The sequence below is a fragment of the Streptomyces sp. NPDC048462 genome (genome assembly GCF_043200175.1).
Lineage (GTDB): Bacteria > Actinomycetota > Actinomycetes > Streptomycetales > Streptomycetaceae > Streptomyces.
This window is the reverse complement of sequence record NZ_JBICXG010000021.1, coordinates 1-57671: the sequence shown is the minus strand read 5'-3', so window position 1 is coordinate 57671 and position 57671 is coordinate 1. Positions and strand designations below refer to the sequence as shown.

52 protein-coding genes (1 of these 52 running past the window's edge) are annotated in these 57671 nt (G+C 70.5%); 7 read left to right on the top strand and 45 right to left on the bottom strand.

Annotated elements, in window-relative coordinates; translation table 11 throughout:
• The 12 genes from coaBC to pyrR form a co-directional block, all read right to left on the bottom strand.
• On the bottom strand, positions 1–935 hold the 5' portion of the coding sequence (gene coaBC, locus ACGFU6_RS28815; RefSeq protein WP_393615090.1) for a bifunctional phosphopantothenoylcysteine decarboxylase/phosphopantothenate--cysteine ligase CoaBC. 268 nt of this gene lie to the left of the window's left edge; 935 of the gene's 1203 nt are visible here — the first part of the coding sequence; the start codon lies at positions 933–935; the stop codon falls past the left edge of the window.
• Between the two features lie 144 nt (positions 936–1079).
• Positions 1080–1352 (bottom strand): DNA-directed RNA polymerase subunit omega, encoded by a 273-nt coding sequence (rpoZ, locus tag ACGFU6_RS28810; protein WP_003970369.1) that lies wholly within the window; start codon positions 1350–1352, stop codon positions 1080–1082.
• A gap of 90 nt (positions 1353–1442) precedes the next feature.
• Positions 1443–2060, bottom strand: coding sequence for a guanylate kinase (gmk, locus tag ACGFU6_RS28805; RefSeq protein ID WP_123528333.1), 618 nt, complete (start codon positions 2058–2060; stop codon positions 1443–1445).
• Between the two features lie 38 nt (positions 2061–2098).
• Positions 2099–2422, bottom strand: coding sequence for an integration host factor (locus ACGFU6_RS28800; RefSeq protein WP_024490957.1), 324 nt, complete (start codon positions 2420–2422; stop codon positions 2099–2101).
• Between the two features lie 245 nt (positions 2423–2667).
• On the bottom strand, positions 2668–3507 hold the full coding sequence (gene pyrF, locus ACGFU6_RS28795; RefSeq protein ID WP_393615088.1) for an orotidine-5'-phosphate decarboxylase: 840 nt from the start codon (positions 3505–3507) through the stop codon (positions 2668–2670).
• Complete coding sequence (locus ACGFU6_RS28790; RefSeq protein WP_393615086.1) at positions 3504–4613, bottom strand: quinone-dependent dihydroorotate dehydrogenase; 1110 nt, start codon at positions 4611–4613, stop codon at positions 3504–3506. The genes pyrF and ACGFU6_RS28790 overlap by 4 nt, the downstream gene beginning before the upstream one ends.
• Before the next feature lie 84 nt (positions 4614–4697).
• Positions 4698–8006, bottom strand: coding sequence for a carbamoyl-phosphate synthase large subunit (gene carB / locus ACGFU6_RS28785; protein ID WP_393615084.1), 3309 nt, complete (start codon positions 8004–8006; stop codon positions 4698–4700).
• Positions 7999–9141, bottom strand: a complete 1143-nt coding sequence (gene carA, locus ACGFU6_RS28780; RefSeq protein ID WP_393615082.1) for a glutamine-hydrolyzing carbamoyl-phosphate synthase small subunit — start codon at positions 9139–9141, stop codon at positions 7999–8001. Before carA ends, carB begins: the two co-directional genes overlap by 8 nt.
• On the bottom strand, positions 9138–9725 hold the full coding sequence (locus ACGFU6_RS28775) for a hypothetical protein (protein ID WP_393615080.1): 588 nt from the start codon (positions 9723–9725) through the stop codon (positions 9138–9140). The genes carA and ACGFU6_RS28775 overlap by 4 nt, the downstream gene beginning before the upstream one ends.
• Positions 9722–11008 carry a dihydroorotase gene (locus ACGFU6_RS28770; RefSeq protein WP_393615078.1) on the bottom strand — a complete coding sequence of 429 codons (1287 nt, stop codon included), beginning with the start codon at positions 11006–11008 and terminating at the stop codon, positions 9722–9724. Before ACGFU6_RS28770 ends, ACGFU6_RS28775 begins: the two co-directional genes overlap by 4 nt.
• A 2-nt stretch (positions 11009–11010) precedes the next feature.
• A complete protein-coding gene (locus tag ACGFU6_RS28765) occupies positions 11011–12006 on the bottom strand; it encodes an aspartate carbamoyltransferase catalytic subunit (RefSeq protein ID WP_393615076.1) in 996 nt (331 codons plus the stop codon).
• An 87-nt stretch (positions 12007–12093) separates the two neighbouring features.
• Positions 12094–12678 (bottom strand): bifunctional pyr operon transcriptional regulator/uracil phosphoribosyltransferase PyrR, encoded by a 585-nt coding sequence (gene pyrR / locus ACGFU6_RS28760; RefSeq protein ID WP_024490949.1) that lies wholly within the window; start codon positions 12676–12678, stop codon positions 12094–12096.
• Positions 12679–12900: 222 nt separating this feature from the next.
• On the opposite strand from pyrR, the gene bldD reads away from it, so the two are divergent.
• The gene (gene bldD / locus ACGFU6_RS28755; protein WP_014157378.1) at positions 12901–13401 is read left to right on the top strand and encodes a transcriptional regulator BldD; all 501 of its coding nucleotides are present in this window, start codon (positions 12901–12903) and stop codon (positions 13399–13401) included.
• Positions 13402–13570: 169 nt separating this feature from the next.
• Here bldD and nusB read toward each other — a convergent pair whose 3' ends face one another.
• From nusB to ACGFU6_RS28690, 13 genes are all read right to left on the bottom strand, one after another.
• Positions 13571–14002 carry a transcription antitermination factor NusB gene (gene nusB, locus ACGFU6_RS28750; protein WP_393615075.1) on the bottom strand — a complete coding sequence of 144 codons (432 nt, stop codon included), beginning with the start codon at positions 14000–14002 and terminating at the stop codon, positions 13571–13573.
• 2 nt (positions 14003–14004) lie between these two features.
• Positions 14005–14571, bottom strand: a complete 567-nt coding sequence (efp, locus tag ACGFU6_RS28745; RefSeq protein WP_393615073.1) for an elongation factor P — start codon at positions 14569–14571, stop codon at positions 14005–14007.
• 50 nt (positions 14572–14621) lie between these two features.
• Positions 14622–15728, bottom strand: coding sequence for an aminopeptidase P family protein (locus tag ACGFU6_RS28740; RefSeq protein WP_393615072.1), 1107 nt, complete (start codon positions 15726–15728; stop codon positions 14622–14624).
• A 106-nt stretch (positions 15729–15834) separates the two neighbouring features.
• Complete coding sequence (locus tag ACGFU6_RS28735) at positions 15835–16743, bottom strand: Pro-rich N-terminal domain-containing protein (RefSeq protein WP_393615071.1); 909 nt, start codon at positions 16741–16743, stop codon at positions 15835–15837.
• 139 nt (positions 16744–16882) lie between these two features.
• Complete coding sequence (gene aroQ, locus ACGFU6_RS28730; protein ID WP_024491791.1) at positions 16883–17323, bottom strand: type II 3-dehydroquinate dehydratase; 441 nt, start codon at positions 17321–17323, stop codon at positions 16883–16885.
• Positions 17320–18954 (bottom strand): 3-dehydroquinate synthase, encoded by a 1635-nt coding sequence (gene aroB, locus ACGFU6_RS28725; protein WP_393615069.1) that lies wholly within the window; start codon positions 18952–18954, stop codon positions 17320–17322. The genes aroQ and aroB overlap by 4 nt, the downstream gene beginning before the upstream one ends.
• Positions 18951–20135 (bottom strand): chorismate synthase, encoded by a 1185-nt coding sequence (aroC, locus tag ACGFU6_RS28720; RefSeq protein ID WP_393615068.1) that lies wholly within the window; start codon positions 20133–20135, stop codon positions 18951–18953. The genes aroB and aroC overlap by 4 nt, the downstream gene beginning before the upstream one ends.
• A gap of 144 nt (positions 20136–20279) precedes the next feature.
• Positions 20280–21116: a shikimate dehydrogenase gene (locus ACGFU6_RS28715; RefSeq protein WP_393615066.1), complete on the bottom strand. Its 837-nt coding sequence runs from the start codon at positions 21114–21116 to the stop codon at positions 20280–20282.
• Complete coding sequence (gene mltG, locus ACGFU6_RS28710; RefSeq protein WP_393615065.1) at positions 21103–22950, bottom strand: endolytic transglycosylase MltG; 1848 nt, start codon at positions 22948–22950, stop codon at positions 21103–21105. The genes ACGFU6_RS28715 and mltG overlap by 14 nt, the downstream gene beginning before the upstream one ends.
• Positions 22951–23045: 95 nt before the next feature.
• Positions 23046–23519 carry a Holliday junction resolvase RuvX gene (gene ruvX, locus ACGFU6_RS28705; protein ID WP_393615064.1) on the bottom strand — a complete coding sequence of 158 codons (474 nt, stop codon included), beginning with the start codon at positions 23517–23519 and terminating at the stop codon, positions 23046–23048.
• A gap of 8 nt (positions 23520–23527) precedes the next feature.
• The gene (gene alaS / locus ACGFU6_RS28700) at positions 23528–26197 is read right to left on the bottom strand and encodes an alanine--tRNA ligase (protein WP_393615062.1); all 2670 of its coding nucleotides are present in this window, start codon (positions 26195–26197) and stop codon (positions 23528–23530) included.
• Complete coding sequence (locus ACGFU6_RS28695) at positions 26197–26553, bottom strand: DUF6167 family protein (protein ID WP_393615060.1); 357 nt, start codon at positions 26551–26553, stop codon at positions 26197–26199. Before ACGFU6_RS28695 ends, alaS begins: the two co-directional genes overlap by 1 nt.
• 7 nt (positions 26554–26560) lie before the next feature.
• Entirely contained in the window at positions 26561–27001 is a 441-nt protein-coding gene (locus tag ACGFU6_RS28690) for a DUF948 domain-containing protein (protein WP_393615227.1), read from the bottom strand.
• Positions 27002–27255: 254 nt separating this feature from the next.
• Between ACGFU6_RS28690 and ACGFU6_RS28685 the strand changes: the two genes are divergently transcribed.
• Complete coding sequence (locus ACGFU6_RS28685) at positions 27256–29496, top strand: ATP-binding protein (RefSeq protein ID WP_393615058.1); 2241 nt, start codon at positions 27256–27258, stop codon at positions 29494–29496.
• An 18-nt stretch (positions 29497–29514) separates the two neighbouring features.
• On the opposite strand, the gene rpsD is transcribed toward ACGFU6_RS28685, so the two are convergent.
• Complete coding sequence (gene rpsD, locus ACGFU6_RS28680) at positions 29515–30129, bottom strand: 30S ribosomal protein S4 (protein ID WP_123528313.1); 615 nt, start codon at positions 30127–30129, stop codon at positions 29515–29517.
• Between the two features lie 188 nt (positions 30130–30317).
• Between rpsD and ACGFU6_RS28675 the strand changes: the two genes are divergently transcribed.
• A complete protein-coding gene (locus ACGFU6_RS28675; protein ID WP_393615056.1) occupies positions 30318–31019 on the top strand; it encodes a DUF2470 domain-containing protein in 702 nt (233 codons plus the stop codon).
• Positions 31020–31042: 23 nt separating this feature from the next.
• Here the strand turns inward: ACGFU6_RS28675 and ACGFU6_RS28670 are convergent, their stop codons facing one another.
• The 4 genes from ACGFU6_RS28670 to ACGFU6_RS28655 form a co-directional block, all read right to left on the bottom strand.
• On the bottom strand, positions 31043–32425 hold the full coding sequence (locus tag ACGFU6_RS28670; protein ID WP_393615054.1) for a replication-associated recombination protein A: 1383 nt from the start codon (positions 32423–32425) through the stop codon (positions 31043–31045).
• A 72-nt stretch (positions 32426–32497) separates the two neighbouring features.
• A complete protein-coding gene (locus ACGFU6_RS28665; protein WP_393615053.1) occupies positions 32498–33133 on the bottom strand; it encodes a vitamin K epoxide reductase family protein in 636 nt (211 codons plus the stop codon).
• Positions 33134–33447: 314 nt separating this feature from the next.
• Complete coding sequence (hisS, locus tag ACGFU6_RS28660) at positions 33448–34710, bottom strand: histidine--tRNA ligase (RefSeq protein ID WP_393615052.1); 1263 nt, start codon at positions 34708–34710, stop codon at positions 33448–33450.
• Positions 34711–34723: 13 nt separating this feature from the next.
• Positions 34724–35410, bottom strand: coding sequence for an MBL fold metallo-hydrolase (locus ACGFU6_RS28655; protein WP_393615050.1), 687 nt, complete (start codon positions 35408–35410; stop codon positions 34724–34726).
• 148 nt (positions 35411–35558) lie between these two features.
• Between ACGFU6_RS28655 and ACGFU6_RS28650 the strand changes: the two genes are divergently transcribed.
• Positions 35559–36359, top strand: a complete 801-nt coding sequence (locus ACGFU6_RS28650) for a peptidylprolyl isomerase (RefSeq protein ID WP_393615049.1) — start codon at positions 35559–35561, stop codon at positions 36357–36359.
• Between the two features lie 195 nt (positions 36360–36554).
• Positions 36555–37784: a DUF349 domain-containing protein gene (locus tag ACGFU6_RS28645; protein WP_393615047.1), complete on the top strand. Its 1230-nt coding sequence runs from the start codon at positions 36555–36557 to the stop codon at positions 37782–37784.
• Positions 37785–37921: 137 nt separating this feature from the next.
• Here ACGFU6_RS28645 and ACGFU6_RS28640 read toward each other — a convergent pair whose 3' ends face one another.
• The 15 genes from ACGFU6_RS28640 to pgsA form a co-directional block, all read right to left on the bottom strand.
• Entirely contained in the window at positions 37922–40483 is a 2562-nt protein-coding gene (locus ACGFU6_RS28640) for a RelA/SpoT family protein (protein WP_393615045.1), read from the bottom strand.
• 170 nt (positions 40484–40653) lie between these two features.
• Positions 40654–41208, bottom strand: a complete 555-nt coding sequence (locus ACGFU6_RS28635) for an adenine phosphoribosyltransferase (protein ID WP_123528304.1) — start codon at positions 41206–41208, stop codon at positions 40654–40656.
• Positions 41205–42317, bottom strand: coding sequence for a protein translocase subunit SecF (gene secF, locus ACGFU6_RS28630; protein WP_393615043.1), 1113 nt, complete (start codon positions 42315–42317; stop codon positions 41205–41207). The genes ACGFU6_RS28635 and secF overlap by 4 nt, the downstream gene beginning before the upstream one ends.
• A 1-nt stretch (position 42318) precedes the next feature.
• Complete coding sequence (secD, locus tag ACGFU6_RS28625) at positions 42319–44061, bottom strand: protein translocase subunit SecD (protein ID WP_393615041.1); 1743 nt, start codon at positions 44059–44061, stop codon at positions 42319–42321.
• 146 nt (positions 44062–44207) lie between these two features.
• Positions 44208–44702, bottom strand: a complete 495-nt coding sequence (gene yajC / locus ACGFU6_RS28620; protein ID WP_393615040.1) for a preprotein translocase subunit YajC — start codon at positions 44700–44702, stop codon at positions 44208–44210.
• Positions 44703–44866: 164 nt separating this feature from the next.
• Positions 44867–45940: a Holliday junction branch migration DNA helicase RuvB gene (gene ruvB, locus ACGFU6_RS28615; RefSeq protein WP_393615038.1), complete on the bottom strand. Its 1074-nt coding sequence runs from the start codon at positions 45938–45940 to the stop codon at positions 44867–44869.
• 80 nt (positions 45941–46020) lie between these two features.
• On the bottom strand, positions 46021–46647 hold the full coding sequence (gene ruvA / locus ACGFU6_RS28610) for a Holliday junction branch migration protein RuvA (RefSeq protein WP_123528299.1): 627 nt from the start codon (positions 46645–46647) through the stop codon (positions 46021–46023).
• On the bottom strand, positions 46644–47216 hold the full coding sequence (gene ruvC / locus ACGFU6_RS28605; protein ID WP_123528298.1) for a crossover junction endodeoxyribonuclease RuvC: 573 nt from the start codon (positions 47214–47216) through the stop codon (positions 46644–46646). Before ruvC ends, ruvA begins: the two co-directional genes overlap by 4 nt.
• A 129-nt stretch (positions 47217–47345) precedes the next feature.
• The gene (locus tag ACGFU6_RS28600; RefSeq protein ID WP_024492903.1) at positions 47346–48098 is read right to left on the bottom strand and encodes a YebC/PmpR family DNA-binding transcriptional regulator; all 753 of its coding nucleotides are present in this window, start codon (positions 48096–48098) and stop codon (positions 47346–47348) included.
• 61 nt (positions 48099–48159) lie between these two features.
• Positions 48160–48753 carry a pyridoxal 5'-phosphate synthase glutaminase subunit PdxT gene (gene pdxT / locus ACGFU6_RS28595; protein ID WP_123528297.1) on the bottom strand — a complete coding sequence of 198 codons (594 nt, stop codon included), beginning with the start codon at positions 48751–48753 and terminating at the stop codon, positions 48160–48162.
• A 6-nt stretch (positions 48754–48759) separates the two neighbouring features.
• Positions 48760–49680, bottom strand: coding sequence for a pyridoxal 5'-phosphate synthase lyase subunit PdxS (pdxS, locus tag ACGFU6_RS28590; protein ID WP_123468419.1), 921 nt, complete (start codon positions 49678–49680; stop codon positions 48760–48762).
• Between the two features lie 156 nt (positions 49681–49836).
• Positions 49837–50382, bottom strand: coding sequence for a hypothetical protein (locus ACGFU6_RS28585; protein WP_393615035.1), 546 nt, complete (start codon positions 50380–50382; stop codon positions 49837–49839).
• Positions 50383–50457: 75 nt separating this feature from the next.
• A complete protein-coding gene (locus ACGFU6_RS28580; RefSeq protein ID WP_393615033.1) occupies positions 50458–51618 on the bottom strand; it encodes a glycosyltransferase family 4 protein in 1161 nt (386 codons plus the stop codon).
• Complete coding sequence (locus ACGFU6_RS28575) at positions 51615–52550, bottom strand: phosphatidylinositol mannoside acyltransferase (RefSeq protein WP_393615031.1); 936 nt, start codon at positions 52548–52550, stop codon at positions 51615–51617. The genes ACGFU6_RS28580 and ACGFU6_RS28575 overlap by 4 nt, the downstream gene beginning before the upstream one ends.
• Complete coding sequence (gene pgsA / locus ACGFU6_RS28570; RefSeq protein ID WP_393615030.1) at positions 52550–53200, bottom strand: phosphatidylinositol phosphate synthase; 651 nt, start codon at positions 53198–53200, stop codon at positions 52550–52552. The genes ACGFU6_RS28575 and pgsA overlap by 1 nt, the downstream gene beginning before the upstream one ends.
• 292 nt (positions 53201–53492) lie before the next feature.
• On the opposite strand from pgsA, the gene ACGFU6_RS28565 reads away from it, so the two are divergent.
• Positions 53493–55718, top strand: a complete 2226-nt coding sequence (locus ACGFU6_RS28565; protein WP_393615225.1) for an elongation factor G-like protein EF-G2 — start codon at positions 53493–53495, stop codon at positions 55716–55718.
• A gap of 157 nt (positions 55719–55875) precedes the next feature.
• Positions 55876–57546, top strand: a complete 1671-nt coding sequence (locus tag ACGFU6_RS28560) for a hypothetical protein (RefSeq protein WP_393615028.1) — start codon at positions 55876–55878, stop codon at positions 57544–57546.
• Positions 57547–57671: the final 125 nt, after the last annotated feature.

The window sequence follows — 57671 nt, the reverse complement described above, 5'->3', positions numbered from 1 at the left end:
ACCTCCGCGAGGATGTCCGGGTTGCGGACCAGGGTGATCGGCGCGGGCTCCTGGCCGTCCTTCTTCTTGATCTTCCCGGTGGCGTACTCGGCCGGGCGGAAGTCGGCCACCGCCGCCGCCATGACCACGACGTCCGCGTCCGCCGCCGCCTTCAGCACCGCCTCGCGCAGCTGCATCGCGGTGCCGGCCCGGACGACGTCGGCCCCGGACGGGTCGGGCAGGCCGGTGTTGGCCTCGACGAGCGTGACCCGCGCGCCGCGGGCGACCGCGGTGCGAGCCAGTGCGTAACCCTGCTTCCCGGAGGAGCGGTTGCCCAGGAAGCGGACCGGGTCGAGCGGTTCCCGGGTGCCGCCGGCGCTGATCACCACGTGACGGCCCACCAGGTCCGGGGCGACGGGCCCGCAGGCCAGCACGCGCCGGCAGACCTCGAAGATCTCCGCCGGGTCGGGCAGCCTGCCCTTGCCGGTGTCCACGCCGGTGAGACGGCCCACGGCGGGCTCGATGACCACGGCACCCCGGCGGCGCAGCGTGGCGACGTTCTCCTGGGTGGCGGGGTGCTCCCACATCTCGGTGTGCATGGCGGGCGCGAAGACGACCGGACAGCGGGCGGTGAGCAGGGTGTTCGTCAGCAGGTCGTCGGCCAGGCCGTGGGCGGCCTTGGCGAGCATGTCGGCGGTGGCGGGCGCGACGACGACGAGGTCGGCGTGCTGGCCGATCCGCACGTGCGGGACCTCGTGGACGTCGTTCCAGACCTCGGTCGACACCGGGTGGCCGGAGAGCGCCGACCAGGTGGCCGCGCCGACGAAGTGGAGCGACGCCTCGGTCGGCACGACCCGTACGTCGTGGCCGGACTCGGTCAGCCGCCGCAGCAGCTCGCACGCCTTGTACGCGGCGATGCCGCCGCTGACGCCCAGAACGACCTTCGGCTTCTCCACTGCGTCTCCCCGCACTCGGGTACGTGAATCGGACACGTACGCACCCATGCTGCCTCACCGTCGCGGACACCGGTCCGCCGCCCCGGACACACCACGGGCCCGGCGGTGGTGACCGCCGGGCCCGTGGTGAAGGTGCTTCTGCCGCTACTGCGCGGGGCCCTCGATGGCCTCGGAGGTGAGCAGGCCCGCGTTGATCTCGCGGAGTGCGATCGAGAGCGGCTTCTCGTGCACGTGGGTGTCGACGAGCGGGCCGACGTACTCGAGGAGTCCCTCACCGAGCTGCGAGTAGTACGCGTTGATCTGGCGCGCGCGCTTGGCTGCGTAGATCACGAGGCTGTACTTCGAGTCGGTTGCTTCGAGGAGCTCATCAATCGGCGGGTTGATGATGCCCTCGGGCGTGGTGATGGAAGAGGACACTCTCTGCCTTCCGAAGGGGGTGAAGATCAAAGAAATCTTTGACACTCAGGGGCTGTGTGGTGCGGTCCCGTGTCGGTGCGACCCGTTCGTTCAGTCGCCGGCGGCACGGTGGCCGGAAGCCTCCAGCATCAAGGCTAGCAGCTCACGTGCCACATCCTCGACGGAGGTATTGACAAGCGTCGTATCGAACTCGGATTCGGCGGCCAGTTCGATCTTGGCCGCGCCGAGCCGGCGTTCGATCACGGCGGGCGCCTCGGTGCCTCGGCCGGTGAGCCGGCGGACCAGCTCGTCCCAGCTCGGGGGCGCCAGGAAGACCAGCTGCGCGTCGGCCATCGACTGCCTGACCAGCCGGGCACCCTGGAGATCGATCTCCAGCAGTACCGGCTCACCCGCCTCGAGCCGCTCCTGCACGGCGCGGCGCGGCGTGCCGTAGCGGTTGCCGGCGAACTCGGCCCACTCCAGCAGCTCGCCGTTGGCGATCAGCTTGTCGAACTCCTCGTTGTCCACGAAGAAGTAGTGGACACCGTTGCGTTCGCCGGGGCGGGGCTTGCGGGTCGTCGCCGACACGGAGAGCCATACCTCGGGGTGGACCTTGCGCATGTGCGCGACGACCGTGCTCTTGCCGACCCCCGAGGGGCCGGAGAGCACGGTCAGCCGCGGACGTGCGTCCGGGGGTACGGGGGACGTCCCCCGGGATGTTGCAGCCATGGAGCGATTATCCAGGTTCTCAGGAGTGCCTGAGAACGTCAGGCGGGACTGCCGCCGAACTCACGCTCCAGGGATGCGATCTGGTTGGAGCCAAGACCCCGCACTCGGCGGCTCTCGGAGATGCCGAGCCGCTCCATGATCTGCTTGGCGCGGACCTTGCCCACGCCGGGCAGGGACTCCAGCAGGGCGGAGACCTTCATCTTCCCGATGACGTCGTTCTCCTGGCCCGACTTGATGACCTCGTGGAGGGAGGCGCCGGAGTGCTTGAGTCGATTCTTGACCTCGGCCCGCTCCCGGCGAGCCGCGGCGGCCTTTTCGAGCGCGGCTGCGCGCTGTTCAGGGGTAAGGGGCGGAAGAGCCACGCCTACGTCACCTCGGATGTCGATCTGTCGGATACGGACCGGTGAGGCAACTGGATCGCCCCTCACCTGGTGAGCAACGAACAACCTGTGCGCGTTGGCTCTCGACGGAGACTAGCGGCCAGGGCCGCCGGAGTCAGCGAGAACAGACGAAAAGTCCTGGTCAGCCTTTGCCGACCAGGACATTCCTGGCATAACAGCCGAGTTTTTTGGTCAGGATTACGTCAACACGCTGTTACGTGGGATGGTCAGCCGTCCGAGACGGCCGCGCGGACCTCGTCCGCGAACCGCTCGGCCGCTTCGCGCAGCCCTGCCGCGTCCGGACCGTGGCGCAGCACGCCCCGGCTCACGCTGGGCAGCACATTGCGCACCGCGTCCCCGAAGACCCCCGGCAGATCCGCGGGGGTCGCCCCCTGCGCGCCGATCCCGGGCGCGAGCAGCGGCCCGTTGATCGCGAGGTCCGCACCCGCCTCCCCGAGCGTGGCTCCGACGACCGCGCCGACCGAGCCGAGCGGCGTGGCGCCCTCGTTCTCGGCGGCCATGTGGTCGAGCATCAGCTGGGCCAGCGAGCGGCCGTCGGCCGCGGTGGCGCGCTGTACCTCGGCGCCCTCCGGGTTGGAGGTGAGGGCGAGCACGAAGACCCCCGAGCCGGAGATCTCGGCCGCGTCCAGCGCCGGCCGCAGCGAGCCGAAGCCGAGGTACGGCGAGACGGTGACCGCGTCGGAGAACAGCGGCGAGTCCTTGTCCAGGTAGGTGGCCGCGTAGGCGCCCATGGTGGAGCCGATGTCGCCGCGCTTGGCGTCCATCAGGACCAGCGCGCCGGCCGCGCGGGCCTCCTCGACGGCCTTCTCCAGGACGGCGGTGCCGCGCGAGCCGAAGCGCTCGAAGAACGCCGACTGGGGCTTGAGCACGGCGACCCGGTCCGCCAGCGCCTCGACGACCGTGCGGGTGAACCGCTCCAGGCCCGCGACGTCGTCGTTCAGCCCCCAGGAGGTGAGCAGGGAGGCGTGCGGGTCGATGCCTACACAGAGCGGGCCACGGGTGTCCATGGCGCGGCGCAGTCGTGCGCCGAAGGGTTCCGGGGTCACTTCACGGCCTTCCGGGTTTCCGCGCCGACCGCGTCGGCGAGGGTGGCGTACGGGGAGGCGGCCAGGCGCGCGGCCAGGCCCTTGTGGATCGACCGGGCGTAGAACGGACCCTCGTAGATGAAGGCGCTGTAGCCCTGGACGAGCGTGGCACCGGCGAGGATGCGCTGCCAGGCGTCCTCGGCGTTCTCGATGCCTCCGACGCCCACCAGGGTGATCCGGTCCCCCACTCGCGCGTAGAGGCGGCTCACGACCGCCAGGGAGCGTTCCTTGAGGGGTGCGCCGGACAGCCCGCCGGTCTCTCCGGTCAGCGACGGCGAGGACCTCAGGCCCAGGGTGTCGCGGGCGATGGTGGTGTTGGTGGCGATGATGCCGTCCAGGCCGAGCTCGACCGCGAGGTCCGCGACGGCGTCGATGTCCTCGTCGGCGAGGTCGGGGGCGATCTTGACGAGCAGCGGGACCCGGCGCCCGGTGACGGTCCGGTCGGCGGCCTCGCGCACGGCGGACAGCAGCGGGCGCAGCGACTCGGTGGCCTGGAGGTTGCGCAGGCCCGGGGTGTTCGGCGAGGAGACGTTGACGACGAGGTAGTCGGCGTGGGCGGCGAGCCGCTCGGTGGACTTCACGTAGTCGGCGGCGGCCTCCGCCTCCGGGACGACCTTGGTCTTGCCGATGTTGACGCCGACCGTGGTCCGCAAGACCGGCACACGGGCGGCCAGGCGCGCGGCCACGGCGGCGGAGCCCTCGTTGTTGAAGCCCATGCGGTTGATGAGGGCACGGTCCGCGACGAGGCGGAACAGCCGCTTCTTCGGGTTGCCCGGCTGCGGTTCGCCGGTGACCGTGCCGATCTCGATGTGGTCGAAGCCGAGCATCGACATGCCGTCGATCGCGACGGCGTTCTTGTCGAAGCCGGCGGCGAGGCCGAAGGGGCCGTGCATCCGCAGCCCGAGGGCCTCGGTGCGCAGCTCCCGGTAGCGGGGTGCGAGTGCGGCGGCGACGAAGGTGCGCAGGACCGGGGTCCGGGCGGCGAGGCGGATCCAGCGGAACGCGGCGTAGTGGGCCCGCTCCGGGTCCATGCGCTTGAAGACCAGTCGGAAGAAGAGTTTGTACATCGGGGGTGTCCTCGGTGTTCTCGCGGAGAGGCGGTGGGCTCGCGAAGAGGGGGACACCGTTTCCGGTGTCCCCCTGGGAGCGGGCTAGTCGCGGGCCGCGGTCAGATGTTCCGCGTGTTCCTGGAGGGAGCGGACCCCCACGTCGCCGTGGTTGAGGGCGTCGATGCCCTGGACCGCCGCGGCGAGCGCCTGGACCGTGGTCAGGCACGGTACGGAGCGGGCCACGGCCGCGGTGCGGATCTCGTAGCCGTCGAGCCGGCCGCCGGTCCCGTACGGCGTGTTGACGATGAGGTCGACCTCGCCGTCGTGGATCAGCTGGACGATGGTCTTCTCACCGTTCGGGCCCTCGCCCTCGGACTGCTTGCGCACGACGCGGGCGTTGATGCCGTTGCGCTTGAGGACCTCGGCGGTGCCGGAGGTGGCCATCAGCTCGAAGCCGTGGGCGACCAGCTCGCGGGCCGGGAAGATCATCGTGCGCTTGTCGCGGTTGGCCACCGAGATGAAGGCGCGGCCCTTGGTGGGCAGCGGGCCGTAGGCGCCCGCCTGCGACTTGGCGTACGCGGTACCGAAGACGGAGTCGATGCCCATGACCTCGCCGGTGGAGCGCATCTCCGGGCCGAGGACCGTGTCGACGCCGCGGCCCTGGATGTCGCGGAAGCGCGACCACGGCATGACGGCCTCCTTGACGGAGATCGGCGCGTCCAGCGGCAGGGTGCCGCCGTCGCCGTGCCTGGGCAGCAGGCCCTCCTCGCGCAGCTCCGCGACGGTCGCGCCCAGCGAGATCCGGGCGGCGGCCTTGGCGAGCGGGACCGCGGTCGCCTTCGAGGTGAAGGGGACGGTCCGCGAGGCGCGCGGGTTGGCCTCCAGGACGTAGAGGATGTCGCCGGAGAGCGCGAACTGGATGTTGATCAGTCCGCGGACGCCGACGCCCTTGGCGATGCCTTCGGTGGAGGCGCGCAGCCGCTTGATGTCGTAGCCGCCGAGGGTGATCGGGGGCAGTGCGCAGGCGGAGTCACCGGAGTGGATGCCGGCCTCCTCGATGTGCTCCATGACGCCGCCGAGGTAGAGCTCGGTGCCGTCGTAGAGCGCGTCGACGTCGATCTCGATCGCGTCGTCGAGGAAGCGGTCGACCAGGACCGGCCGGGTGGGGCTGATCTCGGTGGACTCGGAGATGTACGCGGCGAGGCGGGTCTCGTCGTAGACGATCTCCATGCCCCGGCCGCCGAGCACGTACGAGGGGCGTACGAGGACGGGGTAGCCGATCTCGTCGGCGATGGCCTTGGCCCCGGCGAAGGTGGTGGCGGTGCCGTGCTTGGGCGCGGGCAGTCCGGCCTCGGCCAGGACCTGGCCGAAGGCGCCCCGGTCCTCGGCGGCGTGGATGGCCTCCGGCGGGGTGCCGACGACGGGCACGCCGTTGTCCTTGAGCGCCTGGGCCAGGCCCAGCGGGGTCTGGCCGCCGAGCTGGACGATGACGCCCGCGATCGGGCCCGCGAGGGACTCCGCGTGGACGATCTCCAGCACGTCCTCCAGCGTCAGCGGCTCGAAGTACAGGCGGTCGGAGGTGTCGTAGTCCGTGGAGACGGTCTCCGGGTTGCAGTTGACCATCACGGTCTCGTAGCCGGCGTCGCTCAGCGCGAAGGAGGCGTGGACACAGGAGTAGTCGAACTCGATGCCCTGGCCGATGCGGTTGGGGCCGGAGCCGAGGATGATCACCGCGGGCTTGGTGCGGGGTGCGACCTCGCTCTCCTCGTCGTAGGAGGAGTAGAAGTACGGCGTCTTCGCGGCGAACTCGGCGGCGCAGGTGTCGACCGTCTTGTAGACCGGGCGGATGCCGAGCGCGTGCCGCACCTCGCGCACGACGTCCTCGCGCAAGCCGCGGATCTCGGCGATCTGGACGTCCGAGAAGCCGTGCCGCTTGGCGTCGGCCAGCAGCTCGGGCACCAGTTCGTCGGCGGCGGCCAACTCGTCGGCGATCTCCTTGATGAGGAAGAGCTGGTCGACGAACCAGGGGTCGATCTTCGTGAACTCGAAGACCTCCTCCTGGGTGGCGCCGGCCCGGATCGCCTGCATGACGGTGTTGATGCGGCCGTCGGTCGGGCGGACCGCCTCGGCCAGCAGCTCGGCCTTGTCGCCGGGCTCGCCGGTGAAGGCGAACTGCGAGCCCTTCTTCTCCAGCGAGCGCAGTGCCTTCTGCAGCGCCTCGGTGAAGTTCCGGCCGATCGCCATGGCCTCGCCCACCGACTTCATGGTGGTGGTGAGGGTGGAGTCGGCGGAGGGGAACTTCTCGAACGCGAAGCGCGGGGCCTTGACAACGACGTAGTCGAGGGTCGGCTCGAAGGAGGCCGGGGTCTTCTCGGTGATGTCGTTGGGGATCTCGTCGAGCGTGTAGCCGACGGCCAGCTTGGCGGCGATCTTGGCGATCGGGAAGCCGGTGGCCTTCGACGCCAGCGCCGAGGAGCGGGAGACGCGCGGGTTCATCTCGATCACGATGACCCGGCCGTCGACCGGGTCGATGGCGAACTGGATGTTGCAGCCACCGGTGTCGACGCCGACCTCGCGGATGATCGCGATGCCGATGTCGCGCAGCCGCTGGTACTCGCGGTCGGTGAGGGTCATCGACGGGGCGACGGTGATCGAGTCACCGGTGTGGACGCCCATCGGGTCGAAGTTCTCGATGGAGCAGACGACCACGACGTTGTCGTTGCGGTCGCGCATCAGCTCCAGCTCGTACTCCTTCCAGCCGAGGATGGACTCCTCCAGGAGCACCTCGGTGGTCGGGGAGAGCGTGAGGCCCTGTCCGGCGATGCGGCGCAGCTCCTCCTCGTCGTGGGCGAAGCCGGAGCCGGCGCCGCCCATGGTGAAGGAGGGGCGGACGACGACGGGGTAACCGCCGAGCGTGTCGACGCCCTTCATGATGTCGTCCATGGAGTGGCAGATGACCGAGCGGGCGGACTCGCCGTAGCCGATCTTCGCCTTGACGGCCTCGACGACGCCCTTGAAGAGCTCGCGGTCCTCGCCCTTGTTGATGGCCTCGACGTTGGCACCGATGAGCTCGACGCCGTACTTCTCCAGGACACCGTTCTCGTGCATGGAGATCGCGGTGTTCAGCGCGGTCTGGCCGCCCAGGGTGGGGAGCAGCGCGTCGGGGCGCTCCTTGGCGATGATCTTCTCGACGAACTCGGGGGTGATCGGCTCGACGTAGGTGGCGTCGGCGATCTCCGGGTCGGTCATGATCGTCGCCGGGTTGGAGTTCACCAGGATGACGCGCAGGCCCTCGGCCTTGAGGACGCGGCAGGCCTGGGTGCCGGAGTAGTCGAACTCGGCGGCCTGGCCGATGACGATCGGACCGGAGCCGATGACCAGGACGGACTGGATATCGGAGCGCTTAGGCACGCTGGTCCTCCATCAGGGATACGAAGCGGTCGAAGAGGTACGCGGCGTCGTGCGGGCCGGCGGCCGCTTCGGGGTGGTACTGGACGCTGAAGGCCGGCCGGTCCAGGAGCTGGAGGCCCTCGACGACCTGGTCGTTCAGGCAGACGTGGGAGACCTCGGCCCGCCCGTAGGCGGTGTCGGAGACCTTGTCGAGCGGGGCGTCGACGGCGAAACCGTGGTTGTGCGCGGTGACCTCGACCTTGCCGGTCGAGCGGTCCTGCACGGGCTGGTTGATGCCGCGGTGGCCGTACTTCAGCTTGTAGGTGCCGAAGCCGAGCGCGCGGCCCAGGATCTGGTTGCCGAAGCAGATGCCGAAGAGCGGCGTCTTCCGCTCCAGGACTCCCTGCATGACGGAGACCGGGTGGTCGGCGGTGGACGGGTCGCCGGGGCCGTTGGAGAAGAAGACGCCGTCGGGGGCGACCGCGTACACCTCCTCCAGCGTGGCGGTGGCGGGCAGGACGTGCACCTCGATGCCGCGTTCGGCCATCCGGTGCGGGGTCATGCCCTTGATGCCGAGGTCGATCGCGGCGACGGTGAACTTCTTGGTGCCGATCGCGGGGACGACGTAGGCCTCCTTGGTGGCGACCTCGGCGGAGAGGTCGGCGCCGCTCATCTCGGGGGCCTGGCGCACCCTGGCGAGGAGCGTGCCCTCGTCGGCGAGCGCGCCGCCGGAGAAGATGCCGACGCGCATCGCGCCGCGCTCGCGCAGGTGGCGGGTGAGGGCGCGGGTGTCGATGCCGCTGATCCCGACGACGCCCTGCGCCGTGAGCTCGTCGTCGAGCGAGCGCTGCGAGCGCCAGTTGGAGGGGGTGCGGGCGGGGTCGCGCACGACGTAGCCGGAGACCCAGATCCGCTTCGACTCGGGGTCCTCGTCGTTCACACCGGTGTTGCCGACGTGCGGGGCGGTCATCACGACGACCTGGCGGTGGTACGAGGGGTCGGTCAGCGTCTCCTGGTAGCCGGTCATGCCGGTGGAGAAAACCGCCTCGCCGAAGGTCTCCCCCACAGCCCCGTAGGCGCGGCCGCGGAAGGCGCGGCCGTCCTCCAGGACGAGTACGGCGGGAGCTTTGCCGGCTCCCCGGGTGGAGATCGTCATCGTGCGGTGCCTTCCGTAGAGCTGGTGAGGTGGTTGACGGCCTCGACCCAGGCAGGGTGTTCGGCCGAGTGGTCGGAGCGGAATCCGGAGTCGATCAGCCGGTCGCCGAGCGCCCAGGTGATCACCAGGAGGCCGCCCTCGGGCAGGACCTTGCCGGCGAGTGCCTTGTCGGTCCTGGCCTCGCGCAGGTCGGCGGCGGGGACGAAGAAGTCCGCCGCGCCGGGCCGTACGACGTCGAGGCCCTGCTCGGTGAGCGTGAGCTCGACGCGGCTGCGGGTGCCGAGGCCGTGGGCGACGATGCGGTCGAGCCACTGCCCGGCCGTCGTCGAGGCGTGGTAGCGCCCGGTCAGGGTGAGCAGCTTCTCGCCGTCCGCGAAGCCGTCCGGGCGGGTCGCGAGGTCGGACAGACCGGACTGGAGGCTGCCGCGCCACTTCCATCCCTGGCGCATCAGCCAGTAGACGAAGGCGACCAGGACGGCCAGTCCGATCACCCAGCTGATCCGGGCGGACCAGTCGGTGACCTCCGCCGACTTCCGCTCGGCGGCCAGTTGGTACAGCTGAAATTTGGGGCTGAGTGTTGTCACGCGAGCTTCCCGTCGACGACCGTGGCACGGCCCCGCAGGAAGGTGTGGGTCACTCGGCCCGGCAGCTCGCGTCCCTCGTAGGGAGTGTTGCGGCTGCGGGAGGCGAAGCCCGCGGGGTCCACCGCTCCACGGTATGCCGGATCGACCAGGGTGAGGTTGGCGGGCTCACCGGCGGCGACGGGGCGGCCGTGGCCGTCCAGCCGGCCGATGGCGGCCGGGCGCAGCGACATCCGGTCGGCGACGCCGGCCCAGTCGAGGAGTCCGGTCTCCACCATCGTCTGCTGGACCACGGAGAGCGCGGTCTCCAGGCCCACCATGCCCATGGCGGCCGCGGCCCACTCGCAGTCCTTGTCCTCGTGCGGGTGCGGGGCGTGGTCGGTGGCGACGCAGTCGATGGTTCCGTCCGCGAGGGCCTCGCGCAGGGCCAGCACGTCGGCCTCGGTGCGCAGCGGCGGGTTCACCTTGTAGACCGGGTTGTAGGAGCGTACGAGCTCGTCGGTGAGGAGCAGGTGGTGCGGGGTGACCTCGGCGGTGACGTTCCAGCCCTTGGACTTGGCCCAGCGGACGATCTCGACGGAGCCGGCGGTCGACAGGTGGCAGATGTGCACCCGGGAGCCGACGTGCGCGGCGAGCAGGACGTCGCGGGCGATGATCGACTCCTCGGCGACGGCGGGCCAGCCGCCGAGGCCGAGCTCGGCCGAGACGATGCCCTCGTTCATCTGGGCGCCCTCGGTGAGGCGGGGTTCCTGGGCGTGCTGGGCGACGACGCCGTCGAACGCCTTCACGTACTCCAGGGCGCGGCGCATGATCACCGCGTCGTCGACGCACTTGCCGTCGTCGGAGAAGACCTTCACCCCGGCGGCCGAGTCGTGCATGGCGCCGAGCTCGGCGAGCTGCTTGCCCTCCAGGCCGACGGTGACGGCGCCGATGGGCTGCACGTCGCAGTAGCCGGACTCCCTGCCGAGCCGCCAGACCTGCTCGACGACTCCGGCGGTGTCGGCGACCGGGAAGGTGTTGGCCATCGCGTGGACGGCGGTGAAGCCGCCGGCCGCGGCGGCCCTGGTACCGGTCAGGACGGTCTCGGAGTCCTCCCGGCCGGGCTCGCGCAGGTGGGTGTGGAGGTCGACCAGGCCGGGCAGCAGGATCTGGCCCGCCGCCTCGATGACCGTGGCGTCGCCGGCGTCGAGGCCGGTGCCGACGGCCGCGACGGTCTCGCCGTCGATGAGGACGTCACTCGGCTCGCCACCGAGGATCTTCGCGCCGCGGATAAGGATCTTGCTCATGGTTACTTGTTCTCCTCGGTACGGGCGGCGGGCGACGGGTTGGACGGGGCGGCGGGTCCGGAGCCGCCCAGCAGCAGGTAGAGCACGGCCATCCGGATGGAGACCCCGTTGGCGACCTGCTCGACGACCGTGCAGCGGTCGGAGTCGGCGACCTCGGCGGTGATCTCCATGCCCCGGACCATCGGGCCGGGGTGCATGACGATGGCGTCCCCGGGCATCCTCGCCATCCGCTCGCCGTCCAGGCCGTAGCGGCGGGAGTACTCGCGCTCGGTCGGGAAGTACGCGGCGTTCATCCGCTCACGCTGCACACGCAGCATCATCACCGCGTCCGACTCGGGCAGCACTTTGTCGAGGCTGTAGCTGACGTCGCACGGCCAGTGCTCGACGCCGACCGGGACCAGGGTGGGCGGGGCCACCAGGGTGACGTGGGCGCCGAGGGTGGTCAGCAGGTGGACGTTGGAGCGGGCGACCCGGCTGTGCAGGATGTCGCCGACGATCGTGATCCGGCGTCCTTCGAGGTCCTTGCCGAGTCCGGCGTCGGCCCCGACCAGCCTGCGGCGCATGGTGAAGGCGTCCAGGAGGGCCTGGGTGGGGTGCTCGTGGGTGCCGTCGCCGGCGTTGACGACCGCGCCGTCGATCCAGCCGGAGGTGGCCAGCCGGTAGGGGGCCCCGGAGGCGCCGTGCCGGATGACGACGGCGTCGGCGCCCATCGCCTCCAGGGTCAGGGCGGTGTCCTTGAGCGACTCGCCCTTGGAGACGGACGAGCCCTTGGCGGAGAAGTTGATGACATCGGCGGACAGCCGCTTGGCCGCCGCCTCGAAGGAGATGCGGGTGCGCGTCGAGTCCTCGAAGAAGAGGTTGACGACGGTCCGGCCGCGCAGGGTGGGGAGCTTCTTGATCGGCCGGTCCGCGACCCTGGCCATCTCCTCGGCGGTGTCGAGGATCAGGACGGCGTCGTCGCGGGTGAGGTCGGCGGCCGAGATGAGGTGACGCTTCATCTGGGTGTTCTCCGGGTGGCTGGAGGGTTCAGGCGTGCGGGCGTGCGGAAGCCGCCGTACGGCGGGTGGGCCGTACGTGATGTGCGGTTACTGCTCGCCCGCCGGGGCGGTCCGCCCGGCACCGAGCAGCACGGCGTCGCGGCCGTCCTCCTCGTCGAGCTGGACCTTGACCGTCTCCCGCAGCGACGTGGGGAGGTTCTTGCCGACGTAGTCGGCGCGGATCGGGAGTTCGCGGTGTCCGCGGTCGACGAGGACCGCGAGCTGCACCGCGCGGGGCCGGCCGATGTCGCCGAGCGCGTCGAGCGCGGCGCGGATCGTGCGGCCGGAGAAGAGGACGTCGTCGACGAGGACGACCAGGCGGCCCTCGATGCCCTCGCCGGGGATCTCGGTGCGGGCCAGGGCCCGTGCCGGGTGCATCCGCAGGTCGTCGCGGTACATCGTGATGTCGAGGGAGCCGACCGGCATCTTCCGGCCGGTGATCTCTTCGAGCTTGTCGGCGAGCCGGCGGGCCAGGTAGACACCCCGGGTCGGGATGCCGAGAAGCACCACGTCGTCGGCGCCCTTGGCGCGTTCGACGATCTCGTGGGCGATACGGGTCAGTACTCGGGCGATGTCGGGAGCCTCGAGAACGGGGCGTGCCGCATTGCCGGTGGCGTCGTGCTGTGCGTCCATAAGAAACGGACCTCCTTCTCCGCCTCACCGGACGGATCTTAAAGGACGTCGAAATTGCGTCATCCACGTTACCAGGGCTTGTGCAGGGCCCTCGTCGCACCCCCGGGAGGTACCGGCACCGACCCTTTCAGCTTGACGCACCCAAGTAACGCTGCGTAACCTCACAGTGAGTTACCAGCCACGCGGCGGAGCCGCGAAATGTTCCAGCGTCCCGGGAGCCTTATGTCCAGCGAATACGCAAAGCAGCTCGGGGCCAAGCTCCGTGCCATCCGCACCCAGCAGGGCCTCTCCCTCCATGGCGTCGAGGAGAAGTCCCAGGGCCGCTGGAAGGCCGTCGTAGTGGGCTCGTACGAGCGCGGTGACCGTGCCGTGACCGTGCAGCGCCTCGCGGAGCTGGCCGACTTCTACGGGGTCCCCGTGCAGGAGCTCCTGCCCGGTACGACGCCCGGCGGCGCCGCCGAGCCGCCGCCGAAGCTCGTCCTGGACCTGGAGCGCCTCGCCCACGTCCCGCCGGAGAAGGCCGGACCGCTGCAGCGCTACGCGGCGACGATCCAGAGCCAGCGCGGTGACTACAACGGCAAGGTGCTCTCGATCCGCCAGGACGACCTGCGCACGCTCGCCGTGATCTACGACCAGTCCCCGTCCGTGCTCACGGAACAGCTGATCAGCTGGGGTGTGCTGGACGCGGACGCCCGTCGCGCCGTCGCCCACGACGAGGGCTGAGCGCCCCAGCAGAAACGTACCGCCGGATCGGCGGGGCCCTTTCCCGGATGCCCCGCCGCTCCGGCGTTCCTGTTTCCGGCAGCCCGTTCCCCGCGGACGGGCCGCAGTACGACGAAGGGCCCCCGGTCTGCTGACCGTGGGCCCTTCGTCGGCTGAGCGCCGCCGGTGGCTACTGCTCCCGGCGAAGGTTCGGCTTGAGGTCCTTGAAGCGGGCCAGCAAGCCGTTCACGAAGGACGGGGAGTCGTCGGTGGAGAACTCCTTGGCGATCTGGACCGCCTCGTCGATCACCACCGCGTCCGGTGTCGCGTCCACCCAGATCAGCTCGTACGCACCGAGCCGCAGGATGTTCCGGTCGACGACCGGCATCCGGTCGATCTCCCAGTCCACGGCGTAGGTGACGATGAGGTCGTCGATCCGGTCCGCGTACTGCGCGTACCCCTCGACGAGCTCCATCGTGTACTCGGTGACCGGCGGCTGACGGGTGTCGGACCGCGAGTGCCGCACCCAGTCCGCGAGGACCGTCTTCACGGACTCACCGCGCTGGTCGGCCTCGAAGAGGATCTGGAAGGCACGCTTGCGGGCCGTGTTCCGGGCAGCCACGGTTAGCTGTTCACCCGGCCGAGGTAATCGCCCGAGCGGGTGTCGACCTTGATCTTCTCGCCCGTCGTGATGAAGAGCGGGACACCGATCTCGTAGCCGGTCTCCAGCGTGGCGGGCTTGGTGCCACCGGTGGAACGGTCGCCCTGGACGCCCGGGTCCGTGTGCTGGATGACGAGCTCGACGGCGGCCGGCAGCTCGACGTAGAGCACCTCGCCCTCGTGCTGCGCGACGGAGGCGGTGAAGCCCTCGATCAGGAAGTTGGCGGCGCCGCCGACGGACTTGCGGTCGACCATCAGCTGGTCGTACGTGTCCATGTCCATGAAGACGAAGTACTCGCCGTCCATGTACGAGAACTGCATGTCGCGTCGGTCAATGGTGGCCGTTTCGACCTTCACACCGGCGTTGAACGTCTTGTCGACGACCTTGCCGGAGAGCACGTTCTTGAGCTTGGTGCGCACGAAGGCGGGGCCCTTGCCGGGCTTGACGTGCTGGAACTCGACGACGGACCAGAGCTGGCCTCCGTCGAGCTTGAGCACCAGGCCGTTCTTGAGGTCGTTCGTGGAAGCCACGGTTGCGGAATCTCCTGGACTGAAGCTGGTGGAACGACCGAGGATGCGCGCTAGAGCGCGAGCAGCTCCTTGGTCGTAATGGTGAGTAGCTCGGGTCCGCCGTCCGCCTCGGGGCGCACGACGAGCGTGTCATCGATCCGGACCCCGCCCCGGCCCGGGAGGTGGACCCCCGGTTCGACGGTGACCGGCACGCAAGCGTCCAGTTTACCCATGGCCGCAGGTGCCAGTTGCGGGTCCTCGTCGATTTCGAGCCCCACCCCGTGCCCGGTCCTGGCCGGAAGGCCCTCACCGTGGCCCGCCGAGTCCAGGAGGTGGCGTGCCGCGCGGTCCACGTCGCGGTAGGCGGCGCCGGGCACAAGTGCCTCCCGTCCAGCCCTCTGAGCGGCGAAAACCAGGTCGTAGAGCTCGATCTGCCAGTCGGCCGGAGCGGTGCCGATGACGAAGGTGCGGCCGATCTCGCACCGGTAGCCGCGGTAGTTCGCACCGAGGCAGACGGAGAGGAAATCTCCTTCCTCCACCCTTCGGTCCGAGGGCCTGTGACGGCCCCGGCCGGAGTTGGGACCGGTCGCGACGGAGGTGGCGAAGGCCGGACCGTCGGCGCCGTGGTCCACCAGCCGGCGCTCCAGTTCCAGCGCCAGATGGCGTTCGGTGCGGCCGACCAGAATCGATTCGAGGAGTTCACCGAGCGCCTGGTCGGTGATCTCGGCGGCGATCCGCAGGCAGCCGATCTCCTCCTCGTCCTTGACGATGCGCAGCTGCTCGACGGTGACCCCGAGGTCGGCCAGCCGGAGCTTCGGGGCGACCGCGCCCATGGCACGGTGCCGGGCGACGGTCAGATCGTGCTCCTCGACGGCCAGCGACTCGGCACCCCGGGAGGTGGCCAGATCCGCGGCGGCGACCACCGGATCGCCACCGGTGAGCGACAGCAGGTCCACCCGGAGCTGCTCGTCGGTACGTCCGTCGGCCGGATCACCGGCCGGTGGTCGCGGGCAGAGCAGAACGTCCTCGTCGGGGCCGAGCAGCAGCACGGCGCCCGGCGGCGCTCCCCCTGCCAGATAGCGGACATTGGCGGGGCGGGAGACCAGGGCGGCCGCGGATCCGACGGCGGCGCACCGGTCGCGGAGCAGCCCGCGTCGGACGGCGTACACCTCTGACATGCATCGAGCGTACGAGCGCTGCCCCGGGCCCGCGCGGTCAGCGCACCCGACCGGGGTGCGGGGCGGGCGGTGGGGCCACCGGGCAGGGCGGCCACCGGGCAGGGAGCTACCAGGCCGGGGGGCTGGCTATGGAGCGGGCGAGTATGTCGTCCAGGACGCGGGCGGTGGTCTCCACGTCGTACGTGGAGTTGTCGATGATCGGCAGTCCGGAGCCGTACCAGCCGGCCATCCGGCCGTGGATCCGGGCGACCTCCTCGTCGGAGAGCCGGCGGTTGCCGCTGCGGGCGGCGTTGCGCTCCAGGACGACTTCCAGGCCGGGCAGCAGGACGACGGGCAGCAGGCCGGGGCCCACGTGCCGCTTCCAGCCGCCGAGGCCGACCACGGGGCGGTCCGGGAAGACCGCGTCGTCGAGGATGCAGGAGATGCCGTTGGCCAGGAAGTTGCGGGCGGAGAAGCCGCAGGTGCGGCGGGCCAGCCGGTACTGGGCCTCCGACTGGTCGTTCCACCCCGCCTGCGGGTCCGCGAAGCCGGAGCAGACCCACTCCCGGACGTCGTCGAGGCTGACGTGGGCGGTGGGGACCCGGCGGCGGCTCGCCCAGAGCTTGGCCACGGTGGTCTTCCCGGCGCCCGCGGGCCCGATCAGGAGGACGGCGAGGGTCGCGGTGCCGGTGCCGGGCTCGGCGGGCGGCGCGGGCAGCGGTACGGGCCCGCCGGGAGGCAGCTGGATGTGCCCGGTGCTCTCCCGGGAGACCGGCGCCGGTGCCTGGTGCGGTGCGGGCCCGCTCCAGCCCTGGCCCTGTGCCTGCTGGGCGGCCGGGGGCTGCGGTGGCCCGGCGGGGCGTCCGGCCGGGGGCGGCGGGACGGGACGGCCCGACGGGGGCGGGCCGGGCGGACCGGCCGGGGGCGGGCCCGGCGGTCCGGGATGGCCGGGGTGCTGGGCCTGCTGCGACCATCCGACAGGCCCGGTTCCGGGTCCGTGGGGCGGCGGCAGCGGTGCCCCCACTGCGTGCTGCATCCGGTGGCACTCCGTCTCGTACAGGCAACTGGCGCTGGTGGAACGGCAACCGTACCTTCCCCGGCCGCCACACAGGCAACGGCCGGGGGCGGTGCGAAGTGCCCCGACGGCCGGGTCGGGGCTCCGGTGCGACGGTCCGTCAGTCCGTCAGTTCGTCCGCCAGCGCCCGCAGCGCGAGCCGGTAGGAGCCGATGCCGAATCCCGCCACGGTCCCGGTGGCGACGGGCGCGACCACGGAGTTGTGGCGGAATTCCTCCCGCGCGTACGGGTTCGAGATGTGCACCTCGATCAGCGGGGCGGTGCGCTGGGCTGCCGCGTCCCGCATCCCGTACGAGTAGTGCGTGAACGCACCGGGGTTGAGAACGACCGGAATTGAACCGTCCGCGGCCTCGTGCAGCCAGCGGATCAGCTCCCCCTCGTCGTTGGTCTCCCGGACGTCGACATCGAAGCCGAGCTCCTTGCCGAGCGTGCGGCAGGCCTCGACGAGTCCGGCGTACGAGGTGGCCCCGTAGACATCGGGCTCGCGGGAGCCCAGCCGGCCGAGGTTGGGCCCGTTGAGGACGAGGACCCGTCGGGTCACGCCGACACCTCCCCGTACGCGGCGAGCAGAACGGCCGGGTCGGGGCCCTCCAGGACGGTGGGCTTGCCCAGGCCGTCCAGGACGATGAAGCGCAGCAGGTCGCCGCGGGACTTCTTGTCGACCTTCATGTTCTCCAGCAGCTTGGGCCACTGGTCGCCGCGGTAGGTGAGCGGCAGCCCGACGGACTCCAGGACGGCGCGGTGCCGGTCGGCGGTCGCGTCGTCCAGCCGTCCGGCCAGCCGGCCCAGTTCGGCGGCGAAGACCATGCCGACCGAGACGGCCGCGCCGTGCCGCCACTTGTAGCGCTCGTTCTTCTCGATCGCGTGCGCCAGGGTGTGGCCGTAGTTGAGGATCTCGCGCAGCCCGGACTCCTTGAGATCGCTGGAGACGACCTCTGCCTTGACCCGGATGGCCCGCTCGATGAGCTCGGCGGTGTGCGGTCCGGCCGGCGAGCGAGCGCCTTCCGGGTCCGCCTCGACGAGGTCGAGGATCAACGGGTCCGCGATGAAGCCGGCCTTGATGATCTCGGCCATGCCACTGACGTAGTCGTTGACCGGCAGCGAGTCGAGGGCGGCGAGGTCGCAGAGCACCCCGGCGGGCGGGTGGAAGGCGCCGACGAGGTTCTTGCCCTCGGCGGTGTTGATGCCGGTCTTGCCGCCGACGGCCGCGTCCACCATGGCGAGCACGGTGGTGGGTACGGCGATCCAGCGCACTCCGCGCAGCCAGGTCGCCGCGACGAATCCGGCGACGTCCGTGGTGGCGCCGCCACCCACGCCGACGATGACGTCCGTGCGGGTGAAGCCGGTCTGGCCGAGCGCCTTCCAGCAGTAGGCCGCGACCTCGACGGTCTTGGCCTCCTCGGCGTTCGGCAGCTGGATCGCGATGGCCTCGTAGCCCTGGTCCGCGAGGTCCTGGCGGACGGCCTCGCCGGTCTCCGCGAGTGCCTCGGGGTGCAGGACCGCGACGCGCTTGACGCGGTCACCGATGAACGAGGGCAGCTCGCCCAGCAGCTGGCGGCCGATCACCACCTCGTACGGGTCGGTGCCCGCGCTGCCGGCGATCTGGATGCGAGTGGGTCCCTGGTCGGTCATCGTTGCGTTCTCCCGGCCGGACGACGGCGCGTCCGGCAGTTCCAGTGCTTCGAGGACCGCCTGGGCGACCTCTTGCGGTGTGCGCTCGTCGGTCGCGACGACCGCGCGGGCCACGTCCGTGTAGAGGTGGCGCCGGGCCTCCATGAGTTCGCGCCACTGCCGGCGCGGATTGACGGCGAGCAGCGGGCGCGCGGTGTTCAGCCCGACCCGCTTGACCGCCTCGTCGACGTCCATCGAGAGGTAGACGACCGCGTGGCCGGCCAGCAGGGTCCGCGTCGTCTCGTCGAGGACGGCGCCGCCGCCGAGCGAGAGCACGCCCGTGTGCCCGGCGACCGCGTCGCGCACGGCCGCGCGCTCCAGCTCGCGGAACCGCTCCTCGCCCTCGTCGTAGAAGATCTCCGCGATCGGCTTCCCGGCCGTGGCGACGACATCCGCGTCGGTGTCCCGGTAGGTGGTGCCGAGCCGTCCGGCGAGCAGCTCGCCCACGGTGGACTTGCCGACGCCCATCGGGCCGACCAGGACGATCAGCGGGGCGCTCATCGGATCTGCAGGTTGTCGAGGTACGACTGCACGTTGCGGTGGGTCTCGGGGACGCTGTCGCCACCGAACTTCTCCGCGACCGCGTCGGCGAGCACCAGCGCGACCATCGCCTCCGCGACGATCCCTGCGGCCGGGACCGCACAGACATCGGAGCGCTGGTGGTGGGCCTTGGCGGGCTCACCGGTCACCACGTCGATGGTGGCCAGTGCGCGCGGCACGGTCGCGATGGGCTTCATCGCGGCGCGCACGCGCAGCAGCTCGCCGGTGGTGAGGCCGCCCTCGGTGCCGCCGGAGCGGCCGGAGGCGCGCTTGATGCCGTCCTCGGTCGCCAGGATCTCGTCATGCGCCTGCGACCCCGGCACCCGGGCCAGGTCGAAGCCGTCCCCGACCTCGACGCCCTTGATGGCCTGGATGCCCATGAGCGCCGCGGCGAGGCGGGCGTCGAGCCGCCGGTCCCAGTGGACGTGCGAGCCGAGGCCGACCGGCACCCCGTACGCCAGCACCTCGACCACACCGCCGAGGGTGTCGCCGTCCTTGTGGGCCTGGTCGATCTCGGCGACCATCTGCTTGCTCGCGTCGGCGTCGAGGCAGCGCACCGGGTCGGCGTCGAGCTTGTCCACGTCGGCGGGGACGGGGTAGACCCCGTACGGCGCCTTGGCCGCGGCCAGCTCCACGACATGGCTGACGATCTCGATACCGGCCGTCTCCTTGAGGTACGACCGGGCGACGGCGCCTAGGGCGACGCGCGCGGCGGTCTCCCGGGCGCTGGCGCGCTCCAGGATCGGCCGGGCCTCGTCGAAGCCGTACTTCTGCATGCCGGCGAGATCGGCATGGCCGGGCCGGGGGCGGGTCAGCGGGGCGTTGCGGGCCTGTGCGGCCAGCACGTCGGGGTCGACCGGGTCGGCCGACATGACCTGCTCCCACTTGGGCCACTCGGTGTTGCCCACCATCACGGCGACCGGCGAACCCATGGTCAGCCCGTGCCGTACGCCGCCGAGGAAGGTGACCTCGTCCTGCTCGAACTTCATCCGGGCGCCGCGGCCGTATCCGAGCCGCCGCCGGGCGAGCGCGTCCGCCACCATCTCCGTGGTGACCGGGACACCGGCGGGAAGACCCTCCAGCGTCGCCACCAGTGCGGGGCCGTGCGACTCCCCCGCGGTCAGCCAGCGCAACCTGCTCAACGGTGCTCCTCATGCTCGCGCCTGAAATCCAACGGCGCGACCGGGTGCGCGGCCCTGGCCCGCCGCCCCCGATCCTCCCACGGACCGGACCGCCGTCCCGCCCCCGGTCCAGCAGACGGACGGATCAAACCGCCGCGGGCACGGTCAGCGGGCGGCCAGCGCCTGCTCGCCGGCCTGCCGCATGGCGGCCAGGGGTGCGGGCCCGCGACCGGTCATCTGCTCGACCTGGAGAACGGCTTGGTGCACCAGGAGGTCGAGACCTCCGACCACTGGGCCGCCGCGGGCTGCCCAGGCGGCCGCGAGTCCGGTGGGCCAGGGCTCGTACAGCACGTCGAAGAGTGTGCCGGGGGTCTCCGGTACGTCATCGGTGAGCGCGTCCGTGGCTCCGGCCGGGGTGGTCGCGATGACCAGCGGGGCCCGCAGCGCCTGCTCGGCCTCCGCCCAGTCCGCGATCCGTACGTCGACGCCGAGCCGTTCGCCCCAGCCGCGCATCTCGTCACCGCGTTCCCGGCTGCGGACGTAGGCCGTGACCGGTCCCGCGCAGATCTCGGAGAGGGCGGCGAGGGCGGAGGAGGCGGTGGCGCCGGCGCCGAGCACGGCGGCGGATTCGGTCTTCTCCACGCCACGCTCGCGCAGGGCGGCGATCATGCCGGGGATATCGGTGTTGTCGCCGACGCGGCGGCCGTCCTCGGTGAACACGACCGTATTGACGGCCTCGACCGAGGAAGCGATCTCGCTGACCGAGTCCAGCAGCGGAAGAATCGCCCGCTTGAGCGGCATGGTCAGCGAGAGCCCGGCCCAGGAGGAGTCCAGCCCCTCGATGAACCCGGGCAGCGCGGCCTCGTCGATCTCGAAGCGGTCGTAGGACCAGTCGTCGAGTCCGAGTGCGGCGTACGCGGCCCGGTGCAGGACCGGGGAGAGCGAGTGGGCGATGGGCGAGCCGAGAACGGCTGCCCTGTGACGCCCGTCAGTCGATGCCATGAATTTTATTGAATTTCTCTGTGAGTTTCGCGTGCTCTGCGGCCGTCTTCGTGAAATCGGTCTTCTTGCCGTCGAGCGAGATAAAGAACATCCACCCATCACTGGTGGGGCTGAGCGTCGCACGCAGAGCCTCGTCCCCAGGATTACTGATGGGGCCCGGCGGCAGACCGGCGTGGTAATAGGTGTTGTACGGATCCGTGTTGGTACGGATCTCGGACAGATTGATCTTGATCTTGCTCTGCTTGTTCAGGTAATTGAACGCGGAGTCGAATTCAAGTTTACGGTTCGTTGCCGTGTTATCCGGCTTCAGGCGGTTGTAGACGACTTCGGCCATCTTGCGGAAGTCGTCGTGCGTCAGCCCCTCCGCCTGGACCAGGCTGGCGACGGTCAGCACCTGCCACGGGCCGTCCAGCTTGTACTTCTTGGCGGCCGCTTCGAGGTCGAGCTTGTCGTACTCGTCATTGGACCGCTCGACCATCTTCTTCAGGATCGCCTCCGGCTTGGTTTCCTTCGTGACCGGATATGCGGCCGGGTAGAGGAAGCCTTCCAGTGGGTCCTTGATGTCCTTGTTCTTGCTCGCCCAGCCGGGCAGGCCGAGTGTGGTCGCCTTGGATTTGGCGATGCCCTCGGTCGTGCCCTTCTTGAGGTCCAGCTTCGTATCGATCAGCGTGTAGACAGCGCCGTTGCGAGACCCCTCGGGAATCACCAGCAGGTTCTGGCTCTTCGGGTCGACCATCATCTTCACGGCCTCGGCCGCGGACATCTTCTCGTGCAGGAGATAGACGCCGGCCTGGATCGACTTCCCCTTGGGGTTCTCGCTCTGCGCGGAGACGAAGGCGTCGACACTCTTGACCACACCCTGCTTCTTCAGGATGTTGGCGATGTCGTATCCGTACGAACCCTTGGGGATCTCGATCTCGACGGTCCCCGAGCCGCTTCCCGCGTAGTCCTCCGCGGGGCCGAACTTGTCCTGGTAGTACGAGTAGCCGAAGTAGCCCACTCCGCCCACGCCGCCGACCAGGACAAGAGAGATGACCAGGCAGGCGCAGCCGCTGCGGCCCTTCTTCTTCTTGCCCTTGCCCCGGCGCTCGTCCCCGCCCCCGCGGCGGGAGTCGCGGGCGTCATCGTCGTCGTCGTAGTCGTCGTCCTTGCCCTCGCTGTCGTCCACGCCCGTGAAGAAGGGGTGGGTCTCCTCCGGCTGGACCTCGGGGTCCCAGTCGGGGTTCTGCGCAGGCGTCTGTTCGGGTGCTTGCTCGGGTACGGCCTGGCGGCGGCCCGGAGGCTGCGGAGGCGGGTAGGCATCAGGGGTGCCGTAGTAGTCGTTCGTCTCGCCGTAGCCGTACCCGGCGGCGGGCTGCCCCTCGTACGGCATCGCGGCCGGCTGCTGCCCGGTGTCCCAGCCGCCGTTGTAGGGAGGCTGCTGGCCGTACGGATCCTGCTGGGCTCCGTACTGGGGCTGCTGCTGGTACTGCTGCTGCGCGTAGGGGTCCTGCTCCTGCTGCGGCTGCTGTGCGTAGGGATCCTGATGCTGCTGCTGCGCGTAGGGATCCTGCGCCTGCTGGTGCTGCGGCGCATACGGATCGTGCGGCTGCTGCTGAGCCGCGTACGGGTCCTGCTGCTGCGCGTAGGTGCCCTGCGGCTGCTGGTGCTGCTGCGCGTACGGGTCGTGCGGCTGCTGCTGGGCGGCGTACGGGTCCTGCGGGTAGGGCTGCTGCTGGCCGCCGTACTGGCCCTGGCCGTGGGCAGGCTGCTGGCCCTCCCATCCCTGGTCCCCGTACAAGGGGTCCTCGGGATGCCACGGTTCGGAGCCGGGGCCCCGGCCATACTCAGTCATCGATCCCCTTGAGCCGCGAGACGACGTTCCGTCTCTTTGCTGTGCGGTGTTTGTTCGAACACCGCCGCATCGCGCGGAACGTTACCGTATCGCGATCAGACAACCACTTCGACGCCCTCACCCGGAGGATTACCCGAAGCCCGTTCGGACTCCAGAGCGTTCTGAAGGATCACCACAGCGGCAGCCTGATCGATAACGGACCGGCCCTTTTTGGACTTCACGCCCGATGCGCGCAGGCCCTGACTCGCCGTCACTGTGGTCATCCTCTCGTCCACCAGCCGCACCGGAATGGGTGCGACCGCGCGGGCGAACACATCCGCGAAGGCGCGGACCTTGGCCGCGGCCGGCCCCTCTCCCCCGCCGAGTGAACGGGGCAGCCCGACGATGACCTCGATCGGCTCGTACTCCGCCACGATCTGCCCGAGCCGCCGGTGGGCGGCCGGGACATCACGTCCCGGCACGGTCTCCACCGGCGTGGCGAGGATCCCGTCGGGGTCGCACGAGGCGACCCCGATCCGGGCGTCCCCGACGTCGACCGCCAGTCGGCGGCCGCGGCGTATCTGCGTCATGTCCGGCGTCACGCCGTCTCGGTGACGAGGCGTTCGACAGCGGCGACGGCTTCACCGATGGCGTTCGGGTCGGTGCCGCCGCCCTGGGCGACGTCCGGCTTGCCGCCGCCTCCGCCACCGAGCGTCTTGGCGGCGGTGCGGACCAGGTCACCGGCCTTGAGGCCGCGCTCGCGGGCGGCCTCGTTGGTCGCGATGACGGTCAGCGGGCGGCCGTTGGCCGTGGTGAACAGGGCCACGACGGCCGGGCGGCCGCCCTGGATGCGCCCACGGACGTCGAGGACGAGCCTGCGCAGGTCGTCGGCGGTGGTGCCGTCCGGGACCTGACCCGTGACCAGGGCGACGCCCCGGACGTCCTGGGCGGACTCGACCAGTCCGGCGGCGGCCGCCAGGACCTTCTCCGCACGGAACTTCTCGATCTCCTTCTCGGCGTCCTTCAGCTTGCCGAGCATTCCGGCGATCTTCTCCGGGAGCTCCTCGGGACGGCCCTTGACCAGCTCCTGGAGCTGGGCGACGACCGTGTGCTCCCTGGCGAGGAAGTTGTACGCGTCAACGCCGACGAGGGCCTCGATGCGGCGCACGCCGGAGCCGATGGACGACTCCCCGAGCAGCTTGACCAGGCCGAGCTGGGCGGTGTTGTGGACGTGCGTGCCGCCGCACAGCTCCTTGGAGAAGTCCCCGATGGTGACGACCCGGACCCGCTCGCCGTACTTCTCGCCGAACTCGGCGATGGCGCCCTGCTTCTTGGCCTCGTCGATGGACATGACCTCGGCCTGGACGTCGAGCTCGCGGGAGAGCACGGCGTTGATCTTCTGCTCGACGTCGGTGAGGACCGTGCCGGGTACGGCGGCGGGCGAACCGAAGTCGAAGCGGAAGCGGCCGGGGGAGTTCTCCGAGCCGGCCTGGGCGGCCGTCGGGCCCAGTGCGTCGCGCAGGGCCTGGTGCGTGAGGTGGGTGGCGCTGTGGGCGCGGGCGATGGCCCGGCGGCGGGTGTTGTCGATGGAGGCGAGGGCGGCGGCACCGACCGTCACCTCGCCGACCTGGACGACGCCCTTGTGGACGTGGACGCCGGGAACGGGCTTCTGGACGTCGCGGACCTCGATCACGGCACCGGTGTCGAGCCGGATCCGCCCGGTGTCGGCGAGCTGGCCGCCGCCCTCGGCGTAGAACGGGGTGCGGTCCAGGACGACCTCGACCTCGTCGCCCTCGGAGGCGGCGGGCGAGGGAACGCCGTCGACGAGGAGGCCGACGATCGTCGACTCGCCCTCGGTCATGGTGTAGCCGGTGAACTCGGTGGCGCCGGAGTTGTCGGCGACCTCCCGGTAGGCGGACAGGTCGGCGTGCCCGGTCTTCTTGGCGCGGGCGTCGGCCTTGGCCTTGTCCCGCTGCTCCTGCATGAGGCGGCGGAACCCGTCCTCGTCCACGGACAGGCCCTGTTCGGCGGCCATCTCCAGGGTGAGGTCGATCGGGAAGCCCCAGGTGTCGTGGAGCAGGAACGCCTTGTCGCCGGCGATGACCCGTCCGCCGGTGGCCCTGGTCTCGGTGACGGCGGTCTCGAGGATGTTCGTGCCGCCCTTGAGGGCCTTGAGGAAGGCGGCCTCCTCGGCGAGGGCGACGGTCTCGATGCGCTTGCGGTCGGTGATGAGCTCGGGGTACTGGAGCCCCATCGTCTCGATCACGACGCCGACCAGCTCGTTGACGACGGAACCGGTGGCGCCCATCAGCCGCATCATCCGGATGGCGCGGCGCATGATGCGGCGCAGCACGTAGCCGCGGCCCTCGTTGCCGGGGGTGACGCCGTCACCGATGAGCATCACGGAGGTGCGCATGTGGTCGGCGACCACGCGCAGCGAGACGTCCGTGCCCTCGGCGGCGCCGTAGCGCACACCGGTCAGCTCGGTGGCCCTGTCCATGACGACGCGCAGGGTGTCTGTCTCGTACATGTTCCGCACGCCCTGCAGGATCATCGCGAGGCGTTCGAGGCCGAGACCGGTGTCGATGTTCTTGGAGGGCAGGTCCCCGAGGATCGGGAAGTCCTCCTTGCCGTCGCCGGCGCCACGCTCGTACTGCATGAAGACCAGGTTCCAGATCTCCACGTAGCGCTCGTCGTTGACGGCCGGGCCGCCCTCGACGCCGAACTCGGGGCCGCGGTCGTAGTTGATCTCGGAACAGGGACCGCAGGGGCCGGGGACGCCCATGGACCAGAAGTTGTCCTTCTTGCCCAGGCGCTGGATGCGCTCGGCGGGGACGCCGATCTTGTCGCGCCAGATCTGCTCGGCCTCGTCGTCGTCGAGGTAGACCGTGATCCACAGCCGCTCGGGGTCGAGGCCGAAGCCGCCGTCCGCCACGGAGCCGGTGAGCAGCTCCCAGGCGTACTCGATGGCGCCTTCCTTAAAGTAGTCACCGAAGGAGAAGTTCCCGCACATCTGGAAGAAGGTGCCGTGCCGGGTGGTCTTGCCGACCTCTTCGATGTCCGGCGTGCGGACGCACTTCTGCACGCTGGTGACGCGCGGGGCGGGCGGCTTGACCTCGCCGAGGAAGTACGGCTTGAAGGGGACCATGCCCGCCGGGACCAGCAGCAGAGTCGGGTCGTCCGCGATGAGCGACGCCGAAGGGACGACGGTGTGACCGCGCTCCTCGTAGAAGCTCAGCCAGCGGCGACGAATTTCAGCCGACTCCATCAGTGGTCCTCATTCCGGTTGTACGAGTTGTAGGGGAGCGTGCGGTTGCGGGCGGGCGCCCCGCGCCGCCTGCGGGGCGGGGCCGGCTCGACGGCGGCATGGGGCAGCACGGGGAGGTCGGGGTCGACCGGCGCTTCGAGACCCAGCGCCTCGCCCAGTTCGGCCTCGCGCCTGACCATGCCCTCGCGGACGTCCAGCGCGAAGTCCTTGAGCCTGTGACCGGCCACGACCGCCTTGTCGGCGGCCTGCGCCGCGAGGCTCTCGGGGGTCAGCTGCTTGATCTTCCGGTTGACCTTGGCGGTGGCCCATACCCCGGCGGCTGCGCCGGCGGTGAACCAGAACGTACGGCGGAACATCGCTGCGTCAGTCCTTCGATCCGCGGGAGTTTTTGCCGTTGCGCTTCCTGCCACGCGCGGACGGCACGGTCCGGCCGACGATCACCGACCGCCGGGAACGCGCTTCCGGTTCGGGAGCGGTCTTGCGGCCGATGGCCTGCCGGACCCCGTAGCCGAACGCGGCGACCTTGACGAGCGGACCGCCGAGCGTGGAGGCCACGGTGGTGGAGAGCGCCGAGGCGTTGGAGGTGACCTCCTGGACGTCCGTCGCGATCGCGTCGACCTTGTCGAGCTGGGTCCGCGCGGAACGTACGGTCGCGGAGGCGTCCGCGAGCAGCGGGACGGCCTGTTCGGTCACGTCCGCCACGAGTCTGGTGGTCGCCCTGAGCGTCTGGGCGAGCCTCACCAGCACGACGGCGAGGAACGAAACCAGGATCGCCCAGAAGACGGCCACCAGGATCCCGGCCACCTCACCACCGGACACAGTGCACCGCTCTCTCTGGCTTGTCGTCTGTCTCTGCGTTGTTCCGTGTTGTTCAGCGTTGTTCTTGTTCTGCGTTGCTCTTCCGCTCTGTTCGGCGGCGGCCCCCATAGCGGCCGGTCACCGCCTCCGAGCCTATCGCGCCGGGGCTCGCGCCCTGTACCGCATTACCACCTGGCACGGCGGCAGTTCCGGGAACGAGATTGTACGGAGCGCTTTCGGGCCAGTACTCTGCGTGTTTCATGCGACGCTCTCAGCGCCCCTTCCCCTCCTCCGACGATCCGGGTACGCCGCCGACCGCCCGCGGCGGGCCGGTACGCGCTCTTACGGGCAATCTCCCGGCGGAACTGAACAGGTTCGTGGGACGCGACGAGGAGTTGGCCGATCTCGCCGGACTCCTGGAGGAGTCCCGGCTCGTCACCGTCGTGGGGGTGGGCGGGGTCGGCAAGACCCGTCTGGTGACCAGGGCCGCGGCCCTTCTGGAGAAACGGTACTGCGACGGGGTCTGGCTGCTGGAGCTGTCCGCGGTCCACGATCCGGAACTGCTGGAGCACGCGCTCGTCGACGCGCTGGGCCTGACCGACCACACCAGCAGACCGCCCCGCACCACGCTCCTCGAACACTGCGCCGGGCGCCGGCTCCTGCTGGTGATCGACGGCTTCGAACATCTGGTGGACGCCTGTGCGGAGTTGGTACGTGACCTGCTGCGCCGGGCCCCCCGGCTGCGGGTGCTCGCGGCCGGCCGGCTGCCGCTGGAACTCGACGGCGAGGCCACCTACGCGCTCGCGACCATGACCGAGCGGGACGCGCTCCGGCTCTTCGCGGAGCGCGCCACCGCGGTACAGCCGGAGTTCCGGCTGACCGAGCACACCCGGGGCGCGGCGCAGGAGCTCTGCCGCCGGCTGGACGGCATTCCGCTCGCCCTCGAGCTGGCGGCCGGGCGGCTGCGGGCGCTCTCGGCGGAACAGGTGCTGGAACGCCTCGACGACCGCTTCCGCCTGCTGACGGGCGGCAGCCGCAGCGCGCTGGCCCGCCACCAGACGCTGCGCACGGCCATCGGCTGGAGCCATGAGCTCTGTGCCCCGGAGCAGCGGCTGCTGTGGTCACGGCTCTCGGTCTTCGCCGGGCAGTTCGACCTGGAGGCGGTCGAGTACGTCTGCAGCGGCTCCGGCCTGCCGGCCGACTCGGTGCTCGACGTGCTCTCCGGGCTGCTCGCGCAGTCCATCGTGCTGCGGGAGGACTCGGCGGCCGGCACCCGCTACCGGATGCTCGACACGGTGCGCGAGTACGGCGCCGAGTGGCTGGCCGCCACCGGTGAGACGGAGCGGCTGCGCCGGCGCCACCGCGACTGGTTCCTGGGGCTGGCGACCTGGTGCGAGCTGGACTGGTTCAGCCCGCGCCAGAGCGAGGTGGCGGCCCGGGTGGAGAGCGAACTGCCCAATCTGCGGCGGGCCATGGAGTGTTCGCTGGAGTGCCCGGAGGAGGCTCATCTCGCCCAGTACCTGGCGGGCACGCTCTGGTTCCTGTGGGTCGGCTGCGGGCGACTGTCCGAGGGGCGGCACTGGCTGGACCATGTACTGGAGGAGGAGACGCCGTACGACTCCTCGCGGCTGAAGGCGCTGTGGGTGCTCGGCTACGTCGCGGTGCTGCAGGGGGACCCGGTGGGGGCGATCTCGGCGCTGACCGAGTGCCGGGAAGAGGCGGATCTGGCCGGTGACGCGACGGCGTCGGCGTACGCGCTGCACCGCACCGGCTGCCTGGCGCTCGTCACGGACGACACCGCGCGCGCACAGGAACTGCTGCACGAGGCGCTCGGCCGCTACCGGGAACTCGGGGAGCTCAACAGCAATGTACTGATGGCCCAGGTCGAGCTGGCGATGTCGGTCGGGTTCCGGGGGGAGCTGGACCGCGCGGTCAACATCTGCGAGGAGGTCCGGGAGATCTGCGAGGACCACGGGGAGCGGTGGGCCCTCAGCTACGCGCTGTTCGTCCTGGCCTTCGCCGCGCTGGAACGGGGCCGCCCGGTCCGGGCCAGGGAGCTCCTCGGGGAGTCGCTCTCCATCAGCCACGCCTTCCACGACCTGCTCGGCACCGTGCTCTCGCTGGAACTGCTGGCGCTGGTCACGGTGGTCGAGGGCGACGCGGGCGAGGCCGCGCTGCTGCAGGGAGCCGCCGAACAGATCTGGCCATCGGTGGGACTGCCGCTGTTCGGCTCGGCGCACTACGGGGCGCCGAGGGCCCGGTGCGAGGAGCTGGCCCGCCATGAGCTGGGCGAGGAGCGGTACGCGTCGCAGCGACGGGCCGGCGCCGCGCTCGGCGCCGACGCGGTGGTGGCCAGAGCGCTGGCCGGGCGTCCGGGGCAGCGGCGCGGTGACGCGGAGACCGGCGCACCGGAGGCCCCGGGGCCCGTTCCCGATGCCGGGAAAACGCGAAAGCCCGCCGCCTCCCCAGCATCGGGAAGGGGCGGGCCTGAGCGCCGGTGAAGAGCGGCTACGCCTGGATCAGCGGGCGTAGTACTCGACGACGAGCTGCTCGTCGCAGATCACGGGGATTTCCTTGCGGTTCGGGTCCCGGTCAAGGCGGAAGGCCAGGGCCTTCAGGTTCACCTGCAGGTAGCGCGGGGTCTCACCGTCGGTGTCGTAACCACCCTCGCGGGCAACCTGGAAGGGGTGCTTGTCGCGGCTGCGCTCGCGGACCATCACGATGTTGTCGGGACGGACACGGAAGGACGGCTTGTCCACCTTGTGGCCGTCGACCTCGATGTGACCGTGCACGACCATCTGGCGCGCCTGGTAGATCGTCTTGGCGATGCCCGAACGCAGCACCAGCGCGTCGAGACGGCGCTCGAGCTCGACGACGAGCGCCTCGCCCGTCTTGCCCTCGGCCTTCTTGGCGCGGTCGTAGGCACGCGCCATCTGGCGCTCGCTGATGTCGTACTGGGCGCGCAGACGCTGCTTCTCGAGCAGACGGACCTTGTAGTCCGAGTTCTGCTTGCGGCCGCGACCGTGCTCGCCCGGCGGGTAGGGGCGCGCCTCGAAGTACTTGACGGCCTTCGGCGTCAGCGCAATGCCGAGCGCGCGGCTCTTCTTGACCTTGGGACGCGACTGATTAGGCACGTTCTCCAGACCTCCGTTGTAGGTTAGGTTAGGCTCACCTTACTCAAGGAGATCGCATGTCTCGCCCTGGGAACACCACACACGTCACGGACAGCACAGACAGCGGCAGCACACATGAAGGTGCTGCTACGACGGAAGGCCGATCTGATCGTGGTCAGCCGCGTCCCAGCGGGCTTGAAAACACTCGGATGCCGTCAGCAGCCGAGCGCACACGAACTCTCGTACAGAGTACCTGCTCTTCGGCACTGCTCATCCCCGGCCTCGATTCCGCGGGCTCGGACCAGCTGATGCCGCTGTCCCGCAGCGTGGGTCCTGACGGGGACCTCTTCCTCGAATTCCCCACGGATTCCCCGGCGGTACGGGCCGCGACGCACGCCCAGGACGACGAGCTGACCGCTGTGCTGGAGATCACCGACGTGGCCCCGGTCTCCGTACCGCACCGCATCCGCGGCCGGGCCCGGGTCTTCGGCTGGCTCACCACGGTACCGGGCATGGCCGGGCCGGGCCGGATGCTGCTCCGGCTGGAGACGGGCGAGGCGTACGTGGACGACCTCTGGGGTGCGCAGAGCGTGGAGCCCGAGGAGTTCCGGGACGCTCGCGCCGACCCGCTCGTCATCCACGAGGCGGAGCTGCTGCAGCACCTGCACGCGGCCCACCGCGAACAGCTGGACACACTGTGCGGTCTGCTGGGTGAGCGGACACCGGCAGACTGCCCGGCGCACCGGCCGGCCGTCGTGCCGCTCGCACTGGACCGGCTGGGACTGCGGGTGCGGGTGTGCGAACAGGACGGCAGGTGCTTCGACGCACGCTTCGAGTTCCCCGAGCCGGTGCGCGATGTGACCGAGCTGCGGCACGCCATGCACACGCTCTTCGAAGCGGCCGCGCACTGAAGGGCCGGAGTGCCGGGGCCCGGCTACGCCCCGGACGGACCCGCTTCGCCGTCGCCGCCGGAACGGCCGAGCCGCTCGCGGACCCGGTCCGCCACATCCGCGTAACGCGCCTCGGCGCCGTACCGAGTGGGCTGGTAGTAGCGCTTGTCGCGCACGGCGTCCGGGGCGTACTGCTGGGCGGCGATACCGCCGGGGACATCGTGCGGATAGACATAGCCCTGCGCGTGCCCCAGCTTGGCGGCCCCCTTGTAGTGGCCGTCGCGCAGATGGGCCGGGACGGGGCCGGCCAGCCCCTTGCGCACATCCTCCTGGGCGGCGGAGATCGCCATCGTCGCCGCGTTGGACTTGGGGGCGAGGGCCAGGGCGATCGTGGCGTGGCTGAGGGTGAGCGCCGCCTCCGGGAAGCCGATCATCGCGACGGCCTGGGCCGCCGCGACCGCTGTGGGCAGCGCCGTGGGGTCCGCGAGCCCGATGTCCTCGCTGGCCGAGATCATCAGCCGCCGGGCGATGAACCGGGGGTCCTCCCCCGCCTCGATCATCCGCGCCAGATAGTGCAGCGCGGCATCGACGTCCGAGCCCCGGATCGACTTGATCAGGGCGCTCGCCACGTCGTAGTGCTGGTCACCGTCCCGGTCGTACTTCACCGCGGCGCGGTCGACCGTCTCCTCCAGGGTCAGGAGGGTGATCTCCGGCTCCCCCTTGGACAGCGCCGCACCGGCCGCCGCCTCCAGCGCCGTCAGCGCGCGGCGTGCGTCGCCGCCCGCGATGCGCAGCAGATGTTCCTCGGCGTCCTCGGGCAGCGTCACCGCGCCGCCCAGTCCGCGCTCGTCGGCCAGGGCCCGGTGCAGCAGACCGCGCAGGTCGTCGTCGGTCAGCGATTCCAGGGTCAGCAGCAGTGAGCGCGAGAGCAGCGGGGAGATGATCGAGAAGTACGGATTCTCGGTGGTAGCCGCGATCAGCGTCACCCAGCGGTTCTCCACGGCCGGCAGCAGCGAGTCCTGCTGTGCCTTGGAGAAGCGGTGGATCTCGTCCAGGAAGAGGACGGTCTCCTTGCCGTAGCCACCGGTGGCGCGCCGGGCGCCCTCGATGACCGCCCGCACTTCCTTGACGCCCGCGGTGATCGCGGAGAGCTCGACGAAGCGCTTGTTGGTGGCCTTGCTGACCACGTACGCCAGGGTCGTCTTCCCGATGCCGGGGGGACCCCAGAGGATCACCGACGAGGGGCCCGCCGGTCCGCCGCTGCCTTCTCCGACGAGGCGGCGCAGCGGCGAGCCCGGCTTGAGCAGATGCTGCTGGCCGACGACCTCGTCGAGGATACGGGGACGCATCCGGACAGCTAGGGGGCTGCTGGACGGGTCCTTCTCCTGGCGGTCTTCGGCTGCTGCGGTAAATAGGTCGGGCTCCACGTTTTGAAGCCTATGTCACCGCACTGACAACCCTGCCGGGCCCCGGGGGGAGCCTCGGCGTGCGAGGGCCGCTCAGCTGGTCCAGAAGTCCCACCAGCGGGTCAGGATCAGCATGCCGATGATGCCGACCCACAGCACCGGCGGCACCCAGTGGAACTCGGTCAGCCCGTTGCGCAGCCAGCTGGGCGCGGGAATGATCCGGTGCTTGATGTTGTGCGTGGTGACGTAGCAGAACATGAAGATCGTGGCGACCCAGGCCAGGCAGCACCACAGGCACAGCGAGTTGATGTTGTAGAGCGACTGGTACTGGAGCCAGGTGCAGAAGCCGACGCCGAACAGGGTGCCCGCGTTCATCCCCAGCCAGTACCAGCCGCGGAAGCGCGCCCCGGCGAGCAGCGCCAGGCCGATGCCGATGATGACGGGGTAGGTGGCGAGCCCGAGCCACGGATTCGGGAAGCCGAAGGCGGCCGCCTGATCGCTCTTCATGATGTTGCCGCAGGAGACCACCGGGTTGAGGCTGCAGCCCGGGACGAAGGAGGGGTCCTCCATCAGCTTGAGCTTGTCGAGCGTGATGACCCACGCGGCGAGGAGCCCGGCAGCGCCCGTGATCACCAGCAGCAGTGCGAGCGCACGGCTGCCGCCGATGGTCCTCTTCCCGCTGTCCTCGTCCTGGTCGGAGGAGGGATGGTCAACCGCTGCAGTCGTCATATCGCCGATCCGTCACTGAGTAGCCTGCTGGGCACGGTCATTGTGCCGTACCGTTGCGCCGGTCTTCCGTTCGATGAACATAAAGATGCGCGCGAAATCAGTGTGCGGTTCCGGGTACGGGGGACGCCAACGCCACCCGGAACAGGCGCTCTTGGTGCCGTCCTGCTCTACGGCCTCCGCCCGCCGGAACCGGCTCTCCCGGACCGGAACCCTCCGGCAGGATGAACCCAGGCGCACCGGGTTGACGGGCGGGTGCGCGGTGCCGCCGGTCGCAGGCAGGCTAGGAACCACCCGCCTGCGACCGGTGCGGCGCGCTACGTGAGGCGTGCCTTGATCGCCTCGGTCACCTCGGCCAGCGGGACCGCCGTCTGCTCGCCGGACTCCATGTCCTTGAGCTGCACGAGGCCCTCGGCCAGATCGCGCTCGCCGGCCACCACGGTGAACCGCGCGCCCGACCGGTTGGCGCTCTTCATCGCACCCTTGAGGCCGCGGCCCCCGAACGCGAAGTCCGCGGCCACTCCCTCGCGGCGCAGCCGCGTCACTACGCCGAACAGCACCCGGCGCGCCTCCTCGCCGAGCGGTACGGCGAAGACGCTCGTGGTCGAGGGCAGTTCGAGCTCGATGCCCTCCGCCTCCAGGGCGAGCACGGTGCGGTCCACGCCGAGCGCCCAGCCGACCGACGGGAGCGCCGGTCCGCCGATCATCTCGGACAGGCCGTCGTACCGGCCGCCGCCGCCGACCGCCGACTGCGAGCCCAGACCGTCGTGGACGAACTCGAAGGTGGTGCGGGTGTAGTAGTCGAGGCCGCGGACGAGCCGCTCGTCGTCCTCGTACACGACACCCGCCGTGTTGAGCAGGTCGCGGACCTCCTCGTGGTACGCCTTGCAGGCGTCGCAGAGGTAGTCGCGCAGCACGGGGGCGCCGGTCAGCTGCTTCTGGACCTCGCGGCGCTTGTCGTCGAGGACCCGGAGCGGGTTGATCTCGATCCGACGGCGGGTCTCCTCGTCCAGGTCGAGTTCGCGCAGGAAGCCCTGGAGCGCGTCGCGGTAGACGGGGCGGCACTCCTTGTCGCCCAGCGAGTTCAGCAGGATGCGGAACTCGCGAAGGCCCAGGGCGCGGTACGCCTGGTCGGCCAGGATGATCAGCTCGGCGTCCAGCGCCGGGTCCTCCGCGCCGATGGCCTCGGCACCGACCTGCGAGAAGTGGCGGTATCGCCCCTTCTGCGGGTTCTCGTAGCGGTAGTACGAGCCCGAGTACCAGAGCTTGACCGGCAGGTTGCCGAGCTTGTGGAGGTTGGCCTCCAGAGCGGCGCGCAGTACGGACGCGGTGCCCTCGGGGCGCAGCGCCAGCTGGGAGCCGCCCCTGGTGGTGAGGGTGTACATCTCCTTGGACACGATGTCGGTGGACTCACCGACGCCTCGGGAGAAGAGGGCCACGTCCTCGAAGCCCGGGGTCTCGATGTAGCCGTAGCCGGAGTTCTTCAGCGGTGCGGAGATCGCCTCGCGCACCGCGAGGTACTTCGCGGAGTCGGGCGGGGTCAGGTCGTGCGTGCCCTTGGGGGCCTTGAAGGTGCTCACGTTTTCGCTCTCGTCACATTCCTCGTCGGGGCGCGTCCATACCGTGCAGATACGGATTGGTGGCGCGCTCGCGGCCGATGGTCGTCTGGGGGCCGTGGCCGGACAGCACCACGGTCGAGTCGTCGAGCGGCAGGCACACGCGGGCCAGCGACTCGAGCAGCTCGGCGTGGTCGCCGCCGGGCAGGTCGGTGCGTCCGACGGAGCCGGCGAAGAGCAGGTCGCCCGAGAAGAGGACCTGCGGAACATCCGCGGCCTCGGGCATCCTGAACGTCACCGACCCCTTGGTATGGCCGGGCGCATGCGAGACGCCGAACTCCAGACCGGCCAGCGACAGCCGTGCGCCGTCGCTCAGCTCCTTGACGTCGTCCGGCTCCCCCACCGTCAGCTCGCCCATGAGCGGCATCCCGATGGAGCGGCCGAGGGCCTTCTCCGGGTCGCTCATCATGTAGCGGTCCTCCGGGTGGATCCAGGCGGGGACATCGTGCGCGCCGCACACCGGGACGACCGAGGCGACGTGGTCGATATGGCCGTGGGTGAGTACGACGGCGACGGGCTTCAGCCGATGCTTGCGCAGTGCTTCCTCGACACCGGACGCGGCCTGGTGGCCCGGGTCGATGATCACGCACTCCTCACCCGCGGCGGGGGCGACCAGGTAACAGTTGGTCCCCCAGGCCCCGGCGGGGAACCCGGCAATGAGCACGATCGTCCTTAATGGTCGTCCGACGAGGGATGGCGGCTGCGAGGTCGCAGCAGTTCAGAGCCTACCGGCGCTCCTCATTCCACAGCTAACCCATATACGGTACGGGGCAACTCAGGCCCGATCACACGACGTACAAGGAGATCACCCGGTGGTCAGCAGCGATCAGCGGCGGCGGCAGCTCGCCAGGGAGAAGTTCGAGCGGCAGCAGCAGCGCCGGGAGGAGGCCCGTCGCCGGACCCGGCGGCTGACGGTCATCATCACCTCCGCGGTGGCCGCGGTGGCCGTCATAGGCGGCATCACGTACTTCGCCACCGGCGACGACGGCAAGAAGGACAAGACCGACGCGGCCGCGAGCGCCGGCCCGTCGGCGTCCGCCTCGCCCTCTCCGTCGGCGAGCGAGAAGAGCGCGCCCGAGCCCGCGATGAAGATCGACAAGAAGGCCAAGTACACGCTGTCCCTCAAGACGGGCCAGGGCGACATCGCCTTCACCATGGACGCGGCGAAGACCCCGCACACCACGAACTCCTTCAAGTCGCTCGCCGACAAGGGCTTCTTCGACGGCACGAAGTGTCACCGTCTGACCACGCAGGGGATATTCGTCCTCCAGTGCGGCGACCCCAAGGGCGACGGCACCGGCGGTCCGGGCTACACGATCCCGGACGAGAACCTCACCGCCCTCGGCAGGGCGGGCAAGGACACCACGGTGACCTATCCGGCCGGCACCGTGGCGATGGCCAACACCGGCCAGCCGCACACCGGCGGCAGCCAGTTCTTCCTGGTCTACAAGGACAGCAAACTGCCGCCCACCTACACGCCGTTCGGCACGATGGACGGCGCCTCGCTGAAGGCCGTCCAGGCCATCGGCAAGGCGGGGGTCACCGGCGGCGCCGCCGACGGTGCGCCGGCGAAGGCCGTGAACATCTCGAAGGCGGCCGTCACCAAGGCGTGAGCGCGGCGGGCCCGGCACGATCCGCACGACGGCACCGGGCGCGCGCCGGATAATTTCGGCCGCGCGGAGTGCGGACAGCCGGGTGGCCCGTCGCCTAGATTGGCGTTGTGCAGGGCGGGCGCTGCCCGCCCCAGGAAACTGTGGACGATGCCAGGGGGGCGAACCCTCTCGCGGGCATCAGGTGGAGGAGGCGCTGTGAGCAGCGACCCGTGGGGCCGTGTCGATGAGACAGGCACCGTGTACGTGCGTACCGCCGACGGCGAGCAGGTCGTCGGATCGTGGCAGGCCGGTTCTCCGGCGGAGGCCCTGGCCTACTTCGAGCGCAAGTACGAGGGCATTGTGGTCGAGATCGGCCTCCTGGAGCGGCGGGTGAAGACCACCGATCTGTCCGCGAAGGACGCGACGACCGCCATCGAGCACCTGCGTGCGCAGGTCGACGAGCATCACGCCGTCGGGGACCTGGACGCGCTGCGCAAGCGGCTGGACGCCCTGGTGGCGACGGTCGACTCGCGGCGCGAGGAGCGCAAGGCCCAGAAGGCGAAGCAGACCGACGAGGCGAAGCACGCCAAGGAGGCGCTGGTCGTCGAGGCCGAGGAGCTGGCCCAGAGCGAGCAGTGGCGCTCCGCGGGCGAGCGGCTCCGTGCGCTCGTCGACACGTGGAAGGGCCTGCCGAGGCTCGACCGCAAGTCGGACGACGAGCTGTGGCACCGCTTCTCCCATGCGCGCTCGGCGTTCTCCAAGCGCCGCAAGGCCCACTTCGCCTCGCTGGACGCCCAGCGCGAGGAGGCCCGCAAGGCCAAGGAGAAGCTGGTCGTCGAGGCCGAATCGCTGTCCCGTTCCTCGGACTGGGGCACGACGGCCGCCCGCTACCGCGACCTGATGACGGAGTGGAAGGCCGCCGGCCGCGCCCAGCGCGAGGCCGAGGACGATCTGTGGAACCGTTTCCGCGGGGCCCAGGACGTCTTCTTCGCCGCCCGCGGCGAGGTGTTCGCCGAGCGCGACGCCGAGCAGGGCGAGAACCTCAAACTCAAGGAGGAGCTCGCGGTCGAGGCCGAGAAGCTGCTGCCGGTGAAGGACCTGAAGGCCTCCAGGGCGGCCTTCAGGGCCCTCAACGAGCGCTGGGAGGCCATCGGCCACGTGCCGCGTGACGCCCGCCCGAGGATCGAGGCGCGGATGCACACGGTGGAGCGGGCGCTCCAGGAGGCCGAGGAGTCGGAGTGGCGCCGGACCAACCCGGAGGCACGTGCCCGTGCCGCGGGTCTGACCGGGCAGCTCCAGTCGGCCGTGGACAAGCTGCGCGGCCAGATCGACACGGCGCGCGCCTCGGGCAACAACGCCCGTGCGGACAAGCTCGCCCGCGAGCTGGAGGGCCGGCAGGCGCTCCTGGACCAGGCCCTGAAGGGGCTCGAGGAGTTCGGCGGCTGAGATTCCCCTGCCGTACGTGAAGGGCCCCTCCGCCGGTTGCGGAGGGGCCCTTCACGTGGTGCGCGGGTCCGGCAGGACGCACCGCAGCCCCCCGCGTACTCACGCGAGGGGCTGCACGGCCCGTTGGAGGGCCCGGATCAGGGCCGGCGGGCCGAGGTCACCCGGTAGACGTCGTAGACGCCCTCGACGCCGCGTACGGCCTTCAGGACGTGGCCGAGGTGCTTGGGGTCGCCCATCTCGAAGGTGAACCGCGAGGTGGCCACCCGGTCGCGGGAGGTCTGCACGGCGGCGGACAGGATGTTGACGTGCTGGTCGGACAGGATCCGGGTGACGTCCGACAGCAGCCTGGACCGGTCCAGCGCCTCGACCTGGATGGCGACCAGGAACACCGAGGACTGGGTGGGCGCCCATTCGACCTCGAGGATGCGCTCCGGCTCCTGCGAGAGCGAGTCGACGTTGACGCAGTCCGCGCGGTGGACGGAGACTCCGCTGCCCCTGGTGACGAAGCCGATGATCGGGTCACCGGGCACGGGAGTGCAGCAGCGGGCCAGCTTGACCCAGACGTCCTCGACGCCCTTGACGACGACGCCCGGGTCGGCGTTGGAGCGGCGCTTGTTGCGGCCGTGCGAGGGCGGCGAGCTCTCCGCGAGGTCCTCGTTGGCCTCGTCCTGGCCGCCGAGCGCCTGGACCAGCTTCTGCACGACACCGGCCGCCGCGACATGTCCCTCACCGATCGCGGCGTACAGCGACGAGATGTCGGGGTAGCGCATCTCGTGGGCGAGCGTGACCAGGGAGTCGCCGGTCAGGATCCGCTGGATCGGCAGGTTCTGCTTGCGCATGGCCCGCGCGATGGCGTCCTTGCCCTGCTCGATCGCCTCGTCGCGGCGCTCCTTGGAGAACCAGGCGCGGATCTTGTTGCGCGCCCGGGGCGACTTGACGAACCCGAGCCAGTCGCGGGAGGGACCCGCGCCGGCCGCCTTGGAGGTGAAGACCTCCACCAGGTCGCCGTTGTCGAGCGTGGACTCCAGCGGTACGAGCCGCCCGTTGACCCGTGCCCCTATGGTCCGGTGGCCGACCTCCGTATGGACGGCGTACGCGAAGTCGACCGGGGTCGCCCCTGCCGGGAGCGCTATGACGTCGCCCTTGGGCGTGAAGACGAAGACCTCGTTGCGCGAGAGGTCGAAGCGCAGGGACTCCAGGAACTCGCTGGGGTCCTCGGTCTCCTTCTGCCAGTCCAGGAGCTGGCGCAGCCACGCCATGTCATTGACGGTGTCCTGGCCTCGGCCGGTGTTCCTGGGGACGTCGGTGCGCACCTTGGAGGCGCCCGCGACGGCCTCCTGCTTGTACTTCCAGTGCGCGGCGATGCCGTACTCGGCGCGGCGGTGCATGTCGAAGGTACGGATCTGCAGCTCGACGGGCTTGCCGCTGGGGCCGATCACCGTGGTGTGCAGCGACTGGTACATGTTGAACTTGGGCATCGCGATGTAGTCCTTGAACCGGCCGGGGACCGGATTCCACCGCGCGTGTACGGTGCCGAGCGCCGCGTAGCAGTCGCGGACCGTGTCGACGAGGACGCGGATGCCCACCAGGTCGTAGATCTCGGCGAAGTCCCGGCCTCGCACGATCATCTTCTGGTAGACGCTGTAGTAGTGCTTCGGCCGGCCGGTGACGGTGGCCTTGATGCGGGCGGCGCGCAGGTCGGACTGGACCTCGTCGGTCACTATGGCGAGGTATTCGTCGCGCTTGGGCGCCCGCTCAGCGACGAGACGGACGATCTCGTCGTACATCTTCGGGTAGAGGATCGCGAAGGCGAGGTCCTCCAGCTCCCACTTGATGGTGTTCATGCCCAGGCGGTGGGCCAGCGGGGCGTAGATCTCCAGCGTCTCGCGGGCCTTCTTCTCCTGCTTCTCCCGCTTGAGGTAGCGCATGGTGCGCATGTTGTGCAGCCGGTCGGCGAGCTTGATGACCAGGACGCGCGGGTCCTTGGCCATCGCGACGACCATCTTGCGCACGGTCTCGGCCTGGGCGGCCTCTCCGAACTTGACCTTGTCCAGCTTGGTCACGCCGTCGACCAGCAGGGCGACCTGGTCACCGAAGTCGCGGCGCAGGGTGTCCAGGCCGTACTCGGTGTCCTCGACGGTGTCGTGCAGCAGCCCGGCCATCAGGGTGGCCGGATCCATACCCAGCTCGGCCAGGATCGTGGTAACGGCGAGCGGGTGGGTGATGTAGGGGTCGCCGCTCTTGCGCTTCTGGCCTCGGTGCCAGCGCTCCGCCACCTGGTAGGCGCGCTCGATCTGGCGCAGCGTGGAGGTCTCGATCTTGGAGTCGTTGCTCCGGACGGTACGCAGCAGCGGTTCCAGCACCGGGTTGTACGGGCTGGAGCGCTGGACGCCGAGGCGGGCCAGCCTGGCCCGGACCCGGTTGGAGGAGCCGCCGCCGGTACGGGCCACCGGCCCCGCAGGGGCGGCCGCCGGCTTCGCCGGAGGCTTCGGCGCCGTCGGGGGCGGTGAGGCGGGGGCGGCCGGCTGGGCCGGGGAAGCGGGCGCGGGCCCGTTCGCCTCGGCGGGGGCCGGGCCCGTGCCGGGCTCGGGCGCCGGAGGCTTCGGCTTCTCCGCGGGCTGCTGCTTCGCGGGCGTGGCTGGGGCCGCCTCGGGCTGGTCGGGCTGCGGGGCGGCGACTGGCTGGGCCTCGTCTGGCAAGAGCGCTCCTCGTGCGGATCCGGACACCCGGAAAGGCCATCGTAACGACCCTGCGGCCGCTCCTCCCCCGGGGACCGTGAGAGCCCGCACAACGCGAAGCGGGCACCCGGTTGTTCCCGGGTGCCCGCTTCGGTGCGTGTCATGCGGTGCCGCGTGCGGCCCGCCGGGGCTCAGACCGTGATCAGAGCGTCCAGCGGAGCGCCCTGGAGGCTCTCCTCAAGGCGTGCCCGGCCGGCCAGGAATCCCAGCTCCATGAGGACGGCGACGCCGGCGACGCCCGCACCGGCCCGCCGGATCAGTTCCAGCGAGGCGGCGGCGGTGCCACCGGTGGCCAGTACGTCGTCGATGACCATGACCCGGTCGTCGGCCGACAGGTCCTCGGCGTGGATCTCGATCTCCGCGCTGCCGTACTCCAGCTCGTACGTCTGGGCGAGCGTGGCTCCCGGCAGCTTCCCGGCCTTGCGGACGGGGACGAAGCCGAGCCCGGCCCGTACCGCGACCGGTGCGGCCAGGATGAAGCCGCGGGCCTCCAGGCCGACGATCTTCGTGGCTCCGTGCCGTACGCACAGCTCCGCCAGCGCCTCGGTGAGCGCGGTGAACGCCACCGGGTCCGCGAGCAGCGGGGTGATGTCCTTGAACATCACCCCCGGCTTCGGGTAGTCGGCCACGTCACGGATCCGGCTGAGCAGGAGTTCCCTCGTGCTCTCGGTGGTGCCGCTGGTCATCGGCGCTTCCCCGGGGTGCGGCCGTGGCCCCTGGGGGGCTCCTGACGCTGTCCGACGACTGCGCCGGCGGGTGCGGCGTCCTCTGCGGCGCCGTTGTGCTCCTGGTCCGACAGCTCCGCCTCCGAGGGCTCGCCCTTGGCGGCGGCTGCCGCGCGCTTGGCGAGGACCCGCTTCTTCAGGGCCTTCATCTGCGGTTCGCGTTCCTTGAGGTCGGCGACGAGCGGAGTGGCGATGAAGATCGAGGAGTACGCACCGGCGGCGAGGCCGACGAACAGTGCCAGCGAGATGTCGTTCAGCATGCCGGCGCCGAGGACACCGCCACCGATGAACAGCAGACCGGCGACCGGCAGCAGGGCGACGATCGTGGTGTTGATCGAGCGGACCAGCGTGCCGTTGATGGAACGGTTGGCGATCTCGCTGTACGTCCACCGGGTCTGCTTGGTGATCCCCTTCGAGCCCTCCTTGAGGCTGTCGAAGACGACGACCGTGTCGTAGAGGGAGTAACCGAGAATCGTCAGCAGACCGATCACGGTGCCCGGCGTGACCTCGAAGCCGACCAGGGCGTAGATGCCGACCGTGATGGTGATGTCGTGGATCAGCGCGACCAGGGCCGCGATGGCCATGCGCCACTCGAACGCGATGGCCAGGTAGATCACGACGAGGACCATGAAGACGCCGAGTCCGGTCCACGCCTTGTTGGCGATCTGCTCACCCCAGCTGGGGCCGACCAGGTCGGCGGCGATCTTCTCCTCGGAGACGTCGAGGCCCTTGGCGAGGTCGCCCTTGATCTCGTCCGACTTCGAGGTGTCGACCTCGGTGATCTGGATGCGCAGTCCGCCGTTGCCCAGCTTCTGGACGATGGCCTGGTGGCCCGAGGACGTCGAGGCCAGCTCCTCCGCCTTGTCGACGGAGACGCTCGTCTTCGGCGTGGTGAAGACGGCGCCGCCCTTGAACTCGATGCCCATGTTCAGGCCGCTGACCGCCAGGCCGACGATGGCCGTGATGGTGATCAGGATCGAGATGCCGTACCAGATCTTGCGCTTGCCGATGAAGTCGTAGCCGACCTCGCCGCGGTAGAGACGGGCGCCGAGATTGCCGAGTCGCGACATCTCACGCCTCCTTCGGGTCGGTGGGGGCGTTGACACGGCGTGAACGGCGCAGCGGCGGCTTGGCACCGAGCCGCTTCGGGTCCAGGCCGGACCACGGGTGACCGCTCGCGAAGAACTTCTTGCGCGCCATCAGCGTCATGACGGGCTTGGTGAAGAGGAACACCACGACCACGTCGAGCAGAGTGGTGAGCCCCAGCGTGAACGCGAAGCCCTGGACCTTCCCGACGGTGACGACGAACAGCACCGCCGCGGCCAGGAACGACACGAAGTCGGAGACCAGGATGGTGCGCCGGGCGCGCGGCCAGGCCCGCTCGACGGCGGGACGGAGCGTGCGGCCCTCGCGGATCTCGTCACGGATGCGTTCGAAGTACACGATGAACGAGTCCGCTGTGATTCCGATCGCCACGATGGCGCCGCAGACAGCGGGCAGGTTCAGCGCGAATCCGATGGCCGGGCCGAGCAGCGACATGATCGTGTACGTCAGGATGCCGGAGACCAGCAGGCTGAGGAGCGCGATGAGCGCCAGTCCGCGGTAGTAGGCCACCAGGTAGATGATGACCAGGGCCAGGCCGATGGCACCGGCGATCAGGCCCGCCTTGAGCTGCTCCCCGCCGAGTGCGGCGGTGACGGTGGTGACGCTCTGCTCCTGGAAGGAGAGCGGCAGCGCACCGTAGGACAGGACGTTGGCCAGGTCCTCGGCGGACTGCTGGGTGAAGCTGCCGGAGATCTCGGCGTTGGCGCTCAGCGCCTCCTTCACGGAGGGTGCCGAGACCACTTCGCCGTCGAGCGCGATGGCGAACTGGTTCTGCGGCGACTGCTGCTGGGCGAGCTTGCCGGTGGTCTTCTGGAACTTCTTGGCGCCGCCGCCGGTGAACTCCATCTGGACGATCCACTGACCGGTCTGCTGGTTGATCGCGGCCTTGGCGCTGTCCACGTCCGTGCCGTCGACCTCGGCCGGGCCGAGGACGTACTTCGCGGAGCCGTCCTGCTCGCACGCGACCACCGTGTCGGTGGCCTTGGAGCCCTGGGACGCCTTGGAGCGGCCGGCCTTGGTGGAGCAGTCGAGCGCCTCGAACTGCTTCTGCAGCTTGGCGGCGGCCGCCTGCTCCTCGGCGGACGGCGTCGGAGTGCCGCTCGCCTGCGGCGTCTCACTGGCCTTCGGGGTGGGCGTGGAGTCGGCCTTCAGGGCGCCGGTGACCGCGCGGCCCTGGGTGGTGGCGCTCGGGCTCGGCTTTCCGGACGGGCTCGTCGCCTTGTCCGAGGCGGAGCCGCTCGGCGACGGCGACGGGCTGCCCTTGCCGGAGGGCGAGGCACTGGGATCAGGGGTGGGCGTTCCCTGGGCGACGGTCAGCACCGGCCGGAAGTAGAGCTTGGCCGTCGTACCGACCTGCTGCCGGGCCTGGGCGGAATTCGTGCCCTTGGGGATGTTGACGATGATGTTGCTCTTGCCCTGCGTCTGGACCTCGGCCTCGGAGACACCAAGACCGTTGACGCGGCGTTCCATGATCTGGACCGCCGTGTCCATGTTGGTCTTGTTGATCGCCGACTCCTGGCCGGGCTCGGCCTTCGCCTCGAGCGTGATGGACGTGCCACCCGCCAGGTCGATGCCGAGTCGCGGCGTCGGCTGATCGGCCAGGAACATCCCGCCGGTGAGCGCGACCATGGCGATCAGGATCAGAGCCAGGGCACGCCCCGGCCTGCCCTGACCGCCGGCCGGCCCTCGGCCCTTCTTCGGTGCTGCCACCTTCTCGTTTCTCCCTGTCCAACCGCCCCGCGCCGGGTACGCGCCCAAGCGGCCACGAAGTGTAGTGGGGACCCGCCCCCGCAGAAGACCGCACGGTCCGGGGACAGCCGGATGCCTGTGGGCTCACGGCATCCCCGGGTCGTGTGCTACTTCGCGTCGGCCTCGCCGTCGGACTTGCCGTCGGACTTCTTGTCGGCCGGCTCGGTGTCGTCCGCCTCGGTGTCGTCCGCCTCGGCCTTCTTGCCCAGGTCGATCTTCGCGACGTCGTCCGCGTCCGCGGAGTCGTCCGCGACGTCGAGCTCGGTCAGCGAGGAAGCGTCGTCGGGCACGACCGCGCCGTCGACGTCGAGCTCCTCCTCGTCACCGTGGACGATGCGGTTGTACTCCGCGTCGTCGAGGACGGCACCGATGGAGTTCTTGGCGTAGACGGCGTGGACGCCGGGAGCAATCTCAAGGAGGACCGAGTCGTCGTGAAGCTCCTTGACGGTGGCGTACATGCCCCCGATCGTCCGGACGCCGGTACCGGGCTGCATTTCATTGCGCATGTTCGCAGCCGCCGCCTGCTTCTTCTTGGCGGACCGCGTCATCAGGAACATGGCCCCGATGAGCACGATGAAGGGGAGGAGAGTCACGGGATTCACGGGACGAGTTTCCTTCGCACGACCGCACTGGAGAGCGGCCTGATCTACGGGGGTGGGTACACCGACCTTTAAGGGCGGCATCGGCGGAGTCTAAGCGAGTCCGCATCGATGGAACAACGCCCAGCATGGCACCCGGGTTCCGCTGCGGGCCAACCTGTGACTCATCACGCCCCGAACAGGCCCTGTTGTCCCTTTCCGCCCTGCTGCGGCGGAACGAGCCCGAGGTGGGCCCAGGCGGCCGGTGTGGCGACCCGCCCCCTGGGCGTCCTGGCCAGCAGGCCCTCGCGCACCAGAAAGGGCTCGGCGACCTCCTCGACCGTCTCGCGCTCCTCCCCCACGGCGACCGCGAGCGTGGACAGCCCCACCGGGCCGCCGCCGAAGAGTTTCATCAGGGCGCCGAGCACCGCACGGTCCAGCCGGTCGAGGCCGCGGCCGTCGACCTCGTACACCTTCAGGGCCGCTCCGGCGATGGCCCGGTCGATCCGGCCGTCGGCCTTGACCTGGGCGTAGTCCCGGACCCGGCGCAGCAGCCGGTTGGCGATACGGGGTGTGCCCCGGGAGCGGCCGGCGATCTCCGCGGCGCCCTCGGCGTCCAGCTCGACGTCCAGGAGCCGGGCCGAGCGATGAATCACCCTTTCCAGTTCGGCCGGGCTGTAGAACTCCATGTGCCCGGTGAAGCCGAAGCGGTCGCGCAGCGGGGGCGGCAGCAGCCCGGCCCTGGTGGTGGCGCCGACCAGGGTGAAGGGCGGCAGCTCCAGCGGGATGGCGGTGGCCCCCGGTCCCTTGCCGACGATCACGTCGACCCGGAAGTCCTCCATCGCCATGTAGAGCATCTCCTCGGCGGGCCGGGACATGCGGTGGATCTCGTCGAGGAAGAGGACCTCGCCCTCCTGGAGGGAGGACAGGATCGCCGCGAGGTCGCCGGCGTGCTGGATGGCGGGCCCCGAGGTGATCCGGATCGGCGCTCCCATCTCGGCGGCGATGATCATGGAGAGGGTCGTCTTGCCCAGGCCCGGGGCGCCGGAGAGCAGTACGTGGTCGGCGGTGGCGCCGCGGGCGCGGGCGGCCTTGAGGACCAGGTCGAGCTGTTCGCGCACCGTCTCCTGGCCGACGAACTCGTCGAGGTCCTTGGGGCGCAGGGCCGCCTCGACGGCGGTGTCCTCGCCGTCCGCGCCGGCGTCGACGAGCCGCTCGTCGAGCAGTTCGTCGGTGTCGGGTCCGGTCTCGTCCCAGTTCATCTCGTCAGTCCCGCCTCGGGTGTTTCGGTGCCGTGCCGTGGGATGCCCGGCCGGGCGTCAGGGGTGTTGCCCGGTTCCGCTCAGCGCGCGCGGTTGAGGGTCTGCAGGGCGGCGCGCAGCAGCTGGGGCACGGGCGGCTGGGCGCCCTCGGCGATGGCCGTCTCCGCCTGCGGGGCCACGGCGGACACCGCTTCGTCGGCCTCGCGGGTGGCGTAGCCGAGGCCGATCAGGGCGGCCTGCAGCTGGTCCCGCCAGGAGGAGGTGACTGCGGTGCCGATGCCCTGCTGGCCGATGTGGGCGCCGACCGGCTCGCCGAGCCGGTCCTTCAGTTCGAGCAGGAGCTTCTGCGCGCCCTTCTTGCCGATGCCGGAGACCGCGGTGAGCGCCTTCTCGTCGCCGGTGGACACCGCGATGCGCAGGGCGTCCGGGCTGTGGGTGGCGAGCATGGCCTGGGCGAGCCTGGGGCCGACCCCGCTGGCGGTCTGGAGCAGCTCGAAGGTCTGCCGCTCGTCGTCGTCGGCGAAGCCGTAGAGCGTGAGCGAGTCCTCCCGTACGACGAGGGAGGTGGCGAGTCTGGCCTCCTTGCCGATCCGCAGGGCGGCGAGGGTGTTCGGCGCGCACTGGACGGCCATGCCGATGCCGCCGACCTCGATCACGGCCGTGGTGGGGGCGATCGCGGCCACGGGGCCGGTGATGAAGGCGATCATCGGGGGACCTTCCGGACGGGAGCTGCTGCGGTGCGCGGAACGCGCGGGGTACGGGCCGCGGTCGCTGCCGCGTGCGCCTGCTGGAGGCGGTTGGCGGCCGGGGCGCGCCAGATGTGACAGATGGCGAGGGCCAGCGCGTCGGCGGCGTCGGCGGGCTTCGGCGGGGCGTCCAGCCGCAGGAGCCGGGTGACCATGGCGCCGACCTGTGCCTTGTCCGCGCGGCCGCTGCCGGTGACGGCGGCCTTGACCTCGCTGGGCGTGTGCAGGGCCACCGGGATGCCGCGGCGGGAGGCGCAGAGCATGGCGACCGCGCTGGCCTGGGCGGTCCCCATCACCGTCCGGACGTTGTGCTGGGCGAACACCCGCTCGACGGCGACGTATTCGGGGCGGTGCTCGTCGAGCCACTCCTCGATGCCGCGCTCGATGGCCACCAGCCGGTGTCCGAGCTCGGCGTCGGACGGGGTGCGCACGACTCCTACGCCGAGCATCGTCAGGGGACGGCCCGCGACGCCCTCGACGACTCCGACGCCGCACCTGGTCAGCCCGGGGTCCACACCGAGTACCCGCACCGGGTCGTCCCCTCCCTGCCGATCGGTCAACTGTTCTGGCAGGCTATCGGCTCGCACTGACAATGCGACGGGCCGACGGGGTGTGTCCCCGTCGGCCCGTCCGCGAAAGCTGCGCCGGTCGGCGACGGCTCAGGCGTCGACCTTCTCCATGACCTCGTCCGAGACGTCGAAGTTCGCGAAGACGTTCTGCACGTCGTCGCTGTCCTCCAGCGCGTCGATCAGCTTGAAGATCTTGCGGGCGCCCTCCTCGTCGAGGTCGACCTGCATGGTGGGCAGGAAGTTGGCCTCGGCCGAGTCGTAGTCGATGCCCGCCTCCTGGAGCGCGGTACGGACCGCGACCATGTCGGTGGCCTCGCTGACGACCTCGTACGTCTCACCGAGGTCGTTGACCTCCTCGGCGCCCGCGTCGAGGACGGCACCCAGCACGTCGTCCTCGGACAGCTCACCCTTGGGGACGATCACGACGCCCTTGCGGTTGAACAGGTACGAGACCGAGCCCGGGTCGGCCATCGAGCCGCCGTTGCGCGTCATGGCGACACGTACGTCGGACGCGGCACGGTTGCGGTTGTCGGTGAGGCACTCGATGAGCACCGCGACACCGTTGGGGCCGTAACCCTCGTACATGATCGTCTGGTAGTCGACGCCGCCCGCTTCGAGACCGCCACCGCGCTTGACCGCGGAGTCGATGTTCTTGTTCGGGACCGAGCTCTTCTTCGCCTTCTGGATCGCGTCCACAAGGGTCGGGTTGCCCTCGGGGTCCACACCACCGGTGCGGGCCGCGACCTCGATGTTCTTGATCAGCTTCGCGAAGAGCTTGCCGCGCTTGGCGTCAATCACGGCCTTCTTGTGCTTCGTCGTAGCCCATTTAGAGTGGCCGGACATCTGCCTTCTCCTTCGCGTCACCAAATTCCGTACGAACCCGAGAGATCCTACCGGGGTCGAGTCAGCCCGCTGCGCGCACCATGTCGACGAAGTACGCGTGAAGCCGGTGGTCTCCGGTCAGTTCCGGGTGGAATGACGTGGCAAGGGCGTTTCCCTGCCGTACTGCCACGATGTGGCCGCCGTGCTCGGCCACCACCTTGGCCCGCGCGCCCACGGACTCGACCCAGGGGGCCCGGATGAAGACCCCCTCGACGGGCCCGCCCTCGATCCCGGCCACCTCGACGGCCGCCTCGAAGGACTCGTTCTGCCGCCCGAAAGCGTTACGGCGCACGATCATGTCGATGCCGCCGATCGTCTCCTGGCCCGAGCGCGGGTCCAGGATCTTGTCCGCGAGGAGGATCATTCCGGCGCAGGTGCCGTAGACCGGCATCCCCGCGGCGACCCGCTCGCGCAGCGGTTCCAGCATCCCGAACAGCTCGGCCAGTTTGGACATCGTGGTGGACTCGCCGCCGGGGACGACCAGGCCGTCGACCTCGGCGAGTTCCTCGGGCCGCCGGACCGGCCTGGCCAGGGCGTCCGCCGAGGCCAGGGCGATCAGGTGTTCCCGTACGTCGCCCTGGAGAGCCAGGACGCCGATCACAGGGGTGTCGCTCATCAGTGACTACCAGCCGCGGTTGGCGTAGCGCTCGGTCTCGGGCAGGGTGTCGCAGTTGATGCCGACCATGGCCTCGCCCAGGTTGCGGGAGGCGTCCGCGATGATCTTCGGGTCGTCGAAGAACGTGGTGGCCTTCACGATGGCGGCGGCACGCTTGGCCGGGTCGCCGGACTTGAAGATGCCGGAGCCGACGAAGACGCCCTCGGCACCCAGCTGGCGCATCAGCGCGGCGTCGGCGGGGGTGGCGACGCCGCCCGCGGAGAAGAGGACGACGGGCAGCTTGCCGAGCTCGGCGACCTCCTTGACCAGCTCGTACGGGGCGCGGAGGTCCTTGGCGGCGGCGTACAGCTCGTTGTTGTCGTAGCCGCGCAGCCGGGCGATCTCGTTCTTGATCTGGCGCAGGTGGCGGACGGCCTCGACGACGTTGCCGGTGCCGGCCTCGCCCTTCGAACGGATCATGGCCGCACCCTCGGCGATGCGGCGCAGGGCCTCGCCCAGGTTGGTGGCGCCGCAGACGAACGGGGTGGTGAAGGCGAACTTGTCGCTGTGGTTGACCTCGTCGGCCGGGGTGAGCACCTCGGACTCGTCGATGTAGTCGACGCCGAGGGACTGCAGGACCTGGGCCTCGACGAAGTGTCCGATGCGGGACTTCGCCATGACCGGGATGGAGACGGCCTCGATGATCTCCTCGATCATGTTCGGGTCGGACATCCGGGCCACGCCGCCGTCCTTACGGATGTCGGCGGGCACCCGCTCCAGGGCCATGACGGCCACGGCGCCCGCGTCCTCGGCTATCTTCGCCTGCTCGGCGTTGACGACGTCCATGATCACGCCGCCCTTGAGCTGCTCGGCCATGCCGCGCTTGACGCGGGCGGTGCCGGTCGCCGGGGAGTCAGCGGACTGCGGGGTGGTGGGAAGCGTGGACACGGATCGACCTCACTGGGAGAAGGGGCGCTGAGCGTGCGGAGTGATGCACTGCTGAGCAAACTCTCCGGGGCCGGTCCACAGCAAGGGCCAATAGGAGGCCGGTGGATCGTTTTGGTCCCGCCGGCGGTCGCGGCGCGGGATCTCGGTGTGCGCGTGTCAGCTGACCGGGCGGGCGGCCAGGGCGACCGGCGGCTCGTCGTCCATCTCGAAGGCGAGCGGGAAGGGCGCGTGACCGGCCAGCCGGAACCAGCGCACCGTGCGGTGGCGGCGCAGCGCACGGGCGGCCCGCACCGCGTCATTGTGGAACCGGCGCGCCATCGGGACCCGGCGGACTGCGGCGGCCAGTTCGGACGCGGCCTCCTCCCCGCCCGGGATCTCCTTCACCGCGTCCACCTGCGCCGGTTCACCGAACACGGCGCGCAGGGCGGTGCTCAGTTCGCTCTCGGCCACCTCGCGGTGCTCCTCCTCCGACTGACGGGCGGCGTGCGCGGCCTCGTACAGGACGATGGACGCGGCCGGGTCCAGCACGCCGGACGTGGCGAGTTCCTGGGTGACCGAGGCCCGGCGCAGCAGTTGCGCGTCGAGCGCGGCCCGTGCCGCGTCGATACGGGTGTGCAGCCGGTCGAGCCGGCCGGCGGTCCAGCTGAGATAGAGGCCGATCGCGACGAGCACGACGACGGTCCAGATAAGGGTTTCGGTCACGGGCCGAAGGCTACCGGTGACCGGACACCACCCGGCCCCCGATCACCCGCGTCGACAGTCCGGCGGGACGGGCCCTCAGTCGCGCGCCAGCCCGAACCGGGCCCGCAGCCCCGTGCGTTCGTCCGTGGCCACCGACGCCGCGCCGTCCGCGACCGTCTCGTACACCGCGAGGATGTCCGCGCCCACCGTCGACCAGTCGAAGCGCCGCACATGTGCGCTGCCGCGCTCCCGCAGCTCCGCGCGCCGCTCCGGGTCACCCAGCAGCCGGACCGCCGCCGCGGCCAGCGCGTCCGCGTCCTCGTTGGCGAACAGCTCACCGGCACCGCCCAGATCCAGGACCTGGGCGAAGGCGTCCAGATCGCTGGCCAGGACCGGTGCGCCGGCCGACATCGCCTCGACCAGGATGATGCCGAAGCTCTCGCCGCCGGTGTTGGGCGCGATGTACACGTCGACGCTGCGCAGCAGCCGAGCCTTGTCCTCGTCGCTCACCATGCCGAGGAACTCGACCCGCTCGCGCATCTCCCTCGGCAGCGAGGCGACGGCCTCCTCCTCGTCGCCCCGGCCGGCCACCAGGAGCCTGGTGTCCGGGCGGGCGGCGAGGATCGCGGGCAGTGCCCGCATCAGGACGGGCAGGCCCTTGCGGGGCTCGTCGATGCGGCCGATGAAGCCGATCGTGCCGCCCTGCCACTCGGGCCTGGGCTCGGCCGCGGCGAAGAAGTCCACGTCGACACCGTTGGGGATGACCACGGCGTCGCCGCCCAGGTGCTCGACCAGGGTGCGGCGCGCGTACTCGCTGACCGCGATGCGCGCGCTGATCTTCTCCAGGGCGGGCTGGAGGATCGGGTAGGCGGCGATCATCGCCCGGGAGCGCGGATTGGACGTGTGGAACGTGGCGACGATGGGCCCCTGCGCCGCCCAGCAGGTCAGCAGTCCCAGCGACGGCGAGGTCGGCTCGTGGATGTGGATCACGTCGAACGTGCCGTCGTGCAGCCAGCGCCGCACCCGCGCCGCGGACAGGAAGCCGAAGTTCAGCCGGGCCACCGAGCCGTTGTACCGGACGGGCACGGCCCGGCCGGCCGAGACCACGTACGACGGCAGCGGCGTCTCGTCGTCCGCGGGTGCCAGCACGGACACCTGGTGGCCGAGCCGGATCAGGTGCTCGGCCAGATCGCGGATGTGGAACTGCACGCCGCCCGGTACGTCCCAGGAGTACGGGCAGACGATGCCGATCTTCACTGCTGGTCTCCGAGGGGTTCGAGGTCGGCGAGCCAGAGCCGTTGCAGCATGTGCCAGTCCTCCGGGTGCTCGGCGATGCCCAGGGCGAACGCGTCGGCCAGGGCCTGTGTCATCACAGACGTCCTTTCCGCACGGTCACCTGAGCCGGGGACCTCGACGGACGGATGGATCCGCGCCTTCATCACCGGCGTGTCGTCGTAGTTGAGCGTGACCGGCAGCAGCAGCGCCCCGGTCTGCTGGGCGAGCAGCGCCGGGCCGGCCGGCATCCGGGCCGTGTCGCCGAAGAACGTCACCTCGACGCCGGAGGCCGACAGATCGCGGTCGGCGACCAGGCAGACCAGGCCGCCCGCGCGCAGCCGCTGGGCCAGCGTGCCGAAGGCGGTCCCGCCGTTGTGCGCCAGGACCTCCATGCCGAGTCCCTCGCGGTAGGCGACGAAGCGGTCGTACAGCGACTCCGGCTTCAGCCGTTCCGCGACCGTGGTGAACGGGACCTTCAGATCCGTGGTGACCCAGGCGCCCGCCAGGTCCCAGTTCCCCAGGTGCGGCAGCGCGAGGATGACGCCGCGCCCGGCCTCGAGCCCCTCGGTCAGCCGGTGGGCGTCGGTCACGTCGATGGAGTCCTTGATCCGCCGCGCACTCCAGGTGGGCAGCCGGAACGACTCCATCCAGTACCGCATGTACGAGCGCATCCCGGCCTTGGACAGTGCGGCGAGGCGGGCGGGGCTCGCGTCCGGGACCACCCGCGCCAGATTCGACTCCAGCCGCAGCACGCTCTTGCCGCGCCGCTTCCACACCTGGTCGGCGATGGTGCGGAAGAGGGCGCGAGCGGCCGGTTCGGGAAGCGTCTTGACCGCGGCCCAGCCGAGTCCGTACAGGCCGTCGCTGATCCGTTCCCCTGGGCCGGGCCGGGGGTCCCCGGTCGTGCGGCTCACTAAGCGGCCCCGCTCCCGGCCGCGTCCGCCTCCGCGGACTCGCGGCGCACCGTCACGACGCGCTGCACCAGCGTCACCAGACTGCCCGCCGCGACGATCCACAGCGCGATCGGCAGGAGCACCTGGATGCCGGGCACACCGAACGTGTGCAGGCCCGCCAGACCGGCGGCCACCAGCGAGATCACCAGCCGCTCGGCACGCTCCACGAGCCCGTTGACGGCGACCGGCAGACCGATCGACTCACCGCGCGCCTTGGTGTACGAGACGACCTGGCCGCTCGCGAGACAGAAGATCGCGACGGCGCACAGGACGTTGTTGTCGCCGCTGCCCGCGTACCAGAGGGCGAAGCCGGCGAAGATCGCGCCGTCGGCGACCCGGTCGAGCGTCGAGTCGAGGAACGCGCCCCACCGGCTGGAGATGCCGGCCTGCCGCGCCATGTTCCCGTCGACGAGGTCGGAGAAGACGAAGATCGTGATGACGATCGTGCCCCAGAAGAACTCCCCCATCGGGAAGAAGACCAGCGCACCTGCCATCACCCCGGCCGTGCCGATCAGAGTGACCGCGTCAGGGCTGACGCCGAGACGGAGCAGCAGTGCGGCGAACGGTGTGAGGACACGCGTGAAGAATGCACGCGCGTACTTGTTCAGCATGGCCTTCCCGAGGGTTCGGTGGGCCGAGCGGCCCCATCGGCCACCGGCTGACCCATCGTAGTCACGACGGCCGCACTCCACCGTCCGGGCACCCCCGCCCCCCATGCCCGGGCGCCCCGGATCGCGGAGCGGCGCGCGACGTATGGACGGGACCCGGACACAGTGGAAAGCTCGGAAGTACCGCGGGCGTCGCCGTAGCCGCCGCGGCGGCTTCCCTCTGCCCGTGCAGCCACTCCCCACCCCGCGCCCGGCGGTTCTCCCGCCCCGCGCCATCACCTGGGAGGCACGCACCATGGGCGACAAGGCACACGCACACACCGGGGCCGCCGGAAGAGCGCCGGCGGCCGGCCACCCCTCCTCCATACGGAACGTGGTGCTGGTCGGCCACAGCGGCTCGGGCAAGACCACGCTCGTCGAGGCCCTTGCACAGACCGCGGGCGCGGTCAACCGGGCGGGCCGGGTCGAGGACGGCAGCACGGTCTCCGACCACGACGGGATCGAGCACCGCCGGCAGCGCTCCGTACAGCTCTCCGTGGTGCCCGTCGAATGGGACGGGGTCAGGATCAACCTGCTGGACACTCCGGGGTACGCGGATTTCGTAGGGGAGCTGAGGGCCGGTCTGCGGGCGGCGGACGCGGCCCTCTTCGTCGTCTCGGCCGCGCAGGAGGCCGACGCGGTGGCCGGTGCCACCCGCGCCGTCTGGGAGGAGTGCGCAGCCGTCGGCATGCCGCGCGCCATCGTCGTCACCCACCTCGACACCGCCCGCACCTCGTTCGACGCCATGACGCGGATCTGCGGCGAGACGTTCGGCGGCGACGATCCGGACGCGGTGCTCCCGCTCTACCTGCCCGTGCACGGCCCCGAGGGCTCCGACGGCCACTCCCCGCTGACCGGGCTGACCGGGCTGCTCACCCAGCGCGTCCTGGACTACTCCGGCGGCGAACGGGCGGCGAACCCGCCCGCCGACGACCAGCGGGCCCCGCTCACCGACGCCCGCAACCGGCTCATCGAAGGGATCATCGCCGAGAGTGAGGACGAGACCCTGATGGACCGCTACCTCGCCGGCGCGGACATCGACATGGCGACACTCGTCGGCGACCTGGAGCGCGCCGTCGCACGCGGCACCTTCCACCCGGTCCTGGCCGCCGCCCCCGCCGCCGAGGGCGCCCGCCAGGGCATCGGCACCGTCGAACTCCTCGACCTGGTCACCGGCGGCTTCCCGACCCCGCTCGAACACCCGCTGCCCGCCGTCACCACCCTGCACGGCGCCCCGCTCCCCGCCCTGGGCTGCGACGCCGGGGGCCCGCTGGTGGCCGAGGTCGTGAAGACGTCGTCCGACCCCTATGTCGGCCGGCTCTCCCTGGTGCGGGTGTTCTCCGGCACCCTGCGCGCCGACGACACCGTTCACGTGTTCGGCCACGGGCTCACCGGCCCCGGCCACGACGACCGCCCCTTCCACGAGGCCGAGATCCGCGTGGGCGCCCTCTCCGCGCCCTTCGGGAAACAGCAGCGCCCCCTCACCGAGTGCATCGCCGGGGACCTCGCCTGTGTCGCCCGGCTGGGTACCGCGGAGACCGGCGACACCCTGTCCGACCCGGACCATCCGCTGCTGATGGAGCCCTGGACGATGCCCGACCCGTTGCTGCCGCTCGCCATCGAGGCGCACGGCAAGGCCGACGAGGACAAGCTCTCCGAGGGCCTCGCACGGCTCGTGGCCGAGGACCCCACGATGCGCCTGGAACAGAACCCGGACACCCATCAGGTGGTCCTGTGGTGCCTCGGGGAGGCCCAGCTGGACGTGGCGCTCGACCGGCTGCGCAGCCGGTACGGGGTCCAGGTCGACGCCGTCCCGCACCGGGTCGCACTGCGCGAGACGTTCACGGGCCCGGCCACCGGACGCGGCAGGCACGTCAAACAGTCCGGCGGCCACGGCCAGTACGCCATCTGCGAGATCGACGTCGAACCCCTCCCGCCGGGGTCCGGCATCGAGTTCATCGACAAGGTGGTCGGCGGCTCGGTGCCGCGCCAGTTCATCCCGTCCATCGAGAAGGGCGTCCGCGCGCAGGCCGCCCGAGGCGTCGCCACCGGGCACCCGCTGGTCGACCTGCGGGTCACCCTGCGGGACGGGAAGTCCCACTCCGTGGACTCCTCGGACGCCGCCTTCCAGACCGCCGGTGCCCTGGCCCTGCGCGAGGCCGCCTCGGAAACCGCCATCCAGCTGCTCGAGCCCGTCGCCGAGATCAGTGTCCTCGTCCCCGACGACTGCGTCGGCCCGGTGATGAGCGACCTCTCGGGCCGCCGCGGCCGGGTGGTCGGCACCGAGCAGTCCGGGGCGGGACGCACCCTCGTGCGGGCGGAGGTGCCGGAGCTGGAGATCGGCCGGTACGCCGTCGACCTGCGCTCGCTGTCCCACGGCACCGGACGCTTCGACCGCGCGTACGCCCGCCACGAGGCCATGCCCGCACACCCGTCGGACCGTATGCGCGAGGAACAGCACATCACCGCGAACGGCACGTAGCACCCCACGCCCCCGCGGATGTCCACGGTTGTCCACAGGGCCGGACAGCGTATCGATTCGGACGATACGCTGTGGTCCCAGCTCAGAAAGTGTGCCGGGCACGGCAGTTGGGAAACAGCCGCAGGAGCGGTTTCTTGGCGGGCGAGTGGGGGCGACAGTGGCCAACGACGGATTCGATTTCTCTCCCGGAGCGCAGATTCCACTCCAGGGAGCTGCGGGAGCGGCGGTGGCGACCAACGCCCTCGCCTCTGCCGCGTACCGCGACACCCCGGTGGACGATATCCTCAAGGCCAACAGCGAGTGGCACAAGTCCGAGGTGAAGGCCGGCCGGTCCAAGCTCCTCAAGTCCGACTACTTCAAGCCCAACCTCGGTGAGGCCTTCTCCCGCGCCGTTCAGGAACGCACGCTGGGCGGCGCCCGCAAGGCACTCATCCAGTCCTTCGGCAGCGATCCGCAGACCGTCGTCGAGCACTGCCTGTCCGCCTCGCGGCTCCGCAAGGCGCGCGACACCAAACTCACCGTCGTGACCGCCATCTTCGGCTTCCTCTTCCTGCCCGGAATGCTGCTGTGGGTCATCGCCTTCCGGCTCCGCGACATCCTCGCCAAGACCAAGGACAAGGTGCTCTCCGTCCTCGGCAACATCCTGTTGCCGGTCATCGGGATCGTCGCGGTGTACTTCCTGATCAAAATGCCCCTCACCGGATTCCTGGCGCTCTACGTACGGGCGATGGTCATCGCCCCGGTCATCGGATGGCTGATCGCCAAACGGATCGCGGAGACCTCCGCCCAGGACATGCGCGCCCGCTGGGAAGGCCTCCTGTCCGGCGGCGGTGTCGTCGCCAAGATCCCCGAAGCCGTGCCGAAGAACCCGAGCGAGACCGCCCGGGAGGCGCTCCGGCAAGGCCTGGAGAAGCTCTCGGCCGAGCAGCAGTCGAATTCGGTCTTCTACGCCGGCCCCAAGGGCATCCTCGGCATGGGCACCCGCTGGGGCAGCTGGCAGCTGGCCGAGGACCTCGTGGCCAAGGACCCCGGCAAGGAGTTCCACCAGTTCCGCAGCTGGGACCTGATCCGCGTCATCCACGACCAGCTCAAGATGCTGGAGCGCGGCCCGCTGAACACCGGCGGCTTCCCCAAGCCCTCGGTCACCCACTGGGTCGTGTCGCCCGTCGGGGAGAACGCCGACTCGGTCTCCCGCCCGGCGGGCGAGGACGTCGCCACCTTCCAGGTGAAGCCGCACGAGATACAGCGGATCTGCAACCACCAGCAGTTCGGCGGCGGCGACCGCCACTACCTGGGGGTGCAGTTCACCCTCTGGGACGGCCAGCTGGTCATCACCATGATGATCACCGTCACCGTGCTCTTCGAGACGCTCCGCATCGAGGTCACCGGGCATGCCCTCGGCCCGGTCCACTCGCTCTTCACGAGCAAACCCTCCGCCAAGAAGAAGACGGTCAACAAGACCGTGAAGTTCTGGGAGACCCGCGACATAACGCTGGCGCTGGTCGAGTCCAGCGAGGTCGTCCGCCTCGCCCTGCGCGCCCCGTTCACCTGGTACCCGCCGCTGCTCGACTACCTCGGCGGCAAGATCGCGCTGCCGGAACCCTTCGGGCTGCGGCACGCCTGGGCCGAGAAGCCATGGCGCCACCGCTTCATGGCGGACGACGCGATGCGTGCGGCCACCCCCGTCCTGCGCGTGGTGCACAGCGCCGTCATCAAGGTGCTCGACGAGAACGGTGTCGACACCGAACGCTTCGGGAACCGCTCGTCGGTACTGAGCGGCATGGTCCAGGACCCCTCGCCGCGCAAGGCCGACCTGTACGACGCGTAGTCACGCGAAAAGGGGCGCCCCCGTTCCACCGATGCTGTTGGCGAATGCCCCTTCGTCGTGACGTCGGCCTGATCCATCTCGTTGGTGGGTCAGGCCGACGTTGTGTTTGGGGTGGGCAGATGTCG

What these genes read in the sequence shown, in the direction of transcription:
- gmk (WP_123528333.1), bottom strand. Translation starts at nt 2,060, where the DNA reads ATGGCTGCAACATCCCGGGGGACGTCCCCCGTACCCCCGGACGCACGT.
- ACGFU6_RS28790 (WP_393615086.1), bottom strand. Translation starts at nt 4,613, where the DNA reads ATGTACAAACTCTTCTTCCGACTGGTCTTCAAGCGCATGGACCCGGAG.
- carA (WP_393615082.1), bottom strand. Translation starts at nt 9,141, where the DNA reads ATGACGATCTCCACCCGGGGAGCCGGCAAAGCTCCCGCCGTACTCGTC.
- ACGFU6_RS28770 (WP_393615078.1), bottom strand. Translation starts at nt 11,008, where the DNA reads ATGAGCAAGATCCTTATCCGCGGCGCGAAGATCCTCGGTGGCGAGCCG.
- ACGFU6_RS28765 (WP_393615076.1), bottom strand. Translation starts at nt 12,006, where the DNA reads ATGAAGCGTCACCTCATCTCGGCCGCCGACCTCACCCGCGACGACGCC.
- pyrR (WP_024490949.1), bottom strand. Translation starts at nt 12,678, where the DNA reads ATGGACGCACAGCACGACGCCACCGGCAATGCGGCACGCCCCGTTCTC.
- bldD (WP_014157378.1), top strand. Translation starts at nt 12,901, where the DNA reads ATGTCCAGCGAATACGCAAAGCAGCTCGGGGCCAAGCTCCGTGCCATC.
- ACGFU6_RS28740 (WP_393615072.1), bottom strand. Translation starts at nt 15,728, where the DNA reads ATGTCAGAGGTGTACGCCGTCCGACGCGGGCTGCTCCGCGACCGGTGC.
- ACGFU6_RS28735 (WP_393615071.1), bottom strand. Translation starts at nt 16,743, where the DNA reads ATGCAGCACGCAGTGGGGGCACCGCTGCCGCCGCCCCACGGACCCGGA.
- aroB (WP_393615069.1), bottom strand. Translation starts at nt 18,954, where the DNA reads ATGAGCGCCCCGCTGATCGTCCTGGTCGGCCCGATGGGCGTCGGCAAG.
- ACGFU6_RS28715 (WP_393615066.1), bottom strand. Translation starts at nt 21,116, where the DNA reads ATGGCATCGACTGACGGGCGTCACAGGGCAGCCGTTCTCGGCTCGCCC.
- mltG (WP_393615065.1), bottom strand. Translation starts at nt 22,950, where the DNA reads ATGACTGAGTATGGCCGGGGCCCCGGCTCCGAACCGTGGCATCCCGAG.
- ruvX (WP_393615064.1), bottom strand. Translation starts at nt 23,519, where the DNA reads ATGACGCAGATACGCCGCGGCCGCCGACTGGCGGTCGACGTCGGGGAC.
- alaS (WP_393615062.1), bottom strand. Translation starts at nt 26,197, where the DNA reads ATGGAGTCGGCTGAAATTCGTCGCCGCTGGCTGAGCTTCTACGAGGAG.
- ACGFU6_RS28695 (WP_393615060.1), bottom strand. Translation starts at nt 26,553, where the DNA reads ATGTTCCGCCGTACGTTCTGGTTCACCGCCGGCGCAGCCGCCGGGGTA.
- ACGFU6_RS28685 (WP_393615058.1), top strand. Translation starts at nt 27,256, where the DNA reads ATGCGACGCTCTCAGCGCCCCTTCCCCTCCTCCGACGATCCGGGTACG.
- ACGFU6_RS28675 (WP_393615056.1), top strand. Translation starts at nt 30,318, where the DNA reads ATGCCGTCAGCAGCCGAGCGCACACGAACTCTCGTACAGAGTACCTGC.
- ACGFU6_RS28665 (WP_393615053.1), bottom strand. Translation starts at nt 33,133, where the DNA reads ATGACGACTGCAGCGGTTGACCATCCCTCCTCCGACCAGGACGAGGAC.
- ACGFU6_RS28635 (WP_123528304.1), bottom strand. Translation starts at nt 41,208, where the DNA reads ATGACCAGCGGCACCACCGAGAGCACGAGGGAACTCCTGCTCAGCCGG.
- secF (WP_393615043.1), bottom strand. Translation starts at nt 42,317, where the DNA reads ATGTCGCGACTCGGCAATCTCGGCGCCCGTCTCTACCGCGGCGAGGTC.
- ruvB (WP_393615038.1), bottom strand. Translation starts at nt 45,940, where the DNA reads ATGAACTGGGACGAGACCGGACCCGACACCGACGAACTGCTCGACGAG.
- ruvA (WP_123528299.1), bottom strand. Translation starts at nt 46,647, where the DNA reads ATGATCGCCTTCATCACCGGCCCCGTGGCCGCGATCGCCCCCACCACG.
- ACGFU6_RS28600 (WP_024492903.1), bottom strand. Translation starts at nt 48,098, where the DNA reads ATGTCCGGCCACTCTAAATGGGCTACGACGAAGCACAAGAAGGCCGTG.
- pdxT (WP_123528297.1), bottom strand. Translation starts at nt 48,753, where the DNA reads ATGAGCGACACCCCTGTGATCGGCGTCCTGGCTCTCCAGGGCGACGTA.
- pgsA (WP_393615030.1), bottom strand. Translation starts at nt 53,200, where the DNA reads ATGCTGAACAAGTACGCGCGTGCATTCTTCACGCGTGTCCTCACACCG.
- ACGFU6_RS28565 (WP_393615225.1), top strand. Translation starts at nt 53,493, where the DNA reads ATGGGCGACAAGGCACACGCACACACCGGGGCCGCCGGAAGAGCGCCG.